Annotated in this window: 40 protein-coding genes, 3 tRNA genes, 1 rRNA gene and 1 pseudogene; 29 read left to right on the top strand and 16 right to left on the bottom strand. The window is 42.7% G+C overall.

Features of this window, described 5'->3' with window-relative positions:
- Positions 1-108 (top strand): 5S ribosomal RNA (rrf, locus tag Q7U33_RS12010); the annotation flags it as partial.
- 564 nt (positions 109-672) lie between these two features.
- Here the strand turns inward: rrf and Q7U33_RS12005 are convergent.
- From Q7U33_RS12005 to Q7U33_RS11975, 7 genes are all read right to left on the bottom strand, one after another.
- Complete coding sequence (locus Q7U33_RS12005) at positions 673-1,734, bottom strand: sulfate/molybdate ABC transporter ATP-binding protein (RefSeq protein WP_304861314.1); 1,062 nt, start codon at positions 1,732-1,734, stop codon at positions 673-675.
- Between the two features lie 52 nt (positions 1,735-1,786).
- Positions 1,787-2,677, bottom strand: a complete 891-nt coding sequence (cysW, locus tag Q7U33_RS12000; protein ID WP_304861311.1) for a sulfate ABC transporter permease subunit CysW — start codon at positions 2,675-2,677, stop codon at positions 1,787-1,789.
- 42 nt (positions 2,678-2,719) lie between these two features.
- A complete protein-coding gene (cysT, locus tag Q7U33_RS11995) occupies positions 2,720-3,550 on the bottom strand; it encodes a sulfate ABC transporter permease subunit CysT (protein WP_304861308.1) in 831 nt (276 codons plus the stop codon).
- Positions 3,551-3,693: 143 nt separating this feature from the next.
- Positions 3,694-4,563, bottom strand: coding sequence for an EAL domain-containing protein (locus tag Q7U33_RS11990; protein WP_304861306.1), 870 nt, complete (start codon positions 4,561-4,563; stop codon positions 3,694-3,696).
- A 41-nt stretch (positions 4,564-4,604) separates the two neighbouring features.
- On the bottom strand, positions 4,605-5,612 hold the full coding sequence (locus tag Q7U33_RS11985; protein WP_304861304.1) for a sulfate ABC transporter substrate-binding protein: 1,008 nt from the start codon (positions 5,610-5,612) through the stop codon (positions 4,605-4,607).
- A gap of 56 nt (positions 5,613-5,668) precedes the next feature.
- A complete protein-coding gene (locus Q7U33_RS11980) occupies positions 5,669-7,351 on the bottom strand; it encodes an alginate export family protein (protein ID WP_304861302.1) in 1,683 nt (560 codons plus the stop codon).
- Between the two features lie 73 nt (positions 7,352-7,424).
- Positions 7,425-7,649 carry a YezD family protein gene (locus Q7U33_RS11975; protein WP_304861300.1) on the bottom strand — a complete coding sequence of 75 codons (225 nt, stop codon included), beginning with the start codon at positions 7,647-7,649 and terminating at the stop codon, positions 7,425-7,427.
- 284 nt (positions 7,650-7,933) lie between these two features.
- On the opposite strand from Q7U33_RS11975, the gene rimP reads away from it, so the two are divergent.
- The 7 genes from rimP to pnp all read left to right on the top strand — a co-directional run bounded on the left by rimP (position 7,934) and on the right by pnp (position 17,035).
- Positions 7,934-8,419 (top strand): ribosome maturation factor RimP, encoded by a 486-nt coding sequence (gene rimP / locus Q7U33_RS11970; protein WP_304861298.1) that lies wholly within the window; start codon positions 7,934-7,936, stop codon positions 8,417-8,419.
- An 86-nt stretch (positions 8,420-8,505) separates the two neighbouring features.
- Positions 8,506-9,972 carry a transcription termination factor NusA gene (gene nusA / locus Q7U33_RS11965; protein WP_304861296.1) on the top strand — a complete coding sequence of 489 codons (1,467 nt, stop codon included), beginning with the start codon at positions 8,506-8,508 and terminating at the stop codon, positions 9,970-9,972.
- Between the two features lie 149 nt (positions 9,973-10,121).
- Complete coding sequence (gene infB / locus Q7U33_RS11960; RefSeq protein WP_304861294.1) at positions 10,122-12,872, top strand: translation initiation factor IF-2; 2,751 nt, start codon at positions 10,122-10,124, stop codon at positions 12,870-12,872.
- Between the two features lie 183 nt (positions 12,873-13,055).
- Positions 13,056-13,412, top strand: coding sequence for a 30S ribosome-binding factor RbfA (gene rbfA / locus Q7U33_RS11955; RefSeq protein ID WP_036301702.1), 357 nt, complete (start codon positions 13,056-13,058; stop codon positions 13,410-13,412).
- 20 nt (positions 13,413-13,432) lie between these two features.
- The gene (gene truB, locus Q7U33_RS11950; protein WP_304861289.1) at positions 13,433-14,341 is read left to right on the top strand and encodes a tRNA pseudouridine(55) synthase TruB; all 909 of its coding nucleotides are present in this window, start codon (positions 13,433-13,435) and stop codon (positions 14,339-14,341) included.
- A gap of 149 nt (positions 14,342-14,490) precedes the next feature.
- Positions 14,491-14,760, top strand: a complete 270-nt coding sequence (gene rpsO / locus Q7U33_RS11945; protein WP_019899902.1) for a 30S ribosomal protein S15 — start codon at positions 14,491-14,493, stop codon at positions 14,758-14,760.
- Positions 14,761-14,905: 145 nt separating this feature from the next.
- Positions 14,906-17,035 carry a polyribonucleotide nucleotidyltransferase gene (gene pnp, locus Q7U33_RS11940; RefSeq protein ID WP_304861286.1) on the top strand — a complete coding sequence of 710 codons (2,130 nt, stop codon included), beginning with the start codon at positions 14,906-14,908 and terminating at the stop codon, positions 17,033-17,035.
- A 120-nt stretch (positions 17,036-17,155) separates the two neighbouring features.
- Here the strand turns inward: pnp and dksA are convergent, their stop codons facing one another.
- Positions 17,156-17,578, bottom strand: a complete 423-nt coding sequence (dksA, locus tag Q7U33_RS11935; protein WP_304861283.1) for an RNA polymerase-binding protein DksA — start codon at positions 17,576-17,578, stop codon at positions 17,156-17,158.
- Positions 17,579-17,727: 149 nt separating this feature from the next.
- Entirely contained in the window at positions 17,728-18,594 is an 867-nt protein-coding gene (gene folD / locus Q7U33_RS11930) for a bifunctional methylenetetrahydrofolate dehydrogenase/methenyltetrahydrofolate cyclohydrolase FolD (RefSeq protein WP_304861281.1), read from the bottom strand.
- A gap of 103 nt (positions 18,595-18,697) precedes the next feature.
- Between folD and Q7U33_RS11925 the strand changes: the two genes are divergently transcribed.
- From Q7U33_RS11925 to Q7U33_RS11850, 16 genes are all read left to right on the top strand, one after another.
- Positions 18,698-18,774: transfer RNA gene (locus Q7U33_RS11925), tRNA-Pro, on the top strand.
- A 110-nt stretch (positions 18,775-18,884) separates the two neighbouring features.
- A tRNA-Ile gene (locus Q7U33_RS11920) sits at positions 18,885-18,961 on the top strand.
- 20 nt (positions 18,962-18,981) lie between these two features.
- A tRNA-His gene (locus Q7U33_RS11915) sits at positions 18,982-19,057 on the top strand.
- Positions 19,058-19,302: 245 nt separating this feature from the next.
- Positions 19,303-19,686 carry a diguanylate cyclase domain-containing protein gene (locus Q7U33_RS11910; protein ID WP_304861279.1) on the top strand — a complete coding sequence of 128 codons (384 nt, stop codon included), beginning with the start codon at positions 19,303-19,305 and terminating at the stop codon, positions 19,684-19,686.
- A 319-nt stretch (positions 19,687-20,005) separates the two neighbouring features.
- Entirely contained in the window at positions 20,006-21,427 is a 1,422-nt protein-coding gene (locus Q7U33_RS11905; RefSeq protein ID WP_304861276.1) for a sigma-54 dependent transcriptional regulator, read from the top strand.
- Between the two features lie 18 nt (positions 21,428-21,445).
- Positions 21,446-22,963, top strand: coding sequence for an ExeA family protein (locus Q7U33_RS11900; RefSeq protein WP_304861273.1), 1,518 nt, complete (start codon positions 21,446-21,448; stop codon positions 22,961-22,963).
- A 246-nt stretch (positions 22,964-23,209) separates the two neighbouring features.
- Positions 23,210-25,042 carry a pilus (MSHA type) biogenesis protein MshL gene (mshL, locus tag Q7U33_RS11895; protein WP_304861271.1) on the top strand — a complete coding sequence of 611 codons (1,833 nt, stop codon included), beginning with the start codon at positions 23,210-23,212 and terminating at the stop codon, positions 25,040-25,042.
- Positions 25,043-25,049: 7 nt separating this feature from the next.
- Complete coding sequence (locus Q7U33_RS11890) at positions 25,050-26,543, top strand: hypothetical protein (RefSeq protein WP_304861267.1); 1,494 nt, start codon at positions 25,050-25,052, stop codon at positions 26,541-26,543.
- 121 nt (positions 26,544-26,664) lie between these two features.
- Positions 26,665-28,371: a GspE/PulE family protein gene (locus Q7U33_RS11885; RefSeq protein WP_304861265.1), complete on the top strand. Its 1,707-nt coding sequence runs from the start codon at positions 26,665-26,667 to the stop codon at positions 28,369-28,371.
- A 5-nt stretch (positions 28,372-28,376) separates the two neighbouring features.
- The gene (locus tag Q7U33_RS11880) at positions 28,377-29,582 is read left to right on the top strand and encodes a type II secretion system F family protein (RefSeq protein ID WP_304861264.1); all 1,206 of its coding nucleotides are present in this window, start codon (positions 28,377-28,379) and stop codon (positions 29,580-29,582) included.
- 18 nt (positions 29,583-29,600) lie between these two features.
- Positions 29,601-31,247, top strand: a complete 1,647-nt coding sequence (locus Q7U33_RS11875) for a hypothetical protein (RefSeq protein ID WP_304861262.1) — start codon at positions 29,601-29,603, stop codon at positions 31,245-31,247.
- Complete coding sequence (locus Q7U33_RS11870) at positions 31,244-31,876, top strand: hypothetical protein (RefSeq protein WP_304861260.1); 633 nt, start codon at positions 31,244-31,246, stop codon at positions 31,874-31,876. The genes Q7U33_RS11875 and Q7U33_RS11870 overlap by 4 nt, the downstream gene beginning before the upstream one ends.
- Positions 31,877-31,904: 28 nt before the next feature.
- Entirely contained in the window at positions 31,905-32,417 is a 513-nt protein-coding gene (locus tag Q7U33_RS11865; RefSeq protein ID WP_304861258.1) for a hypothetical protein, read from the top strand.
- Between the two features lie 9 nt (positions 32,418-32,426).
- Complete coding sequence (locus Q7U33_RS11860) at positions 32,427-34,025, top strand: hypothetical protein (protein ID WP_304861256.1); 1,599 nt, start codon at positions 32,427-32,429, stop codon at positions 34,023-34,025.
- Entirely contained in the window at positions 34,022-34,780 is a 759-nt protein-coding gene (locus tag Q7U33_RS11855) for a type II secretion system protein (protein WP_304861255.1), read from the top strand. The genes Q7U33_RS11860 and Q7U33_RS11855 overlap by 4 nt, the downstream gene beginning before the upstream one ends.
- Positions 34,780-35,526, top strand: coding sequence for a molybdopterin-synthase adenylyltransferase MoeB (locus tag Q7U33_RS11850; protein WP_304861253.1), 747 nt, complete (start codon positions 34,780-34,782; stop codon positions 35,524-35,526). The genes Q7U33_RS11855 and Q7U33_RS11850 overlap by 1 nt, the downstream gene beginning before the upstream one ends.
- 56 nt (positions 35,527-35,582) lie before the next feature.
- On the opposite strand, the gene Q7U33_RS11845 is transcribed toward Q7U33_RS11850, so the two are convergent.
- Positions 35,583-36,425, bottom strand: a complete 843-nt coding sequence (locus Q7U33_RS11845; protein WP_304861251.1) for an SPFH domain-containing protein — start codon at positions 36,423-36,425, stop codon at positions 35,583-35,585.
- A 32-nt stretch (positions 36,426-36,457) separates the two neighbouring features.
- On the bottom strand, positions 36,458-36,907 hold the full coding sequence (locus tag Q7U33_RS11840) for an NfeD family protein (protein ID WP_304861249.1): 450 nt from the start codon (positions 36,905-36,907) through the stop codon (positions 36,458-36,460).
- A gap of 158 nt (positions 36,908-37,065) precedes the next feature.
- Between Q7U33_RS11840 and Q7U33_RS11835 the strand changes: the two genes are divergently transcribed.
- The 4 genes from Q7U33_RS11835 to Q7U33_RS11820 all read left to right on the top strand — a co-directional run bounded on the left by Q7U33_RS11835 (position 37,066) and on the right by Q7U33_RS11820 (position 42,703).
- Positions 37,066-38,289, top strand: coding sequence for an FAD-binding domain-containing protein (locus tag Q7U33_RS11835; RefSeq protein WP_304861247.1), 1,224 nt, complete (start codon positions 37,066-37,068; stop codon positions 38,287-38,289).
- 66 nt (positions 38,290-38,355) lie between these two features.
- The gene (locus tag Q7U33_RS11830) at positions 38,356-38,922 is read left to right on the top strand and encodes a LemA family protein (RefSeq protein WP_304861245.1); all 567 of its coding nucleotides are present in this window, start codon (positions 38,356-38,358) and stop codon (positions 38,920-38,922) included.
- Between the two features lie 7 nt (positions 38,923-38,929).
- Positions 38,930-39,826: a hypothetical protein gene (locus Q7U33_RS11825; RefSeq protein ID WP_304861243.1), complete on the top strand. Its 897-nt coding sequence runs from the start codon at positions 38,930-38,932 to the stop codon at positions 39,824-39,826.
- Between the two features lie 33 nt (positions 39,827-39,859).
- On the top strand, positions 39,860-42,703 hold the full coding sequence (locus Q7U33_RS11820) for a valine--tRNA ligase (RefSeq protein WP_304861240.1): 2,844 nt from the start codon (positions 39,860-39,862) through the stop codon (positions 42,701-42,703).
- Between the two features lie 120 nt (positions 42,704-42,823).
- Here the strand turns inward: Q7U33_RS11820 and Q7U33_RS11815 are convergent, their stop codons facing one another.
- The 5 genes from Q7U33_RS11815 to cptA form a co-directional block, all read right to left on the bottom strand.
- Entirely contained in the window at positions 42,824-43,057 is a 234-nt protein-coding gene (locus Q7U33_RS11815; RefSeq protein WP_304861237.1) for a sulfurtransferase TusA family protein, read from the bottom strand.
- Positions 43,058-43,108: 51 nt separating this feature from the next.
- Complete coding sequence (locus Q7U33_RS11810) at positions 43,109-43,444, bottom strand: rhodanese-like domain-containing protein (RefSeq protein WP_304861234.1); 336 nt, start codon at positions 43,442-43,444, stop codon at positions 43,109-43,111.
- A gap of 345 nt (positions 43,445-43,789) precedes the next feature.
- Positions 43,790-45,301: a porin gene (locus Q7U33_RS11805; RefSeq protein WP_304861231.1), complete on the bottom strand. Its 1,512-nt coding sequence runs from the start codon at positions 45,299-45,301 to the stop codon at positions 43,790-43,792.
- 304 nt (positions 45,302-45,605) lie between these two features.
- Complete coding sequence (locus tag Q7U33_RS11800) at positions 45,606-45,761, bottom strand: hypothetical protein (RefSeq protein ID WP_304861229.1); 156 nt, start codon at positions 45,759-45,761, stop codon at positions 45,606-45,608.
- Between the two features lie 148 nt (positions 45,762-45,909).
- Positions 45,910-47,592 (bottom strand): phosphoethanolamine transferase CptA, encoded by a 1,683-nt coding sequence (gene cptA / locus Q7U33_RS11795; protein ID WP_304861227.1) that lies wholly within the window; start codon positions 47,590-47,592, stop codon positions 45,910-45,912.
- A gap of 433 nt (positions 47,593-48,025) precedes the next feature.
- Here cptA and Q7U33_RS11790 point away from each other — a divergent pair.
- Positions 48,026-48,116: pseudogene (locus Q7U33_RS11790) on the top strand (IS1595 family transposase); the annotation flags it as partial.

Below are 48,116 nucleotides of genomic sequence, written 5' to 3'. Positions count from 1 at the left end.
GGCCATAGCGGTTTGGAACCACCCCTTCCCATCTCGAACAGGGCCGTGAAACGAACCAGCGCCAATGATAGTATGCTTTTTGCATGCGAAAGTAGGTCACTGCCAAGCTATTTATACCAAAAACCCCCATCATAGCAATATGATGGGGGTTTTTTATGTCCGTTAACTATGGATGTGGTTCCGAAAGTCTGCTTCCTTTTTATAGCCTAAAGTGCTTTAGCATTTTTAAATGCATTTAACGTTACAAGTGAAATGTATCTACTGGTAAGGTCTATTTCAGTAGCGATGCCTATTACCGATTTATAAACACACGCGTATCACTTCGGTTGGTGAAATATATTCTATTCATATAGTCTAGGCTTGGCGCAAAATTAACATGCTTCTGTAGTGACTTCAAGTATTCTACTTTACGTGGTGGTATGTACACTCATTGTAGGTGAGTTAATGTCTAGCACAGTCAAGTTGTGGACCCATCATACTTAGAGCAAACAAAGGCTAATTTCGCGCATGAGAAGTATTCGGTTTGGTAACTTCTGACCATTAGTATTGGGATTAGTGCAATTAATTCATCGCTACGATAGATATTTAATTATATGACGCTAAAGAAAGAGGACAAAACCGTTCGCCACAAAAGTGTGGGAGACTCTCTGACAATACTCCTTGTATTGATTCTTAAGCCAAAAACACTCTTACGTTTCTTGGGTAGATGTGAACGTGTTGCGCTGATGTCAGTGCCAGTTCACGGAAGCGTTCTTGGGTTAACTCTGCCTCAATCAGCTCCGTATGGTCAGCACGCTCTAGCTCTACTTTAACAAGTGGACCTACTGCGTTTACATAGCGAACAATAGCTTCAAAACCGATACGATCTTCCTTAGGGGTATTATAGATTTCAATGTCGTGAGGACGAACAAAGGCTAATGCTGGTGAGTTTTGCGTGTCATGATGAGAATCTAATTTTAAATTGACACCAGCAATGTTTGCTGCACCTTGGTGTATTTGGCTATCAAACTTATTCACGTTACCTAAAAATTGATATACAAATGGTGACACAGGTTTGTCGTAGACTTCTTGTGGTGTACCAATTTGCTCAATTTTTCCTTTATTGATGACGACAACTCGGTCAGCTACTTCTAGTGCCTCTTCTTGGTCATGCGTCACGAAAATGCTGGTAATGTGTAGCTCATCATGTAGGCGGCGTAACCAGCGGCGCAATTCTTTACGTACCTTCGCATCAAGCGCACCAAATGGTTCATCCAGCAGTAAAACTTTAGGTTCAACTGCTAAAGCACGAGCGAGTGCGATGCGCTGACGTTGGCCGCCAGAAAGTTGTGGTGGGTAGCGATCAGCAAGCCAATCCAGTTGTACTAGCGTAAGTAGCTCGTGCACTCGGCGCTTGATTTCTACTTCTGATGGTCGAGTGTGCTTAGGGCGTACGCGTAATCCAAATGCGACATTCTCGAATACGGTCATATGGCGGAATAGTGCGTAGTGTTGAAATACAAAACCAACTTCACGTTCACGCACTTCCCGTTCTGTGGCATCATTTCCATGAAATAGGATATTGCCAGAGTCTGGTGTTTCTAAGCCAGCAATGATGCGTAACAATGTTGTTTTGCCGCAACCTGATGGGCCTAGCAATGCAACTAACTCTCCACTAGGGACGTCTAGGCTTACATCATTTAGCGCGCTAAATTGGCCGAAATTCTTTTTGATATTACGTATTTCTATACTCATGGTTGTGTTCCATTATGATAATAGTGCGATAGCTCGCGATTAAACATGGTCATTAAGCAGCTTCGTTATGACTAGCATTGTGTGCAACTTTCCACTCGACAAAAGTCTTGAGTGCTAAAGTGACTAAGGCAAGTAGAGCAAGTAACGAGGCCACAGCAAACGCGGCAGCGTAGTTATATTCGTTGTATAGGATTTCTACATGTAACGGTAAAGTGTTTGTCATGCCACGAATATGTCCAGAAACGACAGAAACTGCACCAAATTCGCCCATGGCGCGTGCGTTGGTAAGAATCACGCCATATAACAAGCCCCATTTAACATTGGGTAATGTAATGCGCAATAGAATCTGCCAGCCAGAAGCGCCTAATACTAACCCTGCTTCTTCTTCATCTTTGCCTTGAGCTTGCATCAGCGGAATTAACTCCCTTGCAACAAATGGAAAGGTAACAAACACCGTGGCCAATACAATGCCTGGTATCGCGAAAATGACTTTGATATCGTGATCGACTAAAGCAGAACCAAACCAGCCTTGTAAGCCAAAAATCAGCACATAGATTAAACCTGCAATTACGGGAGATACCGCGAACGGTAAGTCAATGAGTGTGATAAGAATGCTTTTGCCTTTAAATTCAAATTTGGCAATAGCCCATGCTGCGGCGACACCAAATACCAGGTTCAGTGGAACGGCAATGATGGCTGCAATAAATGTAAGCTTGATTGCTGATAAAGCATCAGGATCGATTAATGCTGTAATGTAAGTATCAAAGCCTTTTCGTAAAGCTTCGGTAAATATGGCTGCTAGAGGCACAAATAAAAATAAGGCTAAAAAGCTTAAAGCAATCGTGGTTAAGCCATAGCGTATCCATGAAGGCTCCGATGTGGCGCGACTTCGCGCTACTTTGCTGTGATAGCTGCCATATTGTGATGTAGTGATGCCTGACATAAATGACCTAATATTAATTTATTGGGAATGTGATTTAATGGTTTACCGTGCGGCACTGCTATGACGATTTGACCACCATTGCAAGCCGTTAATCGCGAATAACAGCAGGAATGAAATCACCAACATGACGACGGCAACGGCTGTCGCGCCAGCATAATCGTATTGCTCGAGTTTAGTGATAATGATCAGTGGGGTTATTTCTGACACCATCGGCATGTTGCCTGCAATAAATATCACTGAGCCGTATTCACCAATCGCTCGTGCAAAGGCTAATGCAAAGCCCGTCAGTAATGCAGGCCAAATGGCAGGAAATATGATTTTAGTAAATGTTTGCCAACGATTAGCACCTAAGCTTGCTGCGGCTTCTTCTGTTTCGGCCTCTAGATCTTCCAATACAGGTTGTACGGTACGGACAACAAATGGCAAACCAATAAATGTGAGAGCGACAATCACGCCGATGGGTGTGAAGGCGACTTTAATGCCTAATGGCTCTAACCATGAACCAATCCAACCATTGCCAGAATAAACTGCAGTTAGCGCAATACCAGCAACTGCCGTTGGTAATGCGAATGGTAAATCAACCAGTGCATCAATGAATTTTTTGCCTGGAAATGGGTAGCGAACTAACACCCATGCTGTTAATAAGCCGAATACAGCATTGATGATTGCCGCGATAAACGATGCACCAAAAGTGAGTTTGTAGGATGCGACTACGCGCGGCGCAGTAATGACCTCCCAAAACTCTGGCATTGATAACTCTGTCGTTTTAATAAAAGCGGCAGATAATGGAATAAGTACAATCAGGCTTAAATAAAATATCGTGAAGCCGAGTGATAAATTAAAGCCAGGTAGGATGTTTTTTCGTTTTGCCATAGTTTTCTAAATCAGTCTTCTAAATCTGTTGTAATCGCGTGATAATGTAACTGATAGCTAAATAACAATTAAATAATATTTTGTTATTTTTATATAATTAAATCGTATTTATATGGGTGTTTAATAGGTTATTTGCCGCGTGCTTATGCAGCTTTGTTGGGTGAGGTAAGTTTGTTAAACGCTAATGACGGTTGAAGTACCTTAGCCGTGACTGGCCTTGCTAAAAAATAGCCTTGAACAAATAGCCCGCCAGATTCAATGGCAATATCAAGCTGTGTTTGTGTTTCAATGCCTGTGATGATGGCCTGTGCGCCGCTTTCTTTAATTAAACTAATTAAGCTAGGCAGTATTTTCTGTACACGATGATTACCTTCGGCTTGCTGAATAATACTTAAATCGAGCTTCACAAAGTCTGGTGATAGTTTCCAAAGGCGATCAATGTGGGACTTTTTGCCGCCAAAGCCATCGATGGCAATTCGATATGCTCTGTCACGATAGTTGTCGATTGCTTCTGACAGCTGTTTGTCTTGTTCAATTTCGCTTTCTTTGATTTCAATGACAACACGGTGAGTAGGGACCGAGTTTGCATGTAAAATGCGCTCAAATACTTTACCGTGCGTATTTACTGAAACTAGCAGTTTAGGGTAAACGTTCAGAAACAATAAGCCGTTTTCTGCATAGATTTGTTTAAAGTTAAGCACATGTAGTGTTCGGGCAACACGGTCAAACTGTACTAGTTTTCCAGTTTGCTCGGCATAAGTGAAGGCGAACTCGGGTGTGCTGGTCAGCTCACCTCCAAGTGATGGGCGTAATAACGCTTCGTGGCCAATTAAGTCGCCTGCTGCTATGTCATAAATAGGCTGAAATGCAGTATTTAATTGAACGCCTAAAAAAGTACTATTAAATTCACCCGTCGATTGTTCTACTAAGCCGTAGTCATCTAAAAATAGAGACTCTTTTAGTTGCAATCTCAATTGCTCAATTGGTGAAGTTGCGTTGGTTGGTGCTGTCATTTTTATATCCCATTAATACAATAAAGCAGGCGAGCTATTAGTTATTTTTGATAAATCTGATCAAATGTACCGCCATCAGAGAAGTGCGTTTTTTGTGCCTTTTGCCAACCACCAAACACATCATCAATTTTAATTAAGTTGACTTTAGGAAATTGCTTCTCATATTTAGCTGCTACAGATGCCAGTGTTGGGCGGTAGTAGTTTTTAGCAGCAATCTCTTGACCCTCTTCACTATATAAATACTCTAAATAAGCTTGTGCCACTGCGCGTGTTTTGCGCTTATCAACAGTCTTGTCGATAATAGTGACAGGAGGCTCTGCCAAAATAGATAAAGATGGGATGACAATTTCAAACTTGTCTGGACCAAGCTCTTTTTGTGCTAAGAAGGCTTCATTTTCCCAAGAGATAAACACATCACCAATGCCGCGTTCTACGAAAGTAGTAGTAGATCCACGTGCGCCGCTATCGAGAACAGGTACATTTTTAAACAGCTTGCCTACAAATTCGCGTGCTTTTGCATCATCATTATTGTTTTGCTTAAGTGCATAGGCATATGCTGCTAAATAATTCCATCGTGCACCGCCTGATGTTTTTGGGTTAGGGGTAATCACTGAAACGCCCGGTTTAACTAAATCATTCCAATCTTTAATATTTTTAGGATTGCCCTTACGAACTAACAAAACAATCGTAGATGTGTATGGTGAGCTGTTGTGCGCTAAACGCTTTTGCCAATCTTTGGGGATAAGTTTCGCTTTAGCGCTAATTTCATCAATATCGTAAGATAATGCTAGTGTCACAACATCTGCTGGAAGCCCGTCAATCACAGCGCGCGCCTGTTTGCCAGCACCACCATGTGATTGCTTGATAGTGACGTTGTCACCAGTTTTAGCTTTCCAGTAGTTTGCAAATGCTTTGTTAAACTCGACATACAGCTCACGTGTTGGGTCATAAGACACGTTAAGTAATGTAATGTCGGCAGCAAGCGTGAGTAGCGGTGTGCTTAATGCTAGCGCTACTAAAAGTTGCTTAATTTTTGATGGTGCTTTCATATGATGAATCCTTATATATATTTAATTTAATAAATGAAGATGTATGTTTTGTGTCGTTAAAACGCTGAAGCAGAAATTTCTACATAAAAGAAGTTTGAGTCATCTCTGCGCGCTGGATCAGCAACGTTTGTACCACCTCCGCCGCCATTACGGGAGGTGGCTTTAGTAAAGTCTCCCGCCCAGAAGTGAGCGTAACCAATATTGGCCGCCACTTGTTTGTGGATAGGGAAGCGTAAACGTACGTCGAACTCTTCACCTACATCTTTGCCGCTAGCGCCAGTGTTGTCTCGTAATCCAGCACCATTCCAGCGGTCACGGTCAGAATCTAGGCGATACCAACTGTAACCAGCGTCCACTTTAAGGCCAGGTAGCCAAGATAATTGCGGTTCAAATTCAGCGCGGACTTTTGGAGCGCTAATGTTTTCCATTTGAAAATAGTCATTGTTTGACCATGGTCGAGCAAAACCGAAGAGGCGTTCAAATCGTTGATTATTACCGTCTGTTTGATTTTTATCGCCACTTGCAAAGCCATAAAATGCACTTAGGCGTGGCTTCCATGCATGATTAAATGAATAACCAATCTCAGCATTGTAAGAGTAGGCATCATGATCAAGTTTGAATGTATTTCCACCTGAGATACGGTCTTGATTCCCCCATTGCTTTACATAGCTTGCGTCATAGTCAAAACCTGTCGTACCGATAACACCATAGGCGCGAATGCCTGCAGTATGGATTTCACGGTCAATTTTTGCAGTTGGTGCGGCATCTTTACCGTTGGCATCATATTTAACTTTGCTGCCTTCTTGATTTAATAAGTAGTAATAAGGTTGTAAGGTGACGTATTCAGACCAGCGACGCCAGTCACCAATCACACCGTAGAAATCTTGTGAGTGATCCACTTCATCAAGTTGGTTGTTTAGCCTCTGCACTGGTTTAAGTGCTAACAAATCGAGTTGCCAGTCGTTTTTACTTTGGCCGATTGTGGTACGGACCCCTTGGAAATTGTTGGTAGTATTGCGCCATTCATTACGTGCTAATAATCGGCGATCTGTATATTCAAAAGCCTGACGACCAGCTTTGATGCTAATCGGTCTGTGATTACCTAAGTCATCTTTGCCCAGTGGTGTCTCTTTGAAAAATAGCTCAAGGTAAGCCTGAATAGGCTCTGCATAGTTAACATCTCGCGTGTCAAACTCGCGTGAGAATTGACTATGGTTTCTTCTCGCATCTTCAACTTCTAATGTGAAGCGTAGTGGGTCTAAAATATCTTTAACAGCCACATATCCACGTGTGCGAAGCAGGATTGGCTCGTCGATTGTATCTCTGTCACGACGGAAGTCGTTATCGCGCGTTTCATATCTAAAACGGTAATCTAGTCCAATATCTAACCAATCAACATTTTCAATACCTGCAACATCTTTTAACCATGTTTTGTTTAACTGCTTTACATAACGAGGTGGGTCGGTTTCACGGCCAGTCCCATAGCTTTTACGTTCAACGTAATAGCCACTCTGCGCGAGTTTTGCAGCCTTTGCCTCTGCTGCAATCTCATTTAAACGTGCTTGTATTTTCTCTTGTTGTGCTAAGTCTTCAACACTACTTGCTGATTGCTGAGTGTTTTCAGAAAGTTTGACTTCTGCTTCATTAGCGTATGCAAATCCACCGCTAAGAAATAGGCCGCTAATGAGTAAAGGCTTTACTAGCTTATTACTCAATGAAAGATTACTTTTATTTTGCATGATGTTCCTTTTATTTAAGTGCTTAAGTAGGGTTGTGCGTTGGTTGTCCAGTACAAGCCTAATGAATTATTATTTAAGTCGCTTCACTGTTGATCGTGCTCAGTGTAGTAGACGTATTTCCTTTTTGTATACTTGGCTTGCCTTGACTAAAGCGTTGCCTCTCTCTTTTTTCAATCTGTGTTACACGGCCCTCATGTACAATGACTTCAATCGACCCAAACCCTGTACCATGCTTAAGATCCTCTACAGCACGTATAATCTCTTGATTCACATTTTGTGTGATTAGCTTGCTTGTCATAATTGGCAGTCAATGTTGAATAAGTAAGAAAGTACGCACTATAAATAAACTATTTAATAATTAAAAATAATTGTTTTGAATAAATTTATAATTAAAAAGAATATAAAAGCATAATTTATGTAAAAAGCGCTAAAAGCAAACTTTATTAACTGTAGTGTTTCCAATTCATTGAATTGATTGGTATAATGCGGATGAATTTTTTGATGGGCTTTGTGCCCATTTTTTGTTTCTGCAATCTGCGTATTCATGTTCAGATTGTGCGGTGAGAGTAAAGGGTGGGGTTTATGCAAGATTTGCAAACGTTAATAGAAAAGTCAGTAAGTCAGTTAGGCTATGAGCTTGTTGATTTGGAGATTTCCAATCGTGGCAAATTGTTGCGTGTGTTTATTGATAAACAAAATCCTGTCGATATGAAAGATAGTGTCAATATTGACGATTGCGTGTTGGTAAGTAACCAGTTGGGTAATTTGCTAGCGGTTGAGCATGCGATTGACTATGACCGCTTAGAGGTGTCGTCACCAGGCATAGATCGCGTGTTGAAGAAAGAATCAGATTACGTGCGATTCATTGGCGAGCGCGTGTCAATTAAATTGCGAGTTGGCATGAAGGATGAAGGTCCGAATGCAACAGAAACTACGTTGCCAAGAAAGACCTTTTTAGGGTTGATTAAAGGCGTTGAAGATGGACACTTGATGCTTGATTTTGAAGGCGTAATATACAAGATGGCGCTTAGCAACATAGATAAAGCAAGGTTAAACCCAGTATTTTAAGACCAATGTTTTGAATGCAAGTGTGCGTATTGTAAGAATTTAATAAATAAGGCAGTTAACCTGCAATATATAGTCGGAGATTGAAAATGAGTCGTGAAATTTTATTGTTGGTAGATGCCTTGGCGCACGAGAAAAACGTTGATAAAGACGTCATTTTTACCGCGCTAGAGCTGGCTTTGGCTTCGGCTACAAAGAAAAAACATCACGATGATGCCGATGTGCGTGTTGCTATTGATCGTGAAACGGGTGAATACCAAACCTTTAGACGTTGGCAGTATGTTGATTACGACTTGCTAGAGAATTCTGCCTATCAAATCGATGAGGAAGATGAGCGCTCTAAAGGTTTAACTATCGGTGATTATTACGAAGAGCCTTTAGAAAACCTTGAGTTTGGCCGTATTGGCGCGCAAGCTGCTAAACAAGTGATTTTGCAAAAAGTGCGTGAAGCTGAACGTGAACAAATCTTACAAGACTTTTTAGCGCGTGATGAAAAACTGGTAACAGGTGTCATCAAGCGCATGGAAAAAGGTAATGCGATTATTGAAGTAGGCCGTATTGAGTCTTTATTGCCTCGTGAACAAATGATTCCAAAAGAGAACTTACGTGTGGGTGACCGTGTACGTGCTTACCTGCTACGAATTGAACGCAGTGGTCGTGGTCCTCAGTTGATTTTATCTAGAATCACGCCAGAGTTCTTAGTTCGCTTGTTTGAGTTAGAAGTACCTGAGATTGAAGAGGGTTTGTTAGAGATTCGTTCAGCAGCACGCGATCCTGGTTTACGCTCTAAAATTGCAGTGAAGAGCAATGATCAACGCTTAGACCCTGTTGGTACCTGTGTTGGTATGCGTGGTTCACGCGTACAAGCAGTAACTGGTGAGTTAGCTGGTGAGCGTGTGGATATCGTTTTATGGAGCATGGAGCCTGCACAGTTTGTAATTAATGCAATGTCTCCAGCAGAAGTATCAAGCATCGTAGTGGATGAAGATGCACATAGTATGGATGTTGTGGTTGAAGAAGAGCAATTGGCTTTAGCGATTGGTCGAAATGGTCAAAACGTGCGTTTGGCATCAGAGCTAACAGGTTGGACGCTCAATATCTTGACAGTTGACCAAGCTGCACAGAAAAACCAAGAAGAGTATGCCGGTGTGAGTCAATTGTTCATGGAAAAATTGGACGTGGACGAAGAGGTGGCTGAAATTCTAGTGCAAGAAGGTTTTAGCACATTGGAAGAAATCGCATACGTTCCATTAGCTGAAATGAATCAAATCGATGCTTTTGATGAAGATACTGTCGAAGAGTTACGTAAGCGTGCTCGTGCAGCATTGTTGACAGAGGCTATCGCGAAAGAAGAGAAAGTTGAAGAAGCCGCTGAAGACTTATTGACGTTAGAAGGTATGGATGATGCTACTGCACATCAATTAGCGGCAAAAGGTATTTCAACCATGGATGACTTGGCCGAGCTCGCGATTGATGAGTTGGTGGAGTTGACGAATATGGACGAAGAACGAGCAAAGGCACTCATTATGACTGCACGCGCACCTTGGTTTAAGTGATATTGGGTTTAGTAATATTGGTTTAAATAACCGTCAAATGTAGAGCTTTGTGGGTGTCGGTCAATTTAATTTGACCGAACTGAAGCTAGTAATAATGAGTAGTAATGCTAGGCAATAAAGCTTAGAAAAAAGAATACTGGAGCAACAAGATGGCACAAACAACCGTAGAACAATTTGCTGGCGAATTAAAGCTGCCAACGGCATTGTTATTAGAACAGCTCAAAAGCGCTGGCGTGCATAAAACAAGTGCAGATGATGAGCTAAGTGAGAATGACAAGTCGGCATTGCTGGATCATTTGCGTAAAGAGCACGGTACGCTTGCTCCTAAAAATAAAATTACGCTCACACGTAAATCAAGCACAGAAATCAAAAAAACCGACAACACTGGTAAGGCGCGCACTATTCAAGTGGAAGTGCGCAAAAAACGTGTGATAGAACAGCGCGAAGATGCGGATATGGCTGAAGATGATGTTGTGGAAGAAGTCGTAGCTGAAGCGGTTACAGAAGTAGTCGTTGAGCCAGTTGAAGCGCCTGTGGAAGTTGTAGTGCCAGTGGTCGAAGAGCCGCCTGTCGTCGTGGTTGAGCCTGAAGTGGTCGAGATTGTGCCAGAACCTGAGGTTGTAGCGCCAGTCGTCATAGCTCCAGTAGTGGTGGAAGCGCCTGCTGAGCCAGTCGTTGAGCCTGAAAAAGTTGTGGTTAGACAGCAAACCATTAGTCGTAAAGATTTGCTTGGTGCCGATGAGATTGCGTTGCGAGAGCAAGAAGCAAAACGTCATGCCACTTTGTTAGCATTGCAAGCAGAAGATAAGCGTAAAAAAGAAGAATTAATTCAACGTCGTTTAGACGAAGAGGCTAGAAAAATAGCCGAAGCCGAAGCTGCTAAAGTAAAAGCAGCTAAGCTTTCAGAAGGCACCTTGCATAAGCCTGTCGCAAAAGTAGGCACTGAAAAACCAGCCACAAAAGATGCGAAAAAAGGCAAGGGTAACAACAAAGAGTGGACTGACGCCGAGAACAAAAAACGTGGATTAAAAACACGTGGAGATGTCGCGGGCGGTAAAGCTGGATGGCGAGCGCCAAAAGGTAAGGGTGGTAAACATCATCACGATGATGATCAGCAACATGCTTTTACAGCGCCAACAGAGCCATTAGTGTATGAAGTACTTGTGCCAGAAACCATTACAGTGGCTGATTTAGCGCACAAAATGTCTGTGAAATCAGGTGAAGTGATTAAGACCTTGATGGGCATGGGCATGATGGTGACCATTAACCAAGTGCTAGATCAAGAAACTGCGATTATTATCGTGGAAGAAATGGGGCATAAAGCGCAAGCTGCAGCACCTAATGATCCTGATGCGTTTATTGAAGAGGCTGAACATGCTGAAGCTATCTTGGAAACGCGTCCACCTGTCGTGACAGTGATGGGTCACGTGGACCATGGTAAAACTTCATTGTTGGATTACATTCGCCGTAGCCGTGTGGCAACAGGTGAAGCTGGTGGTATTACTCAGCACATTGGTGCTTATCACGTAGAGACTCCGCGTGGTATGGTGACGTTCTTAGATACTCCAGGCCATGAGGCGTTTACTGCGATGCGTGCACGTGGTGCTAAAGCTACCGATATCGTGATTCTAGTGGTTTCAGCAGATGATGGCGTGATGCCACAGACAATTGAAGCGATTCACCATGCTAAAGCTGCGGGTGTGCCGATTGTGGTGGCTATCAATAAAATTGATAAGCCAGATGCTGATCCTGAACGTGTGAAAATGGAATTGGTAAGCCAAGAAGTTGTGCCTGAAGATTTTGGCGGTGACGTTATGTTCCGCCCTGTTTCAGCCAAAACAGGTCAAGGCATTGATGATTTGCTAGAGGCTGTGCTTTTGCAAGCAGAAGTCTTGGAATTACAAGCGCCTAAAAATACCCCAGCAAAAGGCTTGGTGATTGAAGGTCGTTTAGATAAAGGTCGCGGTTCGGTAGCAACGATTTTAGTGCAATCAGGTACCTTAAAACGTGGCGATATGATTTTAGCAGGTACTACTTTTGGTAAAGTGCGTGCGATGTTAGATGAAACTGGCAAGGATATTCAAGAGGCAGGTCCATCTATGCCAGTAGAAATTCTAGGCTTGTCTGACGTGCCTAGCGCAGGTGAAGAAGTGATTGTCTTGAACGATGAACGTAAGGCGCGTGAAATCGCATTGTTCCGTCAAGGTAAGTACCGTGATGTGAAGCTTGCTAAACAGCAAGCGGCTAAGCTAGAAAACATGTTCGAACAAATGGAATCAGGCGAAGTGCAAACACTTGGTTTGATTATCAAATCTGATGTGCAGGGTTCATATGAAGCGTTAGCGACAAGCTTGCAAAAACTCTCTACCAGCGAAGTGAAAGTGAATATTATTCACACTGGTGTTGGTGCAATCAGTGAGTCAGATGTTAACTTGGCTGCGGCATCTAAAGCGGTATTGATCGGCTTTAACGTGCGTGCCGATTCTGGGGCACGTAAATTGGTTGATACGCTAGGTGTGGATGTACGTTACTACAATATTATTTACGAAGCTGTGGATGAGATCAAAGCTGCGCTGGGTGGTATGTTGGCACCAGAGCAAAAAGAGAGCATGATTGGTACTGTGGAAGTGCGTGAAGTGTTCCGTATTTCTAAAATTGGTGCGATTGCTGGTTGTTACGTACAAGACGGTATGATTAAACGTAACTCAAAAGTACGCGTATTACGTAATAACGTGATCGTGCATACTGGTGAGTTAGATTCACTCAAACGCTTTAAAGATGATGTTAAAGAAGTTAAAAATAACTTTGAATGCGGTCTGTCATTGAAAGGCTACAACGATATTGAAGTAGGTGATATCTTGGAAGTTTATGAAATGGTGGAAGTAGCACGTACTTTATAGTTTAACGCTATATGCCTATGCCTATGCCTATGGCTCTGGTGAGCTATAGGTGTAATTGATACGGCAAAAAGCGAGTCTGTGCTTATGTTTGTTGTATTTGGTTGTGCTTAACTGTATCAGCGTTTACTTTTGCGTTGGTGCTGGCTCCTTTGTTGGGTAAGTTCAGCTTTATTTAGGATTAGAATGGCAAAAGATTTTTCACGTAGTCACCGTGTGGCTGAGCAAATGCAACGAGAAATCGCAGATTTGTTAATGTTTGAAATTAAAGATCCACGCGTGGGCATGGTAACGGTTACTGCTGTTGAGGTAACTGGTGATATGGCGCATGCTAAGATTTTTTACAGCGCAGCAAAAGCGAGTGAAAGCATGCAGCAAGGGCTTGAAAAGTCAGCAGGTTTCTTACGCACGCAGTTGGCGAAGCGCATGTTGTTGCGCACAGTGCCACAATTGCATTTTGTGTACGATGCCTCGATTGATAATGGCATGATGATGTCTAAATTAATTGATGAGGCGATTGCTTCAGATAAAAATAAGTCTTAATCCTTAGAAGTAACCTTCCTTTGCAATTCAAAAGAGTCAAAAAAAATATTAATGGTATTTTGTTGTTAGACAAGCCATTGGGATTTTCTTCTAACCAAGCGCTACAAAGAGTTAAGTGGTTACTACAGGCCGCCAAAGCTGGTCACACTGGTACGTTAGATCCATTGGCAACAGGCTTGTTGCCACTCTGTTTTGGTGAAGCAACTAAATTTGCACATTATCTAACCGATGCAGATAAAACATACCACGCCACCATGAAGTTGGGCGTTACCACGGCCACAGGTGATGCGGAAGGCGCTGTACTCAAAACCCTGCCAGTCAATGTCACCAGCCATCAGTTTAGTGAGGCATGCCGCAAGTTTGTTGGTGTAATTAATCAAATTCCACCCATGTATTCCGCTTTGAAGCACGAGGGTCGTGCGCTGTACGAATATGCCCGTGAAGGTGTGGAAATTGAGCGCAAAGTGCGTACTGTTACTATCCATGAGATTAAAGTGCTTGGCTTTGCGGGAGATGTCGCTGAAATTGAAGTGACTTGCACCAAAGGTACTTATATTCGCACTTTGGCAGAAGATATTGGTGCACATTTAGGCTGTGGTGCGCATCTGATTGGACTACGTAGAACTGCTACAGCTAGTTATGACATCACCGAAGCCATTACTTTAGAGGCGTTTGAAGCGTTGAATAATGAAGAGCGTTTGGCTAAGTTAGCAGCGCCTGAAACCGCGGTGGATTATTTGCCATCGGTAACGCTGGATGCAGACAGTGTCTTTTATTTAATGCAGGGTCAAGCCGTGTGGCGGAGCGGTAGTATTCCAGCGGGCTTGTTGCGCCTTTATGATGAGAATCAGGTGTTTTTAGGCTTAGGTGAGCAGCAAAGTGACGGGAAAATCGCACCTAAGCGATTGATGCAACAAGTAAATAATTAAAGGCTATTTATTAAAATAACTTGTTAAGCAATAAAGTTATCGCTATAATGCACGGTTCATGTAAATGAATGCATCAGTGGGTTAGGTTTCTATTGCAGATTCTAGGCTACTTTTGTATTGACGCAAAACATCTAAATTAGGAAAAAGTTATGGCAATTACAGCACAAGATACCGCGAAAATCGTTGCAGAATATCAACGCGCACCGAATGACACAGCAAGCCCAGAAGTGCAAGTTGCACTTTTAACTAGCCGTATCACATACCTAACAGAGCATTTCAAATCTAACAAAAAAGATAACCACTCACGTCGTGGTTTGTTAGCATTGGTTAGCCAACGTCGTAGCCTGTTAGACTATTTAAAACGCAAAGACTCAAGCCGTTATCAAACATTGATTCAACGTTTAGGTCTGCGTAAATAACAGTTATAAAAGTGCTTAGCTTTTTGTTTTTAGCTTCACTTATATAATTGCTGTAAAAAGCCGATTGCATGGATATGCGTCGGCTTTTTTTATTGTTAGATTGTTATTGGGTAGTGAATAACAGTCTGTTGAAAAAGGAAAATAAATGTTTAATAAAGTTACTAAAAGTATTCAATACGGTGCGCATACGCTTACCCTTGAAACAGGTGAAATCTCACGTCAGGCAGATGCTGCAGTGATGGTGAGCTACGGTGATACGGTAGTGTTAGTGGCCGTTACTAGCAAGCGTGAAGTTAAAGCAGGCCAGGATTTTTTCCCGTTGACAGTAGATTACATGGAAAAAACCTATGCTGCGGGTAAAATCCCAGGTGGTTTTTTCAAACGTGAAGGCCGTCCTTCAGAGAAAGAAACACTCACAAGTCGTTTGATCGACCGTCCATTACGCCCTCTGTTCCCAGAAGCGTTTTATAACGAAGTGCAAGTGGTGGCAACTGTGTTGTCATCAGATCCTGAAATTGATGCTGATATTCCTGCGATTATTGGTGCTTCGGCAGCAATGTCATTATCAGGTATCCCATATTACGGCCCATTAGGTGCAGCGCGTGTTGGTTATATCAATGATGAGTATGTATTGAACCCAACTAAAGCACAATTAGAAGAAACAGATCTTGATTTGGTGGTTGCTGCTACTGAAACAGCTGTGATGATGGTTGAGTCTGAAGCTAAAGAGCTTTCAGAAGAAGTCATGTTGGGTGCGGTTGTTTATGGTCACGAGCAAATGCAAGCTGTGATTAAAATGATTAGCGAATTAACCGCTGAAGCTGGTAAAGATGCTTGGGACTGGGTTGCACCAGAGCCAGATACTGCATTGATTGAAAAAGTGGCTGGCTTGGCCGCTGCTGATATTAATGCTGCATTCCAAATTAAAGCTAAAGGTGCACGTTCAGCTAAATTGGATGAAATCACAAGCCGTGTGTTGGCTGAGTTAATTACAGAAGAAACTTCAACGACAGAAGCTAACAAAATTAAAAATGAGATTTTTAATTTAGAAGCCAAAACTGTACGTAGCCAAATTTTAAATGGTGAGCCACGTATTGATGGCCGTGATACACGTACTGTGCGTCCTATCAGCATCCGCACTGGTGTGTTGCCACGTACGCATGGTTCAGCATTGTTTACACGTGGTGAAACACAGGCCTTGGTGGTTGCAACCTTGGGTACAGGCCGCGATGAGCAAACGATTGATGCATTGCAAGGCGAATACAATGACCGCTTTATGCTGCATTACAACATGCCTCCATACGCAACTGGTGAAACTGGCCGTGTAGGTACACCAAAGCGTCGTGAAATCGGCCATGGCCGCTTAGCTAAGCGTGCATTAATTGCTGCTTTGCCAGCTAAAGAAGATTTTGATTACACCATGCGTGTAGTTTCTGAGATTACAGAATCTAACGGTTCAAGCTCAATGGCCTCTGTATGTGGTGGCTGCTTAGCATTGATGGATGCTGGTGTGCCTATGAAAAATCACGTTGCAGGTATTGCAATGGGTTTAATCAAAGAAGGTAACCGCGTTGCTGTATTGACTGATATCTTGGGTGATGAAGATCACTTGGGTGATATGGACTTTAAAGTGGCTGGTACAGAAGATGGTATCACTGCATTGCAAATGGACATTAAAATCACTGGTATTACAGCGCAGATCATGCAAGTTGCTTTAGCGCAGGCTAAAGAGGGTCGTGCACATATCTTGGGTATTATGAAACAAGCTGTTAGTGGTGCTAGTGCTGAAATGTCACAATTTGCACCACGCATTATTACCATGAAAATCAACCCTGAAAAAATCCGTGATGTAATCGGCAAGGGCGGTGCTGTGATTCGTGCTTTAACTGAAGAAACAGGTACTACGATTGATATTGAAGATGACGGTACAGTAAAAATTGCATGTACTAGCTCCGAGCAGGGTGCTGAAGCGCAACGCCGTATTGCAGAAATCACTGCTGAAGTTGAAGTGGGTCAAACTTATGAAGGTACTGTGATCAAGTTGCTTGATTTCGGTGCAATTGTAACCTTGATCCCTGGTAAAGATGGTTTGCTACATATTTCACAAATTGCACATCAACGTGTCAACGCCGTTGCTGACTTCCTAAAAGAAGGCGACGTTGTGAAAGTTAAAGTGGTTGAGGCTGATGAAAAAGGTCGTGTACGTCTAAGCATGAAAGCTTTGATTGACCCGCCTGCTCAAGAAGCTAAAGCAGAGACAGAAGCTGACGAGTAATATCAATAGTATCATCGTTTGCTAGATAACAAAAAGCCCGCATATGCGGGCTTTTTGTTATCTGAAGCTTTAAATCACTTGAATTCTAAATAAAAATTTAAATGATTTGGACTGTACTAATTATTTAGCTACTTGGCGCTCTCTAAGTTCGTCCAATGTTTTGCAATCGATACACAGCGTAGCCGTTGGACGCGCCTCTAAGCGTTTTAAACCAATTTCAATGCCACAGCCTTCACAGTAGCCGTACTCTTCGTGCTCAATGTTACGTAAAGTTTCATCAATTTTTTTAATGAGCTTGCGTTCGCGATCACGATTGCGTAATTCAAGCGTCATGTCAGACTCTTGGCTGGCTCTGTCATTTGGGTCAGCAAACATCGTCACTTCATCTTGCATGGTGTGCACGGTGCGGTCAAGCTCTTGGCTTAACTCGGATTTCCAATCATTTAATATTGCGCGGAAATGGTTAAGTTGAGCTTTGCTCATGTATTCTTCATCAGGCTTCGGCTGATAAGGCGTGAAGTGCTTACTAATTACATCTGCCATAATAATTACCCAAATACAAAAAAATAAAAATATTGAAAACTGCGCTAACTAAAATGTTAGCGCTTAAAATTAGCGCATGAGTGTACACTGATTAATGGTTTGATGCAAAACTGTAATTTATATACCTGTATCTTATTGATTTAATGAGATTAAATAATGGCGCTTTGTTCGCTAAGTTGTAATGAAAGCAAGGTATTTTCCATTAAAGTAGCAACGGTCATTGGGCCAACGCCGCCAGGTACGGGAGTAATCCAGCCCGCACGCTCTTTTGCGATGTTGAAATCAACATCGCCGCAGATGCGCCCATCTTCTAGGCGATTGATGCCAATGTCAATGACAATAGCGCCAGGCTTAATCCAGTCGCCTTTAATTAGCCCAGGTTTGCCTGCAGCTGCGACGATTAAGTCTGCATTTGCGACAATTTTAGCTAAGTCTTTTGTGTGGCGATGGCAGCTAGTCACGGTGCAACCTGCAAGCAGTAACTCCAAGCCCATTGGACGACCTACGTGGTTAGATACCCCTACCACAACAGCATCTAAACCCATCAGGTTGATGTTGGTTGCTTCTAGTAGCTTAATCACGCCAAATGGTGTGCAAGAGCGCAGCGTTGGTTGGCGCACGGCTAAGCGGCCGATATTGTATGGGTGAAATCCATCCACGTCTTTATTGGGGCTGATACATTCAATCACGTGCTCATCTTTTATGTGGGGTGGAAGCGGCGACTGAACCAAGATGCCGTCTATTGTCTCGTCATGGTTGAGTTGCGTGATGAGCGCAAGTAACTCATGCTCTGTTGTTGATGACGGTAAATCGTAGGCAACGGAACGAATGCCTACTTTTTCACATGCTAAACGTTTATTTCGCACATAAATGGATGAGGCGGGGTCGCCGCCCAATAAGATAACCGCAAGGCCAGGTGCACGTTTATTTGCTAACAGGCGTTGGTTGATTCTTTCTTTGATTGAGTCTAATAAATTGTCGGCAATCGCCTTGCCATTGATAATTTGAGCAGTCATTGGGTGTCTGAATCTGAAAATTCAATTAATTTGTAAAATAAAACGTCATTTTAGCATATAGCGATTGACCTTAATCTTAGTTTTGGTTATATTACTGCCTCTTCGGCGTGTAGCGTAGCCTGGTAGCGCGCCTGCTTTGGGAGCAGGATGTCGGGAGTTCGAATCTCTCCACGCCGACCAAAATTTTTGAGTGTTAAAAGTAGATTTTTCTTTTAACACCCATATTAAAAGTCAGCCCGAAAAGTGTAGTGCTTTATGTTGTAGATGATATAAAGTCTTGTAACCAAAATCTGCCCGTAGCTCAACCGGATAGAGCACCAGCCTTATAAGCTGGGGGTTACAGGTTCGATTCCTGTCGGGCAGGCCATGAATTTTAAAGTCTCTATGGTGGCTGTAGCTCAGTTGGTAGAGTCCAGGATTGTGATTCCTGTTGTCGTGGGTTCGAGCCCCATCAGCCACCCCATATTGAATAAGCCCCTCAGCAATGTGGGGCTTATTTTTTTCTGGCATATCTTTTTCTAAGTGAAATTATTCTTGATTAATTTAATTTTAGTAGGATAGTATCAAACGCGCTAAGCATTAGTACTAAGCATCTACTTAATTTGTACTGGCAGTTATCGCAACCGATCATTAAAGATAATGTGGGGTTTAGAAGGCTATGCTAATTGAAGGTATTGAGAATACAGATCGCTTTCTTTTTATATTTGAATGGTTAATGGCCATCATGTCGAGATACTTGTCCCCGATGCCGTTTGGCTTGGTCCATATGGCTACGGTGAGAACCATGAGCTTGGGGATGCTTACGGTGCAAAAGAGGCCGCTGAGCAACTTGTTGCAATGACAAGCCATCTTAGAAGGCTTTATAGGAATACGGACTTGGTGGCTAGGATAGAAAGTGACTTTTGGATTATTGTGCCATACACGCCCGCCGCTGAAAAAATTCAGGATAAAGTACGAAGTATCATTCAGGATGCTGAACATGATGCTTTGAAAGCGGTGGTGCAAAGTGCGTCAATCTTTAGTTTCCCAAGTGATGATAAGGCGCTAAATCAGAAGCTCACAGAACTGAGTGGGGCGGATTTCTTAGTATAGTTGAAAAGTCACAGGCACATATTTTCCAGCCAAATGTAGGGCTTACATTAAAGATCAAAAATCTGGTCGTCGATAACAGCCGCTTAATGTCATTGAATGTTTGGGTTCACCTTTTTTATCTATGTCAAAGATTGTTAGTTCAGAACAGTTGGTTAAATCCGTTCGGTGATTGATTTAAATAACGAGCATACTTGGCTGGTGGTTTTGACCTCGATTTCGCACCATAGCGCACGCTGGCGAAAGTATTGATACATCAAACTATTCAGGCTATAGTGGCATTGGTTTCAGTTGTTATCTAATTTTTAAAAAGGGTTTGTTAATGGCAGCACTACGTCCTGTATTGATGATTATTGATGATGACCCGCTGATCACTGATACCTTACATTTTGTGTTGAGTAAATATTTTGAAGTATGCGTGGCAGAGTCACATACGCAATTGAAGAGTTTGCTCCAGCAGTTAGATGCACCCCCAGCATTGGCTTTGGTAGACTTAGGACTGCCACCTACTCCGCATACGCCTGAAGAAGGTTTTAAAGTGATTAGCGCCCTGCTAACACATTCACCTACTATTAAAATTCATGTGCTTTCGGGCCAAAGTGATGATGTGAATGTCAAGCATGCGCTTACATTGGGTGCCGTCGATTTTATTGCCAAGCCTTGTGATGTAGAGAAGCTGAAAGACATGTTGTTGAATGCACTCAAGGTTCAAGATGTCGAGTTGAACGAGATGAGGGCGGAGCAAGAGCATGGTGGCTTGCTTGGTAATAGCTTACCTATTCAAGCATTACGTATGCAGATTACGCAGTTTGCAGGCTCGCCTTTTCCTGTGTTGATTGAGGGCGAGTCTGGCAGCGGTAAGGAGCTGGTGGCTAGTAGCTTTCATTTTGCAAGTCAGCGTTTGTTATATCCTTACCTATCGGTTAACTGTGCTGCGGTTTCTCCATTGTTGGCAGAATCTATTTTGTTTGGGCACGCAAAGGGTGCGTTTACAGGTGCGGTAGCTGCGCATGCAGGCTATTTTGAAGATGCGGGTGACGGTACTTTATTTTTAGATGAAATTGGTGAGTTGCCCTTAGAGTTGCAGGCCAAGCTTCTGCGCGTGTTAGAGAATGGTGAGTATCAGCGCATTGGTGAAACGCAAACGCGTAAAAGTCGTGCGCGAATTGTGGCTGCGACTAACCGAGATTTAAGAGCAGAAGTGCGCGCAGGTAAATTTAGGTCGGATTTATATCATCGCTTGAGCGTCTTTACCGTACATGTGCCACCGCTTCGTGAATTGTCCGACGATAAGCATTTATTGCGTAATCATTTTATTGAGTTTTATACCAAGCAAATCGACAAGACACCGTTTAAGCTTGATGGGAATGCTGAGGCGAGGTGGCTGGATTATGGTTTTCCTGGCAATGTGCGTGAGCTGAGAAATATCGTTATTCGGTTAATTGCCAAGTACTCTGGCAAGACAGTGAAAGAAAATGAGTTGATTGCTGAGTTTGATTTAAACGAGCAGGCTTCATCGGCTGATGCATTTAACTTTAATGATGAAGCCAGTATGACTGCGCAGGCGCAAAAGCATTTGCAACGCCAAGTGAATGTAAGTTTGGATGCAGTGCTTAAGTCTTGGGAGCGTGCTTACATTGATGCGGCAATGAAAATGACGCATGGCAATTTAAGTCAGGCGGCTAAGCTGTTGAATGTGAATCGCACGACACTGTATAGTCGTATGAATACGCAAGAAGACTAATCCTCACTAGGAAATCATTTGTATTATCCACACTTTGGTTTGCAGCAACCCCCGTTTAAGATTACTCCAAATACAGACTTTTTCTTTTCTGGCAGCAATCGTGGAGCGGTGCTTGATGCTTTAGTGTACGCTATTACCAATGGTGAGGGTATTGTCAAAGTTGTAGGTGAGGTAGGTAGTGGCAAAACAATGCTGTGCCGAATGTTGCAAACTATTCTTCCTGAAAGAATCGAGAGCATTTATCTTGCGAACCCAAGCGTAGCACCTGAGGATGTGCTGCATGCTATTGCATTTGAACTGCAACTTCAGCTACCTAAAGATGCTGATAGGTTAAAGGTGATGCAAGCATTGCAGGCGCATCTGTTAAGTCGGCACGCAGAAGGTCGCCAGGTGGTGATCTTTGTTGAAGAGGCGCAAGGTATGCCGTTGGCAACTCTGGAAGAGATTCGCTTGTTATCCAACTTGGAAACTAAGCAAGATAAACTGTTGCAGATTGTTTTGTTTGGTCAGCCAGAGTTGGACGAGAATTTAAATCAGGAACAAATTCGTCAGTTGCGTGAGCGCATTACGCATCGGTTTAATTTGGCGCCATTGCAAACCAAAGATGTGGGTGAGTATTTAATCTTTAGGCTGCGTGCGGCGGGGTATCATGGCCCACATTTGTTTACGGATGCCTCGATTAAAAAACTGTCAAATGCAGCACAAGGGTTAGTGAGGCGCGTGAATATCTTAGCGGATAAAGCATTGCTAGCAGCGTTTGCTGATAATGTTTATCAGGTAACCCCTAAGCACGTTAATGCAGCTATCCAAGATAGTGAGTTTGCGGAAAGCTCATATGGGCAGCGGTTCTGGCGTTATAAGCAATTTGCGACTTGGATAGTATCCTTGCTCATCATTTTAATTGTTGTATCAACTGTTGCGATGTTGTGGCAGCAATCAGCTAATCTGAAAAGTAGTGCTAGTGTGACAATGCAGCAAGTTCAGCCCAGTAATTCCAATTTGTCTATAATCAAGCCCAGCACGTTTCAGCAGACAAAGCAATCTGCAGTTGCTGTTACTAATACCCAAATGGGTGTCAATGATTTGTCTTCACTCAATAGCGCTAGCGCCGTAGCGGTATTAAATGATATGGAAGTAGCTAGCGATAAGGCTCAGGCTGCAGAAAGCAAAAGCACTATTGGGTTGGTAAGTCAGCGTTTAGATGCGATGAATCAGTTATTAAAAAGTGCAAAGCCTGAGACTGTATTGTTACAAATCAAATCACTTCCTAATGCGTTGCCGTTAGCTTTGCAGGGTGAAGAGCGTCAGTTAGCCGCGGAGCTTGAGCGTTTAAGTCAGCAAGTTGAAATGGATAATATATATCTATATCGCATGCATCAGAAAGATGGTTTGTATACAGTAGTGTTATATGGTGCATATGAACGGAGAGTTGATGCATTAGAGGCTTTAAAAAGCTTACCACCCTATGTTAAAAACAGCCGACCATATATGAGGACGTTGGCTGGTATTAGTAAAGACATAGCGATAACCCCTTAACCGATGTCCCGTATTTCTTTTAATTGACTGAAGCTGGCCTATCTAGTGGTGTTTGCATAATTGATGGCAGTCTGAGGCTCGGGTCTGAGTGTTGCTTAGTTTCTATATAAACTTTCGTGAGTTACCTAATCAATAACCTTGATTTATGATTGTAACTAATTGTTGCTATTTGGATTTTTGCGGTATCATGCAATTTGATGCATAGCGTATAGATAAAGTTGCAGAATTAGGGGTAGCCAAGCCGTGATGAATAATAAAATAGTATTAGCATTGCTGAGTATGATCTTGGTTTTGTGTATGACAGCATGCTCGCATCAATCTAAAGTCCAGCCATCAAAGGGGCATATTGATGGACAAAATACTTCAACACCCTCTGTCATATCAAAACCAGCTGCCTCTTCAGCAGGAATTCCTAAGCCAGTCACCAACACTCCTTATTTGCCGCCTCCTACTCCTAAAGCTAAAGAGCCTGTCTACAGTATTGTTGTGTACGACACACCAGTGAAAGAGGTGTTGTTTGCTATAGCAAGAGACAGCAAGCTAAATGTTGATATTCATCCTGCCATTCAAGGACGCGTTACTTTAAATGCAGTAGACCAAACCTTGCCTGCGATTTTAGAGCGTTTATCTAAACAGGTGGATTTGACTTATCACGTTAAGGGCAATGTGCTGACGATTACACCAGACCAGCCAGTATTAAGAAGTTATAAAGTGGATTATGTGAATATTAATCGTGATACTAAAGGGTTTATTGGTGCTGCTGCAGAAATTTCGAGTACAGGTCAGGCTGCTATTACTGGTGCTGGGGGGAGTACTACCACAACCAGCACTTCAGGTAATGGCGCTAATAATAGCTCACGTACTGCAGTAACAAGCGAATCCAAAAACCACTTATGGGAGTCCCTTATTCAAAATCTTAAAGAGTTGTTAGCGGAAACTGATAAAGAGGTTATCGTGACACGTTTTGGCAGTTTGCAAGATCAGTATTCTAAAGACAAAGCTGTAAATGAAAAGCTAAATAATGAAGCTGGAAAAAATGATAAAGAGCTCAGAGATGAGCAGAGATCCGAGTATAAAACTCTCTTTGCGGCAAATGTGATTGCAAATCCTGAAACAGGTGTTATCAGTGTTCGTGCGACTAATAAGCAGCATGAAAAAATTCAAGAGTTCTTAGATAAAGTGCTGTCGAGCGCGAAGAAGCAAGTGCTGATAGAGGCTACGATAGTAGAAGTGCGCCTCAATGATGGTTTTCAAGCTGGGATTGATTGGAGAAGGCTTGGTCGAGCAGGTGCAGGAAGTGGATTTACTTTTAGCCAAAATTTGAACTCAGATAACTTTACGACAGGAGGTTTAACTGAGCGGGCTGAAGGTTCTGGGTTAGTCGCAGGATATTTTAATCCTATAAGTCCATTGGGCGATATCGCGGCATCTATCAATTTACTTAAACAGTTTGGTGACACAAAAGTTTTATCTAGCCCAAAACTTATGGTGCTCAACAATCAGACAGCAGTGCTTAAGGTTGTCGATAACTTGGTTTACTTTACTGTACAAGCTCAGCAGACGCCAGGGACTGTAAGTAGTCAGCCATTTACTACAATTACTACAACTCCAAACACAGTCCCTGTGGGCGTTGTGATGAGCGTAACGCCACAAATAAGTGATGCGAATTTTGTAAATGTTAATGTGCGACCTACAATCTCGAGGGCTGTTGGTAGGGGGGTGCAAGATCCTAATCCGTCACTAAAAAATGAGATACCAAGTTTTATTCCACAAATACAAGTTCGTGAAATGGAATCAATTTTACAAATCAATAGTGGTAGTACAGCCATTCTTGGAGGGCTCATGCAAGATGAAATACAACGTAACTCAGATAAAGTCCCTGGTTTGTCCGATGTGCCTGGTGTTGGTAAGATTTTTACTGGTAGAGATGACGCTAATAGTAAGACTGAGCTGGTGATTTTCTTGCGCCCAACTGTCATTACTAACGCTAGCTTAGAAAGCGACGAACTGGCATCTTATAAGCAATACCTACCAGCACAACAGCTAACTAATACATTAGAAGCTGAGAGTGAAAGGTAATTAGCAAATGAGTTTGCTAATTAAAGCGCTAGCTAGCGCAGAAAAGGATAAGCAAAAAGCTGAGAGGTCCGAGCGCGCTGAGTCATTAAGTTCTGATGCGATGTCGCAATTAGGGCGCCAATCAAATCACTCAAAGGATATTGCCACAAGCTCGGGTGATGTTGTGTTTAATGATGTAGGCTTGTCACTTACTGAAGAGCCAAGCTTGTTAAGCTCTGAGGTGAAGTTAAAAGAGGGTGTGGCTACTAAGCCTAGTGCTCAGTCAACGAACAACGGGATTAAACAAAAAAGCAAGGCTGATGCTTTTAATGAAGCGGCGATGGCAAGTGTTGCTAGCTTAAAAGCACAGGGTAGCGCTACCAAGGAAGGACGTCAACGAGTTGCTGCTAGTGTGTTTGTTGCTAATCAGGCAATCAAGACTGTGAGCTCACGTTCCGTACTTTTGTTATTAGGCGTTGCTGGGGGTTTAATGGTGTTTTTGGGCTTGCAAGGGTATCAGTATTTACAGGTACTAATTGCCGATGAAGTGGTTGTTGTAAAGCCAGTTGGGCCTGTCGGCCAAGTTGTTAATGTTGAAACGATAGGCGATAGTGGTGTGCCTGATGCAGTATTATCTAGTGAGCTAGCTGAAGAATCAGGTGTGGCTGAACAGGTTGTTCATGAGGTTGATGGTAATGCGAGCGTAGCTGGTAGACAGAATTTAGCTGATAAAGAAGCGGTAAGACCTGAGTTGGTAAAGCAAGCGACTGTTGCCAAAGTTGATGCTAGGGTGCTTAGCGATGAGGTGGCCGTAGATGAGCCGCGATTGCCACTTCAGAAGTCTGCTGTTGCAGGTACGCGTAAGCAGTTGAAGTTGGATGAAGCTAATCAGTTTCATAGCCAAGCATCTGAATTAAGAGAGCCGATAAAGCTAGTGAGCAAAGCGCCTGTTGCAGGGGTTGATCCAACCTTGTTGGCGGCTTATGAAGCATTCAACCAGGGTGATGACAACTCGGCTCAGCAAAAGTATCGTCTAGTGCTGCAAAAAGATGTCAGAAATATCGATGCCTTGTTAGGGATGGCGGCAATTGCTCAGCGTCAAGGCCGAAATATGGATGCGATTGGATGGTACCGTACGGTCACGGAAATTGAGCCTAGGAATAGCATTGCTCAATCTGCAATGGCAGCTTTGGAAGCGAATGCTGATGGCGTAGGGGCTGAGAGTAAAATTAAAAGTATGCTAGCACGCCAGCCTGACGCGGCTCACTTACATGCAGCTTTAGGTAATCTTTATGCCGCACAGAACCAATGGGCTTCAGCGCAATCAGCCTATTTCAATGCAAGTCAGTATGCGCCGATTAGTGCAGACTATGCTTTTAACTTGGCCATCAGCTTAGAACATTTGGGTAAGCCAAAGTTGGCGTTAGTACAATATCAGCGTGCGTTGGATTTGCTTAACATAACAGGCGCTACAAGCCCAGATCGAGCCCAGATAGAGGCAAGGGTGCATGCGTTGCAATGATTTAATGCTGCATTCATGCACAGTGTGGAATATATCTATTGTAATGATGACTTAAGATAATCGTAGTGCCGATTAGATAAATGAAAAATAAAAATGAATTCAAACAAACAGGCTAAATTGAATGGTTGAGCAGCGCCGTAAAATTCGTTTAGGCGAGCTGATGGTGCAGCAGGGCTTAATCAGCCAGGACCAACTACGCATTGCGCTGATAGAGCAAGAGCATAATGACTTGCCTTTAGGGCGCCAGCTTGTTCGTTTGGGATTTGTAACTGAAGCGATGGTGCGCGACATGGTTGCGCACACCATCGGCACTGACAGTATCGATTTATCTACTGTGGTGGCTGATCTTGAAGCGTTGCAAATGGTGCCGCAAGATTTTTCACGTCGATATCATTTGTTACCTGTTGCTTATGATGCATTGACCGCCACCATGGTGGTTGCCATGGCGGATATGTTCAATGTGGTTGCGTTAGACCAGTTGCGTGCCATGCTGGGAGGGCAGATTCAATTAAAACCTGTGTTGGCAGCAGAAGCGCAGCTTGAGGAAGTCATTGATCAGTTTTATGGATATGAATTATCTGTAGATGGCATTTTGCGTGAAATTGAAACAGGTGAAATTGATTATCAGAGCTTAAGTGTTGACGATAATGAATATACGCAACCTGTAGTGCGATTAGTGGGTGCATTGTTGATGGATGCGGTGAAGCGTGGCGCATCAGATATCCACTTTGAGCCTGAACAGTCATTTTTACGCATACGGTATAGAATCGATGGCGTATTGCAGCAAATTAGAAGTTTGCATAAAAGCTACTGGGGCGGTTTAGCCGTGAGGTTGAAGGTGGTGAGCGGACTTGATATAGCAGAAACCAGAGCGCCGCAAGATGGTCGTTTAAATATGAATCTGTGTGGGCGCCCTATCGATTTCAGGGTGTCGACGCATCCAACCATTCATGGCGAGAATATTGTCTTGCGCGTGTTGGATCGTGAGAAATCGATTATTCCTATGGCGCGCATGGGTCTGCGTCCAGAGACGTTAGATGAACTCCAGTTGATGATGACCCGCCCTGAGGGTATTTTGATTGTCACGGGCCCAACAGGTAGCGGGAAGACAACCACCTTGTACTCATTGCTCACGCATCAAAATACCGAGGCGGTTAATATCATGACGCTGGAAGACCCAGTTGAATACCCTGTTACCATGATGCGCCAAACTTCTGTAGCGGAAGTGAATAAAGTAGATTTTGCGAATGGTATTCGGTCCATTATGCGGCAAGACCCCGATATTATTTTAGTGGGTGAGATTCGTGATGCTGATACCGCGATGATGGCTTTTCGCGCGGCAATGACAGGGCACCAAGTGTTTAGTACGCTACATACTAACTCTGCGTTAGGCGCTTTCCCGCGCTTAACTGATATCGGTATATTGCCTGACATTATGGCGGGCAACATTATTGGTGTTGTGGCGCAGCGTTTGGTGCGGGTGCTGTGCCCGCATTGTAAAGAAAAATACAAACCAGATGATCTTGAGCAAAAGATATTGCAGCTTAAGCCAAATGATAAAGTACAAATTTACAAACCAAAAGGCTGTATACGCTGTAATCAAACTGGTTATAGAGGACGGATGGCAATCATCGAGTTACTACGTATTGATAGTGATATGGATGCGCTGATTTCTCGTCGAGCACACTTAGATGAACTTAAAAAAGTTGCGCTAGATAAAGGGTTTGTGACTTTAGCCGAAGATGGCGTGCGTCGGATTTTAGAGGGCTACACCAGCGTGGCTGAGGTCATGCGAGTGGTTGATTTAACCAGCAGGATTAGCACTTAAAATATATGCCATCTTTTAGCTATAAAGCCGTTGATAAATTAGGCCGTATGGCCATGGGGCAAGTAGATGCGCTAAATGAGGTGGATCTTGAAATCCGTCTTGAGCGTATGGGGCTGGATTTAATTACGTTTCGCCTAGCAACACGGTCAACCAGTTTATTCAACCATAATAAAGTTAGTAACCAAGACTTAGTCATGTTTTGTTTTCAGTTGGAGCAGCTTTCCTCCGCGGGAGTGCCTCTGCTGGAGTGCCTAAACGACTTACGCGAGAGTGCTAATAACCCATATTTTCAAAAGGTTTTGGGCGCTATTAGCTCAGAAGTCGAAGGCGGTAAGATGCTATCACAAGCGCTTGCAGAGCATCCAGCCGTGTTTAGTGAGGTCTTTGTGAGCTTGATTGATGCGGGTGAGCGGACAGGGCAGCTACCTGTGGTGTTGAATAACCTGTTTAATACAATACGTTGGCAAGATGAGCTGATGTCACAAACTAAAAAGCTATTGGCTTACCCAGCCTTTGTTGCTGTCGTTGTATCGCTAGCTGTTGTGTTTTTAATGATTTATGTTGTGCCACAAATGGTGTCATTTTTGCGTAATATGGGGCAAGAGCTACCGCTTAATACACAGATTCTGATTGCAATGTCTAATGCATTTGTGAACTATTGGTGGCTGGTTCTGGGCTTGCCAGTGATGACGGTTGTTGTGTTGGCGGCCATTATTCGTAACAACCCAGCAGCGCGTTACCGCTTTGATTTGTTTAAATTAAATATCCCTGTCACGGGGACAATTTTACATAAAATTATTATGGCACGTTTTGCTCGGTACTTTGCGCTAATGTATCAAACAGGGATCCCGATTTTAGATGCAATTAAAATATGTGAAAACATTGTAGGTAATCGCGTCGTGGCAGATGCACTCACGCGGGTGCATGCTCAGATTAATGCGGGTGATGCCATGAGTGAGAGTTTTCGAAACGCAGGCTTATTTCCGCAACTGGTTGTTCGGATGATTAAGGTGGGCGAGAGCACTGGTGCCTTGGATAAATCACTGCTTAACATTAGCTATTTTTATGACCGTGACGTCAATGATGCAATGCAAAAAATGTTAAAAATGATAGAGCCTGCACTCACTGTGCTACTGGGCGGCATCCTTGCGTTTATTATGTTCTCGGTGCTAGGCCCAGTATATGACTCATTTAGTAAGCTCAAAATTTAAGTGACCTAATATAACAGCATGATGTTCGCTAACCCCAATAAACTAGTGTTATGTGCCACAGCCAATCAACTGTTAGTGGGTGTTTGGCATGCGGGCAAGCTGCAAGGTAACCAAATTTTTGAGAATAACGAGACAGGGCATGAGGCGTTTTCAGCATTTTTAGCGCAATATATATTAAGCCCAGTTTATTTAATTGCTGATGCGGTAGAAGAAGACTTCAGGCTAGAGAGTTTGCCGCACACTTCTGGGAGCGCTAAACACGAGCTAGTAACTCGCAAGTTGAATCAGCATTACCGAGGATTAGACTACCGAACAGCACATTTTATTGATCGAGATAAAGACAAGCGAAAAGACGATAACTTTTTGTTTGCTGCAATCAGTAAAGATGATTTCTTGCAAGCTTGGGTAGCCATTCTTAAGGCACAGGAAGCACAGTTGGTGGGCGTTTACTTACTTCCAATGTTAAGCCTGGTGTTGATGAAACAGCTTAAACTTAGTGCGCCGCATCTTTTGCTCTGTGAAAAACTTTCTTCAGGGCTCAGGCAGACTTATTTCCATCATGGGCGCTTGCGTATGAGTCGTTTGGTGCCAAACGTGCCAGAAGCGCCTGGGCAAATCGGCTATTTTTATCTTGTAGAAATTGAAAAAACACGCCTCTACTTAATGAGTCAGCGCCATATTTCGCGTGAGACACCATTGAATCTAGCCTTGGTCAGTGTTGATGGCTCAACGCAGCAAATTAGCCAAGGTATTAGCCAAGAGCAAGGGCTAACTTGTTCAGATGTGAGTCTAAGTAGCCTAGCCAAAACGCTGGATTTGCCAGTTAAGTTGCTTCATGAAAAGCCAGAGTTAATGCATATGCAATTGCTGGCAAATGGGCATTTTGTGGATAACTTAGCGCCAGACTGGCTCACAAAGCCTTTTCAGTTTAGTAAATTAAAACAGGGTTTAGCCATTGGCTCGGCCTTAATTGGTTTTTTTGGGTTAGTTGCTGCTGGATGGATGCTTAAAGAGGGCTTGGATCACAAATCAGCCTTTGAGCAAGCACAACAGGATACGTTGATTCAGCAACATCGCTACGACGAGGCCGCAAAAGATTTTCCAGTCACTGAGATTAGTGCAAACGATTTAAAAGTGGCAGTAGAGCTAGATAAAACGGTTACTAGCTTTCCAAAATCGCCAAGGCGAATGATGCAAGTAATTAGTGCCGCACTGGCGCCTGCCGCTAAAGCCCCTCTAGATGAAGTGCAGATAGATAGATTGCATTGGGTGCTGACTAATGACACTCATGTGAATGACCAAGATAAATTCACCCCCTTACCTATCACCTCTGGCAGAGAGCAAAGCGCGATTAATACGTCACCTGTAGATCCAAACATGTTAATGGAAGTGGCTTTTTTAACGGCACAAATTTCAGGGTTTACTGGAGATTATCGCCGTGCATTAAATACCTTAAGCCAGTTCGTTAATAACATTAAGGCTGATGCCAGAGTAGCCGAAGTGGTTGTGTTGCAAGAGCCTGTGAATGTAAGCTCATTTGTGAGTTTGCAAGGAAGCACCACGGATGAACAGTCTACACAAAAACAACCAGCATTTTTTAAATTAAAGGTCGTACTTAAACCTAACACTGATTTAGTTGCCAATATGGATGAAGCAAAGCCATGATGAAATTAGATCAAAAAGACTGGAAAAAACTACAAATACCCTTAGCCATATTAAGTGTAGTCATTGTAGTTGTGGTGGTTTGCAATGTGTTGGCACAACAATACAAAACAGAACAAGCGGAAGCGTCGCTTAAGCAGCAAAACTTATTGAATGCGGCTCGTCAGCGTTATCAGTCATCAGGCTTAGAAAAAGAGATGATAGTCGAATATTTGCCGCAATATCAGGCCTTGATTAACAAAGGGTTTGTGGGTGAAGAGCGCCGTATAGAGTGGGTGGAAAGCTTAAGAGAGCAACATAAAAACCATAAACTATTTGGTATTAAATACAGTATTAAACAACAAGAAAAATACACGCCTACATTTGCATCCAATCTCGGCGGCTTTGCGTTAAATCGATCTACCATGCAGTTTGAGCTTGATATGTTGCACGAAGGCGATTTATTGCAACTAACTGAGTCATTGAGCGAGGCAAATACGGCCGCATTAATCTTGCGAGACTGCGAAATTACTAGGTTAAATGAAGGTGGCGCTTTAAGTGGACAGTTAATTGCTAATTTGCACGCACAATGTGAATTAGATTGGCTTACATTACGTGAGCCTGCGGCAATTCAAGCGGTAGTGGGGCCATAGCAAAATGATAAAGACATGGATTAACTTGATGCTGAGCATAATGGTTGGCTTTGGTCTTGTTTCTACAAATGCTGTTGCAGAGGATGATTTAGGCCGACTATTTAGCCGCCCACATGAGCGCAAGCATTTAGATGTTTTACGTAAGAATCAGGCGCTAAAAGTGGTCACGCCGAAAGATACACAGCTGGAGACTGCTGCGGTAGTCGCGCCAGTCGAGTTGCCAGACCCAATTTCTATGCAAGGTTTTGTTAAACGTAGTGATGGCGCAAGTACCTTGTGGATTAACAACCAAGCAGTGCAAGAAGACTCCGCTGTTGATGATGTGCAAGTTGGTAGATTAGGGCGGCGCTCAGTGGGCGCTAAGTCTAGTGCGGAGAGCTTGCATTTAAGCATTCCTGCAAATGGAAGGAAAATTCAGCTTAAGCCAGGGCAAGTGTATGAGCCAGAGACCAATCAGACTAAAGAATTTAAGTTGTTAGCAAAAGAAAAACAATTACGGCTGGAAGAGACAGGCGTCAGTGATAATGGTGTTATTGAATAGGCTATTGTTGTGATACAGAGCAAGACATTTAATAGATGTAATGCCCCTGCATGCTATCAGCGCGGCGCAGCATTGATGCTGATGATGTTTATATTAGGCATGGCGGCATTGGCTTACATTGTCAAATCAATGAATGCAGCTTCTATGCGAACAGAGCAAGACGTTAAAACGATGGTGGCACTTGGTGAGGCAAAGGGTGCGCTTATTGCTTGGTCAGTAGCTCATAAGAATTGGCCTGGTATTATGCCTTTTCCTGATCGGTTAGAAACAACCTCACCTAATTATGATGGTAAAAGTGACTGTGTTACTAATGGGTTAAATAATAGTCATTTGATTGGTAAATTACCGTTGTTTGGAGATGCCCCATGTGTTAGTCCACAAGATGGATTAGGTGTTAAAGCCGTAGATAGCTCAGGAGAGCGATTTTGGTATGCAGTATCGAAGAATTTAATTCGAACAAGTGGTAGTGACTCTACTCCGATTATAAATCCTAGCATTATAGATACCAAACCGTGGCTACGAGTCTTTGATGCTAATGGCAATTTGATTTCGAATAGAGTCGCAGTTGTCATTATTGCTCCAGGCCAGCCACTGGCTGGGCAAAATAGGTCAGGAGCGACACCACCTGTTGGGGCTTTTCTTGATGAGATAGTGATTGGAGGGGCAACATATTCTAACCGAGACTACGACCAAGATAATGAAGACTTCATTATGGGGGGTACAACAAACCCCACCTTTAATGACAGGCTGGTTTACATTACGATTGATGAGTTGACGTATGCGTTAGAAAAAAGAGCCTCACAAGAGGCTGGGCAGAAATTAAGAGACTATTACTTAGCTAGTAATGTAGACCCTGCTAATCGCTCTTATCCTTATGCAGCAGATGTGAATAATGCTTGTGTCGAAAATGCAAATTTTGGATTTTTGCCAATCCAGCCATCTATGGCGACATGTACTTCGGCTCAGGCCTGTACATTGAGTTTTCCAATGACACAAGTGAAATTTACTTTAGATATGGCAGAAAACTATGATGCAAAATCTGGAGCATGTACATATGCTGGTAATGCTTGTACTTGTTGGGGTGTTGGCTCGTGTACAGCATCAAGTATAACCTTTTCTTGCACTGTAGGTGGGAGTTGCACCTCAACATCCAGTGGTCATTTTACTTTCACTTACACTTCGAAGCTATCTAGTAATACAGATGCCAATGGTTCTTGTCTAGGCGGCAATGGTACGGTTACCTGTACTGGTGCTGGCACTTTTGTGAGCCCTGTGACTAATTGTACATCGACCAAAAAATGGATTGAAAATCTTCCTTTATGGTTTTTAGCAAATCGCTGGCAAGATTACATCTATTATACAAGGTCACCGACTTCTAGTTTGGAGTCAGGTGGCAGAACAGGAGTTAGCGCTTTATTAGTTTCGGCAGGAGCCCCTATTGTTGATGCGCCTTTTTCTTTTAAAGGATCGCCACAATCTCGCCCTTCAAATAATATAGCTGACTATCTTGATAGTGCAGAAAACACAGATGGGGATTCCGTTTTTGACGCTACAAATAAGCAAAAAACTCACATCTACAATGACCAAGTATTTATAGTGGCGCCATGAAAAGAAAAATACATTCTAAAGACGTAGAAAAAGGCTTTTCCTTAGTGGAGATGGCGGTGGTCATCGTGATTCTTGGGTTTATTATTGGCGCTTTATTGCTACCTTTACAGGTGCAACGCAATCAAATCTATCAGTCGCAAACAGAGCGTACACTTGAAATTGCTAAGAAAGCATTGCTAGGCTATGCACAGTCTCAGGGCAGGTTGCCTTGCCCTGCTACACTTGCTAGTAGCGGGATGGAGCAGCCTTTGGGTGGAGGGGTATGTGAGCAACAAGGTAGAGGCTTTTTACCTGCGGCGACATTAGGTTTACAGCCAGTCGATTCAGAGGGTTTTGTATTAGATGGTTGGGGTAATCGCATTAGATATGCAGTGACGCAGAGTAATTCAAATGCTTTTGTTACCTCAAACGGTATGAGTAATGTTGGAATATCAGCATTAGCGCCCGATGATATACGTGTTTGTTCAACATCGACTGGTATTACAGCAACAACGTGCTCAGGCATTAATTATCTAATTAATAATGCTGTTGTCGTTATTTATTCCACGGGCGCAACCGCTGCGCAAGGTATTGGTGGCAATGATGAACTAGCCAATCTAAATGATGTTGATAATGATGGGATTATTGATGATGGTGTGTTTGTAAGTCATGAGCCTAGAGAGAATGATGCAAATGGAGAGTTTGATCATATAGTGACTTGGATTTCTCCCTATGTTCTCTATAATGCCATGATCGAAGCAGGTCAATTACCTTAATGAACGACAATCAACTCCTCCGTTATAGCCGTCATATTCTGTTGCCGCAGATTGAATATGAAGGACAAGATAAACTGGTCAATAGTCACGCGCTAGTTGTTGGTGCTGGTGGCTTAGGCTCGCCTGTTGCTTTATACCTAGCTGCGGCGGGGGTTGGCACTCTCACTATTTGTGATTTTGATGTGGTGGATTTAACTAATTTACAGCGCCAAATTGTGCATACCTCAAACTCTGTAGGTGTGAATAAGGCATTGTCAGCACAAAAAACACTGTTAGCCATTAATCCTGAAGTCACCGTGAATGCCGTTTGCGAAAAGTCATCAGAGGCCGGTTTTGAAAAGCTGATTACACAGGCAGATGTCGTGATTGATTGTAGCGATAATTTTGCGACGCGCTATCTGTTGAATCGCCTTTGCGTGCAGTTGAAGAAGCCGCTTGTGTCTGGCGCTGCGATTGGTTTTGAGGGGCAGATTACGGTGTATGACATGCGTTCAGCGCTTAGTCCATGTTACCACTGCTTGTTCCCTGACAATGGTGAAGACAGTGATTTACGTTGTGCAACAAACGGCGTGTTTGCGCCACTAGTAGGCATGATAGGCACTTGCCAAGCGGCAGAGGCGCTGAAAATACTGATGGAAATCGGTGATAGCTTGCAAGGGCGATTGTTGTTGCTAGATGCCCTCTCTATGGAGTGGCGCACTATCAAGCTGAGTAAAGATCCCGCTTGTACAGTCTGTGACACTTAATATTCCTTCCCCATTACAAGGGGAAGGAATCGGAAAGGTTTGTTGATTAAAAGTATTTATTTCCCGCCAACTAAACTTTTAACCGCACCCACTAAATCACCAGGCATCACAACAATTTTGCTGTTATCAGACGCTGACATTTTTTGTAGGGCCGTAATGTAGCGGTCACCTAATAAGAACATGGCAGAGGCGTTATTTTCTTGTATGGCTTCTGTAATAAACTTAATTGATTCGGCCGACGCTTTCGCCGCAACCATTTGTGCTTCTGCATCTTTACGTGCTGCTTCTAAACGCGCTTCAGCATTTAAAATGAGTGATTGTTTTGCGCCTTCGGCTTCAGTCACTACCGCAACTCTTTCACGCTCTGCTGCTGCTTGGCGTTCCATTGCGTCTTGCATGTTAGGTGATGGTTTAATGTCTTGAATCTCAACCGACTTAACCGTTAAGCCCCAGTCTAGTGCTTCATCTGCAATGGCGATTTTGAGCTCAGATTTAATGCGGTCGCGTGAGGTAAGTGCTTGGTTTAAATCCATGCCGCCAATGATAGAACGTAAACTGGTTTGCACCATGTTGCGCATAGCCTCACGGAAGTTTTCAATACCATAAACCGCGCGTTCGATTTTTGTTACTTTAATAAATGCAATAGCGTTGGCCAAAATAACAGCGTTATCACGTGTAATGACCTCTTGCTCTGGAACATCTAAAATAATGTCTTTGGTGGTGACTTTATAACTCACTCTGGTAAACACTGGGTTGATAACATGGAGTCCAGGATTAAGTACGCCAGCAAATTTACCTAAACGCTCAACCACCCATTCTTCACCTTGCGGCACAATGCGTACACCTTTAATGATGGCAACAATTACTAAAAATATGAGTACTAAACTAAGTTCTGTCATGAGAGTATTCCTTAAGTGAAAGTTAGAATGTGTTAACTGATCTTTGTGATGCGTAATGCATTGCCTTCAACAGCGACAACTTTCGCCTGACTGTTGATTTCAATGACTTCATCGGAAACCGCAGCCCATTCTCGGCTGCCCATTAGGCCTTGAGTGAAGCGGATTAAGCCATTTTGTGCAGGACTTGTTGTTTCTACTACTGTGCCAATACGTCCGATTTCTTCACCTTGTGATTGCCCAATAGGTGAGTTAGCGTCAGTCCTTTTGTAATAACGACGCCATATTGCTAAAGAGCCGAGCGAGAGTATCGCGAAGATAATTAATTGAATTGCGTAAGGAATGTTAGGAAAGAGCCAAGTTGCAATGGCTAAACAAATAGCAGCAATACCAAACCATAATACATACAAAGTACCAATGGCCAATATTTCTAGTGCAATTAAAATAGTACCCAGTATCGCCCAAATCCATGTTGCTTCTATCATTTGTTATCCTGGTGAAAAAGTCTATAGATTTCTAATAGTAAATGCCTGTGATTATTATTGCATGATATTTCAATAATTTTTAATATAAAATTTCGCACAAAAGGTGTACTCTTTTGGGTGGTATCTACATTCTCCTTAAATTTGTGGGAAATTCATCAATGGGCTCCGCACACAAACTCAACATCCCCAGCGATCGAGCAGAACGGTTGCATTATATTAGGCGTATATTTTCTGCGGCGAAAGGTCCAGATCTGGCCACGGAGTGGGCAGGAGGTAGGTCTGGCGGGTTAAGGAAGCTGAATGCAATTGATGCTATACAGTATGGCCGTAATCGTAACTTTATCAATGGCGCTGTGACACATTTATCGCCTTATTTACGACATGGTTGTCTCACACTTAATGAAGCATTTTCTTTTGTCAAAAAGCAGTCTGGTTTACAAGGCGAAAAGTTATTGATGGAGTTAGCTTGGCGCGATTTTTGGCGACAAGTCTGGTTTACAGAGGGAAATGCAATCTTTAGTGAAATGGAGTCACCTAAAGTAGATATTCAGTATCTGCCACTTAGTGATGCCGTAAAGCAAGCAAACACAGGCTTGCCCTGCATGGATGGCTTTGTGAAAGAGTTGCTTGATACTGGCTACCTACATAACCATGCTCGCATGTGGTTTGCCAGTTATGTTGTTCATCATCTAAAAATGGATTGGCGTGAAGCAGCCGATTGGTTTGAAGCGCATTTGTTGGATGGTGATTTTGCTAGTAACCATTTGTCTTGGCAATGGATTGCCTCTACCTTTAGCTCTAAACCTTATTACTTCAACAAAGAAAATCTAGAGCGCTATACGGGTGGAAAGTACTGCGCGACATGTTTCGCACAATGCCCGTTTGACGATAGCTACGAGGCGCTAAATGTACGCCTATTTAAGCCATCTATCGCTACAGATCCAAAGCAGTATGCGATTAAATCATTACCAATGAAAGCCGCGCATAGTTTTCAAGCCATTGCTATTTTTGTACATGATGAAATGTTATCTGCGCATAATGCGTTGATGGATAAGCCATACCCTAAGATATTTGTGTTTGATCCTGTATTGCATGGAAACTGGTCGCTCAATCGTTTGCAGTTTGTGGCAGACTGTCTAAACGAGATGATGAATGTTGAGGTGTGGATGGGCGATACTCACGAGGTGTTGATGAAAAAAGGCGTAGGGCAAGTGGTCACACAAGATACACCAAATTTAAGAGTCAAAGAAATCTTAGCGCCGTTTGCACCAAGGTGGGAGCCAGTGAAAAAGTTGGCTAATGTGGCCGTGAGTGAGCGACGGCTAAAACGTTTTTCTCGATATTGGGAGAAAGTTGGCCCATTATTAATGGCTGATATCTAATATCCAAACAGCCAGTGATACTATCTTTCATCATGTAGGCCATATGAATAAAAATAAGGGGATGCAATGTTAACGTGGATGGTGGTTGCTATAGTGGTGTTGTATTTTGTGATTACGTATAACAGTTTGGTCAGTGTTAAAAATAACGTTGAAAAAGCTTGGTCTAATATCAATGTGTTGCTAAAGCAGCGGCACGATGAGTTGCCCAAGCTGATTGATACTTGTAAGCAGTATATGCAGCATGAGCAAGCAACGCTCGAAAAAGTGATTCAAGCACGTACCCAAGTAAATGAGGCGCGTGATCATCATGATGTTGCGGCATTAGGGCAGGCTGAAAGTGCCCTTCGCGTGGGCTTAGGTGGTCTTTTTGCAGTGGCAGAAAATTACCCTGAGCTTAAATCAAACCAAAACTTCCTTATGTTGCAAACCCGCATCACAGGGCTTGAAAATCAAATTGCAGATCGGCGCGAGTTTTATAACGATAGTGTTTACATTAACAATGTACGTGTTCAGCAGTTTCCTGATTTAATTGTGGCAAGACTATTTGGTTTTGTAAAAAAACAGCTACTCAAGTTCTCCTCTGCTGAGTTGACAGATGTTGAGGTTAGCCAGCGCTTTAATACGAAGCTTTAGGTTGTGTGTGCAGTTTCGTAGTTACTATTTAAATCCGCTAGCGTTATGTGTTTGTACTGGGCTCGTGCTGGCGGGCGTGTATCTAGATTATCACGACAGGCATGCTCATCAACTCCCTATGTTGTTTGGTGTGAGTGCCTTAGTGGCGATATTTGCTTGGGCATTTAACTATAAAAGACTGCTTGCCATCTCTGAAGTGCCCATTTCAACCATTGCCTCAGCTGCGCAAGGTTATGTTGAGCTGTTCGGAAAATCCAAACAGTTAATCCCAACGCGTAGCCCGATACAAGGTGTACCTTGTGTTTGGTTTCGGATGTGGGTGTACGCACGTGATAGCAATTACATGTGGCGTTTAGAAGACTACCAAGTGAGCGAGCAAGTGTTTGAGCTACATGATGCTTCTGGTGTGTGCGTGGTTGACCCCAAAGGCGCTCATGTTTATGCAGCTAGTCGTCACGTGATTACGCAAAATGGTCATCGTTATATTGAGGATGTGTTATTTGCGGATAAATCTATTTATGTGCTGGGTGATTTAGATACCAATACACACGCCAATACTGAATCTGAAATCAATCACGAAGTCGGCAAGCTGCTCACTCAATGGAAGCAGTCAAAGTCTAGGCTTTTACAGCGTTTTGACCTTAACCGAAATGGTGAGGTGGATATGCATGAATGGGCGCTTGCGCGGGAGCAGGCTTATATTGAAGTGAAGCGCAAGCAGGCCCAGTTGCTAAAGAATGAGCGCCATCTCATTGCAAAACCCCAAAACAAACGCCTCTTTGTGATTTCTGGCATTACGCCACAGGCACTTAGGCAGCGTTACCGCTATTGGGCGATTGTGCATTTCTCAATATTTTCCGTAGCCATCCTGCTTTCTTTTCTCGCAAGCTACCTAGCGATATAACAGCAGGTTTGCCCTGTGATAAAATGTCAAGTTATGACAACTGACAATTCCACACAAAAAATGCAAGAAAATAAAGAGCTAGCCAAATCATTTGACCCAAAAACCATTGAAAGCAAATGGTATGAATTCTGGGAGGGGCAAGGCTACTATGCGGCTGGTTTAGATACCGCTAAACAAGATAATTTCTGTATTTTATTACCCCCACCAAACGTGACAGGCACGCTCCATATGGGGCACGGCTTTAACCAGACACTCATGGATGCATTAACACGCTATCACCGTATGCGCGGCGATAACACGCTCTGGCAACCAGGCACAGACCACGCAGGTATCGCGACGCAAATTGTGGTTGAGCGCCAGTTAGATGCGCAAGGGGTGTCGCGCCATGACTTAGGGCGTGAAAAATTTCTTGAAAAAGTGTGGGAATGGAAAGAATACTCAGGCGGTACGATTACTAAACAAATGCGCCGTTTAGGCACATCGCCAGATTGGTCGCGTGAGCGCTTCACCATGGATGAAGGCTTAAACCAAACGGTGACCAAAACCTTTGTACGCTTGTATAACGAAGGCCTGATTTACCGTGGAAAGCGTTTGGTGAACTGGGACGTGAAGTTAGGTACCGCCGTATCAGATTTAGAAGTAGTGCAGGAAGAAGAAGATGGCTCAATGTGGCACATCAACTATCCATTAGCCGATGGTTCAGGCGCACTGACCGTAGCAACCACACGTCCAGAAACCATGTTGGGTGACGTGGCGGTGATGGTGCATCCTGAAGATGAGCGTTATGCGCATTTGATTGGTCAACACGTAAAACTGCCTTTATGTGACCGCGAAATCCCGATTATTGCTGATGACTACGTAGATAAAGAGTTTGGTACTGGTGTGGTAAAGGTGACGCCAGCGCATGACTTTAATGACTATGCGGTTGGTCAGCGTCACAAGTTACCAATGATTGGTATTTTGGACTTACAAGGTTTTGTGAATGAATCTGCACCTAAACAATACCAAGGTTTAGAGCGTTTTGCAGCACGTAAACAGGTAGTGGCAGATTTAGAAGCGCAAGGCTATCTAGTTAAAGTAGATAAGCATAAACTCAAAGTGCCACGCGGTGACCGCACTGGCGTGGTGATTGAGCCTATGCTGACTGACCAATGGTTTGTGGCGATGAGCAAGCCAGCGGCTGATGGTAAATCCATTACACAAAAAGCATTGGACGTTGTTGCCAGTGGTGAAATCAAGTTTTATCCAGAAAACTGGGTTAATACTTATAACCAATGGCTGAACAATATTCAAGACTGGTGCATTTCTCGTCAGTTATGGTGGGGGCATCAAATCCCTGCGTGGTATGGTGATAATGGTAAGGTTTATGTTGCGCATGATGAAGCAGAAGCCAAAGCCCTTGCGGCAAAAGATGGCTATACAGGCAACTTAAAACGCGATGATGACGTGCTAGATACATGGTACTCATCAGCCTTATGGCCTTTCTCAACCTTAGACTGGACAGGGGATGAAGTGCAAGACGCTGCCAATGTGGCTTTGCAGCAATATTTGCCATCTTCTGTGTTGGTGACAGGTTTCGATATTATTTTCTTCTGGGTGGCGCGTATGGTGATGATGACCACGCATATCACAGGCAAAATTCCGTTCAAGCATGTGTATGTACACGGCTTGATTCGCGATGCCGAAGGCCAGAAGATGAGTAAATCTAAAGGCAACGTGTTAGACCCAATCGACTTGATTGATGGCATTGGTCTGGATGTGCTGATTAAAAAACGCACGACGGGTTTGATGAATCCGAAAGATGCCGAAAAAATCGAGAAGCGCACACGTAAAGAGTTCCCCGAAGGTATTAACGCTTATGGTACCGATGCGCTACGTTTCACGTTTGCCGCATTAGCCTCGCCAGGTCGTGATATCAAGTTTGACTTACAGCGCTGCGATGGCTACCGTAATTTTTGCAATAAATTGTGGAATGCAACGCGCTTTGTGTTGATGAATACAGAAGGCCAAGACAACGGTTTTGGTCTTGGTAGTTGTGTGGAAGGCGGCCGCGTATTCTCGCAAGCTGATCGTTGGATTGTGAGCATATTGCAACGTACGGAAGCTGAGGTTGAGCGTGCATTTGAAGACTACCGCTTTGACTTAGCAGCCAAAGCGATTTATGAATTTGTATGGGATGAATACTGCGATTGGTATTTAGAGCTAGCCAAAGTACAGATGCAAAACGGCAATGAGGCAGAAAAAATCGGTACTCGTCGTACTTTGTTACGTGTATTGGAAACCATCTTGCGATTAGCGCACCCGATTATGCCATTTATTACGGAAGAAATTTGGCAAACGATTGCGCCGATGACAGAAAAGCATGGCGCAAGCATTATGCTAGAGGCTTATCCAAAAGCGCAGCCAGACAAGCTTGATGAAGGCTCTGAAGCGTGGGTAGCGCAACTGAAACAAGCGGTAGATGCATGTAGAAGCTTACGTGGCGAAATGGGTATTTCACCAGCTGCGCGGGTGCCGCTGATTGCCGCAGGAGATAATGAAGCATTAACCGCTTACGCACCTTACTTAAAAGCGCTGGCTAAGTTAGAGGGTGTTGCCATTGTGAGTGAACTGCCAGAAGCAGATGCGCCAGTGATGCTCGTGAATGATTTTAAATTGATGCTTAAAGTTGAGATTGATGTCGCGGCGGAGAAAGAGCGCCTAGGTAAAGAAATTGCGCGATTAGAAAATGAAATCAACAAAGCAAACGCAAAACTCAATAACGAAAGCTTTGTGGCAAGAGCGCCAGCCGCAGTGGTTGAGCAAGAGAAAGCACGTGTGGCTGACTTTAGTGCAAATTTGGATAAGCTGGTCAGTCAGTTGGCAAAGCTTAAGTAAGGTAGGTGGTAGGTAACAAGTTGTAAAAATAGCTAGCCAATTGGCTAGCTATTTTTTTATGCGCTATTTGTTGCTACAGGCAACAAGATGGCACTCAAAGTATTTCTAAGCTAGCATTGATTAGCCCGCACGTTTTTTAATGTAAAACGTAAATGCGATTTCGTCTTCTTCTAATAATAAAAGCTCATGCCCTGTTTGTACGCAAAAGGCGTTAAAGTCTTTCACTGAGCCTGGGTCGGTAGAAATGATTTTTAATACTTGAGACGCGGCCATATCGCTCAGCCCCTTTTTGCAGCGCAAAATTGGCAAAGGGCAGTTTAAACCTGTTGCATCCACTACTTTATCAAAATCCATGATGGTTTTTCCTGTGTTACTTTCTCGATGTTTTTATTTGCACGATGTTCTTTATTTAGATGGCGTGTTTATTTGAGCAAACGGATAACCCGCTCTAGCCCACGCTAATACACCACCAGCTAAATTATATACATGCTTACAACCTTTGCTAGCTGCAAAAGCTGCTGCATGTGCAGAACGCACACCACTATGGCAGTAGAACACAATGTTATCTGCTTTGGCGAGTGACTCATACTGAACGGGTAGCATGGCTAATGGGATATGTATTGCATTTTGAATTAAGCCACGAGCCACTTCATCGTCGTTGCGTACATCCACTAATAATAGAGATTGGGTGGTCAGCATGACGGATAAGTCATGGGCGTCGATTTCATTGTATGTGCTCATTAAATAAACCTGAAGTAACTAAATAAATAGGGTGAAATGTTATAAATTAAAGTGAGATTTACGGTGTTTCAAGGATGTGATGTACATCATCAACCAGTGAGGCAATGTTTGATTGTCTGAATTAGCGCTTTCATCTACATCTCTGCTTAATTTTGGCTGATGTTTGGGTTTTTTGCTAGTGTAATCTTGCTATTGGTTCAATATGTACGACAGATATAGCATTTCAAATGCAAACAACATCAGCCTCTTGCTAATTGACAGAGTAAGCGGCCATTAGTTTTTAGATAGCCGTAAATCCCACCAAGCAGGCGCTAGTTTTCTTAATGTGTGGATTAAACTAAGTGGTTAAAAAGAAAAGTCCCACTGCGCCCAAACTCTAGTTTCTGCATCTTTTTCGAGTTTAATCGGGTCCTCAATACTAAGCCTACTTAATTGTAAGCTTAGTTTGTTGAAATGACCTTCTAGGAAGTAGTTAATCACAGCGCTAAGTTCTGTCTGTTTGTCATAATCACGGTCAGTATCCATATCTACAAAAGCATAACGCCCAGCAATTTCAAGGTTTTTAGGGATAAAGTCTAATTGACGGTGCGGGAAGTAACCCGCTTGAACAAAGCCACCAAGTAGCTTGGTTTCTTCATCGTTATTGAGGGTGTCTTTAATTCTTTTGGCATGTAACTCCTGCAAGAAAGAGAAACCTTTCCATTTAAAATGCACTTCTTCCATCATTTGGCTGATTTCATATTGGCCAGACTTTGGGCCACCATCTTTGAGTGCTTTAGATGGGTCTCTGTACCTGTTAGTATTTGGTGCAATTAAATCAGTTAAGCTTCTACAGCTTCTGCTATCTGTTTCAAAAGCCGTACATTTGCTTCTGTTTGAGTTGGCTGCCACGGAGATGTTTAAGGCAGGGTGTTCACTAAATTCGATATCCGATTGGCTAAACTTCATTTCGCCACCCAGTGCATTCCACTGTAATCGGCCAGAGTACATCATATTGCCATCGTCATTATTTCTCTCACCTACGCCTAAGCCAGTAAATGCACCTGCATAGTAAGTCATGTCGTACCATTTGCCAGGGAATAAATTTCCTTTCACTTCAATGCCTTGTTGACGGTCAACCGTAAAGATATCATTCACAATAGATCGATTCACAAACTGTTGGTTACCAGATGAGGTGACCCGTTCATTATTGTAAGAGACCTTGCCGCGCCCAACTCTCACTTGCGCCCATTTGTATTTATCTATGGTTAAATTCAAATCTCTTAACACAGGTTGAGACCAGTCATATTGCAGATAATACTTAAGCCAGGGAACGTATGCATGCCCATTCAGCTTGGTGCGCGCACGGCGAATCATGAATGATTTTTCATCTTTATCTAAATCCGCCAGTGTGCGCGGGTCACCATCAAACGGCTCAGCAAAGCGCGCTTGTATTCTATTTTGAATTGCGAGGGAGAATTTATCATCATCCGTTCTAAATTCGAAACCGTTTTTCCCATAGCTAATATTCGCTGGGGTGTAGCCTTTTCTTTCCTTAGGTTGAGCTTGAGGCACGTTGACGTCATCGACCAACGCTGTATTTAAGGTTGCGCTAACCTTTGGGGTGTTCTCTTGTTTTTCGGCTTGAAGTTGTGGCTTTGATTTTAGTTCTGCTTCAATTTCAGCTTTTAGCGTTGCCTTTAATTTGTCCATGTCTTCTTTTTTTTCAAAAGACCCCAATTTGACACGATTGGCGCCAGGAGTAGCGTAAATCTGTTGTGTGTCATTGTCGACATACAAGTCTAAAGCGAATGCTGGGTTGACCAAAAATGCACTCATTATTGATAAAGAGGCCATGGCCATTCTGTTTTTATTCATGTAATCACCATAAAAGTGGTTGGTAAAGAACTATCAATTGTTGATAGCACTCTAAAAATAGATGCTAAGGCGTCTAATTGCGCCTGCTTGATGCCATTGACTAAATAACTGTCCGCATAATATCAACTTAAAGTTGCTATGCTACTTTGAGTTTTGTTTGATACACGCGTTAAATGTGACAATAATATGACAAAAATATGACAACTCCAAATATAAGAACCTACTAAGGTAGCGTTTGATTTGATGTTGAAATGCCACCAGAAGTAAGTGGCTTGTAAGCGAGTTTCTAATTGGTACAAAGTAATCAAGCATCTAGATTAACCGCCAGCATGATTAAACCAAGACCAAGCAAGTTGGGCGATGCAGTTACTGATTGCTCAAAACTTCTACGATTAGCCGTTTGATATATCCACCAGTGACTTACCTGTGCTATCCCCATCGCACCCACAAAGTTATCCACACAAATTGTGGATGTGATTCTATGGATTGATATTGCTTATCTTAAATACTTATTTGAGGTGGAAATGAGGTTCTAATGGCAAGAAAAAGCCCACATAGACGTGGGCTTTTAAAGTGTTACTGTTGCGATAATACAAAAATGGATGGGGCTAATTTATGTCAAGTTTTTTGAGTGACTTTTTATCATATGGGTTGCCAACAATAATAGGATAGTCTTTAAACTTGTTGGATACGATGCTTTTTGCATGGTCAAATCCCTGATAGGTTATCCCCATCAATTGAGACCAAGTGTAAATGAAGTCCGCATTACTATATTGCCTATTTAGAACCTCAGGGTTTTTAAGTAGGTCGTTGGTAAACCAGTCTTTAGAAGACCAAGTCATGAATGGAACGGCATACATAGGCAATGTTGGTGAGTATTCGTTTCTACCTTGAAACTCATGACCTTTAGAGTCATAAACGTCATCGCCATGGTCAGAAAAGTAAGTAAGCATGCTGTGTTGATTAGCTGATTTTAATCGCTGAATGAGCTCATAAACAACACTGTCGTTATAGCGAACCGCATTGTCATATTCGTTAATCTTTTGGATTTTATCTTCAGATAACCCAGCATATAAATTTTTACTATCTTTGAAATAGTCAAATGACTCAGGATAACGATATTTGTAAGACATGTGCGTGCCAATTAAATGCACAATAATCAACTTCTTCTCGGCACTATCTTTTAGCGTCTCGCTAAAAGGTTCAACTACTTTTTCATCAAAACTATATGAGTTCTGAGAGCGGGCATTATTGAGCCATATTTGCTTATCTGTTTGTTTTGCAAATGTGGTTAAGATAGTGTTTCTTGCAGTTAAGGTCTGCTGATTACTAATCCAGAAAGTTTTATAACCCGCTTGCTTCATCATGGCAATCAATGTGGGTTTTGTTTTATATAAATCTGGCTGTGATTGGTCGGCAAAACTTAATATCTGTTCTAGGCTTTCTATGGTGTTAGGTCTTGAGGCATAAACATTTTTGAAAATAGACAGTTCATCTTTGATAGAGCCAAGTTTTGGATTGGTATCACGATGATAACCATATAAGCCAAAATGCAAGCGTGTAGATGACTCCCCAATCACAATCACTACTGTCGTAGGTGATGGTTTTTTAAGTTCTGCAAAGTTATTTAGCGGGGTAGATTGATTGAACTTCGTTAAAAAGGTCTCGACCTCTTTTAACTCTCTTTGGTAATACGAATAACCTAACACTAGCTGCCACGGTGGTGCAGCAATTAAATGTTTGTTGAGGCTTTTGTAAGTGGCATTAACGTTACCCGCCACCACCCCCTGTTTGATGGGGTAGGCAAAAAATAGTGTTGAAGTGATTAGCGCTGAGATGTAGCCTTTTTTATTTGAAATATTCAAATGATGTGGAATTTTCTTCCATATCAATATTGGAATAATCGAGAAAATGATGAATTTAAATAAAATCGCAAATGTAAAATAATTAATCAGATATTCTGACGACTCAGCATTGTTAGATTCAAAGATAATGAAAATTAAACTTTGAGAAAGCTCTTGTTTGTAAATTAAAAAATACCCAAAAGCAGGTAAAGCAAATAGCCAAATGACGATCCCTAAAATCGCACTTACTTTTTTCGTATGTTTAGGTAGCAGAAATATTGGAATCAACCAAAAAACAGTCGTTAATGTAGTGTCTTTCAAGCCTTCGAAAGAAGTGATACCTGAAGAGGAAAGTAAAAGTTGCGTTGTACTCGTCAGATACCAAAAAAGTAGATACGTCCAAGCAATATGAGGCCAAATTGAGGCTTTTTGGTTTGTTGTATTCAAAAGAGGTTTGCTTTCTAAGTGTGATTTAAGTGGTAGTCGAAAAACATACCTCACACTGACTGCAATTTACGTACCACTGATAGCTTAATAATGAAATGTTAATAAAATCATTGGGATATGATTTTATGCGTTTGGGTTTTTCTGTAAACTTACGGGGAACCTGCAATAACTGCAGGGGAAGCCATACAAAAATTGCAGTGATATGGATTGATTTAAAGTTAATTGACATTTTGGGTGGTGAAGGTGTTGATGGCTTCATGAAAGCGATAGTAATCGTTGGGTGGTGATTGCTTTTATTTCAAATCAAATGCATCATGAGGATGCTAAAGTTAAGCATATATAGTCTTTAGTCTTGAATTTCGAATCTCAATAATTATTTAAAACAAGGGTCTTAGGAAGCAAAGCACTAATTAAAGTGTGATAACTTCCTGAAATGGTTAATAAAAATAGATACTACAGCCGTTCTAAAATCACAGAGGCTAAATTCAGGCAGCTTGTGCGCTGTTTTGCCCTGGATTTTACTG

Source organism: Methylotenera sp. (assembly GCF_030653755.1).
Lineage (GTDB): Bacteria > Pseudomonadota > Gammaproteobacteria > Burkholderiales > Methylophilaceae > Methylotenera.
This window is presented reverse-complemented; position numbering and strand designations above follow the sequence as displayed.

Excerpts from the sequence above, each read along its gene's own strand:
- Q7U33_RS11805 (WP_304861231.1), bottom strand. The coding sequence starts at position 45,301 with ATGAATAAAAACAGAATGGCCATGGCCTCTTTATCAATAATGAGTGCA.
- Q7U33_RS11880 (WP_304861264.1), top strand. The coding sequence starts at position 28,377 with ATGCCATCTTTTAGCTATAAAGCCGTTGATAAATTAGGCCGTATGGCC.
- mshL (WP_304861271.1), top strand. The coding sequence starts at position 23,210 with ATGAATAATAAAATAGTATTAGCATTGCTGAGTATGATCTTGGTTTTG.
- Q7U33_RS11830 (WP_304861245.1), top strand. The coding sequence starts at position 38,356 with ATGTTAACGTGGATGGTGGTTGCTATAGTGGTGTTGTATTTTGTGATT.
- Q7U33_RS11885 (WP_304861265.1), top strand. The coding sequence starts at position 26,665 with ATGGTTGAGCAGCGCCGTAAAATTCGTTTAGGCGAGCTGATGGTGCAG.
- folD (WP_304861281.1), bottom strand. The coding sequence starts at position 18,594 with ATGACTGCTCAAATTATCAATGGCAAGGCGATTGCCGACAATTTATTA.
- Q7U33_RS11850 (WP_304861253.1), top strand. The coding sequence starts at position 34,780 with ATGAACGACAATCAACTCCTCCGTTATAGCCGTCATATTCTGTTGCCG.
- Q7U33_RS11870 (WP_304861260.1), top strand. The coding sequence starts at position 31,244 with ATGATGAAATTAGATCAAAAAGACTGGAAAAAACTACAAATACCCTTA.
- Q7U33_RS12005 (WP_304861314.1), bottom strand. The coding sequence starts at position 1,734 with ATGAGTATAGAAATACGTAATATCAAAAAGAATTTCGGCCAATTTAGC.
- Q7U33_RS11855 (WP_304861255.1), top strand. The coding sequence starts at position 34,022 with ATGAAAAGAAAAATACATTCTAAAGACGTAGAAAAAGGCTTTTCCTTA.
- nusA (WP_304861296.1), top strand. The coding sequence starts at position 8,506 with ATGAGTCGTGAAATTTTATTGTTGGTAGATGCCTTGGCGCACGAGAAA.
- Q7U33_RS11835 (WP_304861247.1), top strand. The coding sequence starts at position 37,066 with ATGGGCTCCGCACACAAACTCAACATCCCCAGCGATCGAGCAGAACGG.
- dksA (WP_304861283.1), bottom strand. The coding sequence starts at position 17,578 with ATGGCAGATGTAATTAGTAAGCACTTCACGCCTTATCAGCCGAAGCCT.
- Q7U33_RS11975 (WP_304861300.1), bottom strand. The coding sequence starts at position 7,649 with ATGACAAGCAAGCTAATCACACAAAATGTGAATCAAGAGATTATACGT.
- pnp (WP_304861286.1), top strand. The coding sequence starts at position 14,906 with ATGTTTAATAAAGTTACTAAAAGTATTCAATACGGTGCGCATACGCTT.
- Q7U33_RS11905 (WP_304861276.1), top strand. The coding sequence starts at position 20,006 with ATGGCAGCACTACGTCCTGTATTGATGATTATTGATGATGACCCGCTG.
- Q7U33_RS11845 (WP_304861251.1), bottom strand. The coding sequence starts at position 36,425 with ATGACAGAACTTAGTTTAGTACTCATATTTTTAGTAATTGTTGCCATC.
- Q7U33_RS11810 (WP_304861234.1), bottom strand. The coding sequence starts at position 43,444 with ATGAGCACATACAATGAAATCGACGCCCATGACTTATCCGTCATGCTG.
- Q7U33_RS11980 (WP_304861302.1), bottom strand. The coding sequence starts at position 7,351 with ATGCAAAATAAAAGTAATCTTTCATTGAGTAATAAGCTAGTAAAGCCT.
- Q7U33_RS11890 (WP_304861267.1), top strand. The coding sequence starts at position 25,050 with ATGAGTTTGCTAATTAAAGCGCTAGCTAGCGCAGAAAAGGATAAGCAA.
- Q7U33_RS11985 (WP_304861304.1), bottom strand. The coding sequence starts at position 5,612 with ATGAAAGCACCATCAAAAATTAAGCAACTTTTAGTAGCGCTAGCATTA.
- Q7U33_RS11820 (WP_304861240.1), top strand. The coding sequence starts at position 39,860 with ATGACAACTGACAATTCCACACAAAAAATGCAAGAAAATAAAGAGCTA.
- cysT (WP_304861308.1), bottom strand. The coding sequence starts at position 3,550 with ATGGCAAAACGAAAAAACATCCTACCTGGCTTTAATTTATCACTCGGC.
- Q7U33_RS11840 (WP_304861249.1), bottom strand. The coding sequence starts at position 36,907 with ATGATAGAAGCAACATGGATTTGGGCGATACTGGGTACTATTTTAATT.
- Q7U33_RS11865 (WP_304861258.1), top strand. The coding sequence starts at position 31,905 with ATGCTGAGCATAATGGTTGGCTTTGGTCTTGTTTCTACAAATGCTGTT.
- Q7U33_RS11990 (WP_304861306.1), bottom strand. The coding sequence starts at position 4,563 with ATGACAGCACCAACCAACGCAACTTCACCAATTGAGCAATTGAGATTG.
- infB (WP_304861294.1), top strand. The coding sequence starts at position 10,122 with ATGGCACAAACAACCGTAGAACAATTTGCTGGCGAATTAAAGCTGCCA.
- rpsO (WP_019899902.1), top strand. The coding sequence starts at position 14,491 with ATGGCAATTACAGCACAAGATACCGCGAAAATCGTTGCAGAATATCAA.
- Q7U33_RS11815 (WP_304861237.1), bottom strand. The coding sequence starts at position 43,057 with ATGGATTTTGATAAAGTAGTGGATGCAACAGGTTTAAACTGCCCTTTG.
- Q7U33_RS11875 (WP_304861262.1), top strand. The coding sequence starts at position 29,601 with ATGATGTTCGCTAACCCCAATAAACTAGTGTTATGTGCCACAGCCAAT.
- rimP (WP_304861298.1), top strand. The coding sequence starts at position 7,934 with ATGCAAGATTTGCAAACGTTAATAGAAAAGTCAGTAAGTCAGTTAGGC.
- rbfA (WP_036301702.1), top strand. The coding sequence starts at position 13,056 with ATGGCAAAAGATTTTTCACGTAGTCACCGTGTGGCTGAGCAAATGCAA.
- cysW (WP_304861311.1), bottom strand. The coding sequence starts at position 2,677 with ATGTCAGGCATCACTACATCACAATATGGCAGCTATCACAGCAAAGTA.
- Q7U33_RS11910 (WP_304861279.1), top strand. The coding sequence starts at position 19,303 with ATGGTTAATGGCCATCATGTCGAGATACTTGTCCCCGATGCCGTTTGG.